We start from the raw sequence: 41,106 nt of genomic DNA, 5'->3' as shown, positions 1-41,106 counted from the left end.
ATCTTAGAGGCGCTTCCCGAATACGCGACCGTGCAGCAAGAGCTCGATCAGCTAGAGCAGGAGTGGCGCACAGAGATTGAGAGTCAGGAGGAGAAGGTGCAGAGCCTTCGAGACGAGTATCGGGCGCGCGAGCTCCTGTACACCGACGAGGAACGCCGGCAGAAGCGGGCTGCCATTGACAAGGCGCGGAAGCGGGTAGAGCAGCTGCGACAGAAGTATTTTGGGCCGGACGGGCAGCTCTATGCCCGCCAGCGAGAGCTGATGCGTCCGATTCAGGAGCGCATTCTCGACGCCGCCGAGAAGGTTGCCACGGAGGAGGGATACGACTACGTTTTTGACAAGAGTGAAAAGGTGCTGTTCATGTATGCCCGAGACGACCACAACCTGAACAGTCAGGTGCTTCGGGCCCTTGGGATTACCCCTGGGCAGCAGTCAGGGGGGCAGTGACAAGTCGCCCTGCCCACGCACCCACGTCGCATTCATCAGAAAACTATCTTTCGGAATAGGTTCTATGGCCATGTCAACTCGAGTTACAAAGTCCTTCTCGCTTCTCCTTCTTCTCGCGGCGATGGTCGCGATGCCGGTGCAGGCCCAGAAGATTGGGTACGTCGACCAGCAGGCCGTCCTGGTGAGCATGCCGGGAATGCAGGAGGTACAGCAGGAGGTACAGCAGGAAATGAAGCGGCAGCAGCAGGAGCTGCAGCAGCAGCGACAACAGTTTCAGAAGCGCGTGAAGCAGTTCCAGCAGCAGCAGTCGCTGCTCGACGACTCTGCGCGGGCCGAGCGCCAGCGGGAGCTTCAGCAGCGCCAGCGGGAGCTCCAGCAGTCGGCCCAGCAGCGCCAACAAGAGATGCAACAGCAACGTCGCGAAATGATGCAGCCCCTGCTGGAGAAGCTTCAGGGGGCGATCGACAAGGTGGCCGCCCAGGAAGAGCTCGACATGGTCCTGCGTCGAGAGGTGCTCCTCTACGAAGATGAGACCAGCGAGCAGGTGATGGACATCACACGCAGCGTGGCGGGGGAGCTTGGCATCTCGCTCACGCAGTCTCCGGGGGAACCCTCTCCAACCCTCGATCAGAACGCGCCGCCGGCTGGTGGGGGCGGTGGGGGACAATAGCGTCTGGGCACGGGCCTCGAAGGGGCCTCGGCCGACCGGTACGGAACGACGACGAGCCGCCGGCCCGGCCGTGCGGTGAGGGGCCCTCCATGTCTTTCGGTCGGGGAGAAGCGATCTCGTCCACTTGATTTCACGACCCCATGGGTGCCGATTTTTCTCCCCCAGACGTCGCGGACGTGCCGCGCGTGACGACCGAAACGGTTCAAGAGATGAAGGAGGCTGGGGTGCCGATTGCCGTCCTCACGGCTTACGACTACACCTCGGCCCGCCTCTTGGACCAAGCCGGCGTTGACGTACTGCTCGTCGGCGATTCCGCCGCCAACGTGATGGCAGGACACGAAACCACGCTCCCGATGACCCTCGACCAGATGGTCTACCACGCACAGTGTGTGGTGCGGGGCATTGATCGGTCGCTCGTGGTCGTAGATCTTCCGTTTGGGACGTATCAGGGAGACCCGACCGAGGCCCTCGACTCGGCCATCCGGGTGATGAAGGAGGCGGGGGCCCACGCAGTGAAATTGGAAGGAGGCGCGCCGGTGGTCGAAGCCGTGGAGCGGATGGTGACGGCTGGCATTCCGGTCATGGGGCACCTCGGCCTTACGCCGCAGAGCATCTATGACTATGGCACCTACCAGGTGCGGGCTCGCGACGAGGACGAGGCCGATGAGCTTCGTGCCGACGCGAAGCGGCTCGAAGAGGCTGGATGCTTCGCCCTCGTGCTAGAAAAGATTCCCGCCGAGTTGGGGGCGGAGGTCACGGCGTCCCTCTCCATTCCAACGATCGGAATCGGAGCGGGCGACCAGACGGACGGACAGGTGCTGGTCTCCCACGACGCCCTCGGACTGTCGACGGACTTTGAGCCCCGGTTCGTGCGCCGCTATGCCCGCCTCGACGAGACCATCATCGACGCGATCGGCGAATACGTGTCGGACGTGCGGAACCGGTCGTTTCCCGACGAAGACGAGAGCTACTGATCCCCGAATGCTCCGCCGAGTGCTCAATGGCGGGGCGTCTGTCGTTCCTTCGAGTCGAAGCCTTGCCACACATGAGCAGCCCTGCGTCGGGCGACGAGCCCCGAATTCTTCTCTGTAACGACGACGGCATCCACGCCCCGGGCATCCAGTCGCTCGCGTCGGCCCTCGACGGGCTGGGCGAGCTTTTTGTCGTGGCGCCCACCACCGAGCAAAGCGCCGTGGGGCACGCCATTACGGTCCGCGACCCGATCCGCGCACACCGAGAGGAATTCGAGGTGCCCTCCGGTCCCATCCCTGCCTGGGGCGTCACCGGAACGCCCGCCGACAGCATCAAGCTCGCCTGTCACGAACTGCTCGACGCGCCGCCCGACCTGGTGGTGAGTGGCATCAATCAGGGCCCGAACACCGCCGTGAATGTGCTCTATTCGGGCACGGTGAGTGCCGCCACGGAGGCCTCAATCCTGGGAGTGGATTCAATCGCCATTTCGTTGTGTGAGTGGTCGGAGCCGCAGTTCGAAGAGGCGGGCCAGTGGGCCCGGCGCATCGTGTCGTGGGCGCTCGACCGAAGCCTGCCGCGGGGCGTGCTACTGAACGTGAACGTGCCGGCGCTGCCGGCAGAAGACATCAAAGGCATTGCGCTCACGCGCCAGGCCCGGTCCCGGTGGGAGGAAGGCTTCGAAGAACGCACCGACCCCGCCGATCGGTCCTACTACTGGCTGGCCGGCACTTTTGTGGATCTCGATGACGGCCAGGAGACGGACCTCTCGGCCATCGAGCGGGGCTACGTCTCGGTCACGCCGATCCAACACGACATGACGGCCTACGACGCGTTCGACGCGCTCGGAGATTGGAACTGGGACGAGTCCGCTAGGCCAGACGGCTCCGAGTAGCACTGCCGATTCTCACGTGTGTTCTGCTCATGGCGACGCATCAGGACCGCATTGCGCTCTCCACCGCCGGCCATCGAGATATGCACGACCTGACGGCCCCGGTGACGGACATCGTTCGCGGATCGGACATCGACGTGGGGCTTGTTCACGTCCACAACGTCGGCAGCACCGGGGCCGTCGGAACGGTCGAGTTCGAGCCGGGCCTCCAGCAGGACCTCCCAGCGAAACTCGATGAGCTCTTTCCGCCGGACGAGACCTACGCCCACGAGCAGCGCTGGCAGGACGGCAACGGCCACTCGCACCTCCAGGCCACCACGCTGAGTCCCTCCATTACCGTTCCGGTGGGCAACGGCGAGCCGATCCTCGGTACGTGGCAGCAGATCTTTCACCTCGAATGCGACGTCAAACCCCGTGAGCGGACCGTCGTGGTCACGGTGCGCGGCGACTGAGTCGATCGTCACTCCGTCGACGGCCCGTTCCCATTCGTCGGGGCAAGAAGCTTCGACCCTTGAAGGGCCTTCGCTTCGTCGAGGAACAGCTGGCGGTGGGGGAAGGGAATCTCGATGTCCGCCTCCCGAAGGGTCTCGCGCACTTTCTCCGTGTACTCCCACCGCAGCGGCACCTCCTGACTCGGGTCGCGGGTGTAAAAGCGGAGCGACAGGTTGACGCTGGAGTCGGCCATCTCCGTCACGACCACACTGGGCGCCGGGTCGGACAATACGCGATCGTCGTCTTCGAGCAGGGGCAGGAGGGCCTCCCGCGCCTCGTCGGGGAATTCCTTGTAGGCGATGCCGAAGGAAATATCGATGCGCAGCACATTCCGCTTCGTGTGGTTCATCAGCTGCTGCGTGATCATGTGTGTGTTGGGGAGCACCATGATCCGATTTCGGACCGTGCGGAGGCGGGTGGAACGGAGCGTGATCTCGTCGACCTGCCCGTACTGATCGTCGATCTCGATGTAGTCCCCCACCTGGAACGGCTTGTCGACCAGGACCGTCACGCCCGCAATGAAATTCTCCAAGGAGTCCCGCGCGGCGAACCCGGCGACGATCCCCGCAATGCCTAGTCCCCCGACGAGCACCGCGACGTTCACGCCGAGCTGGTCAAGGACCACGGTCCCGATGAAAAAGAACGACGCCACCCGGAAGGTTTTGAGCAGCAGGCTCTGTAGGCCGGGTTCGATGCTGTCGCTTCGGTCGAGGGTCTGCTCGAGCGTCAGGTACAGCGTCCTGTAGATGACGTACAGTAGCAAGAACGCCGCGAGAGACTGGAGGCCCCGCTCGGTGAGCAGCCCTATAAGGTACAGCGCCCCCGACATGAGGTGGTCGTAGAGCCCCTCCAAATTGCCATCGAGAAAGAGCCGGAGGCCGTCACTAAATGCGTTGTTGAATTGATCGGCGGCCTCGCCGACCGGGCCCGACTGGCCCGTGGTGTCCTTCTGCGTCTGGAGACGTTGAGCAATAGACTGGGGAGGCACCATGACGCCGTACAGGGGCAAGATGAAAAAGAACAGCGGGGCCTACGCCGATTCGGCCCGCAGCCGTGCCGCCTGGAGGGTGTTCTTTAGAAGCATTGCTCGGGTCATGAGCCCGACGCCCCCCGGCACCGGCGTGATTCGGCGGGCCTTGGGCCGGACCTCCTCAAAATCGACGTCGCCGACGAGCCGGTAGCCGCGGTCGGTCGACGGGTCGTCCACCCGGTTGATCCCCACGTCGATCACGACGGCGTACTCCTTCACCATGTCGGCGTCGATGAAGGCGGCCTGGCCAGCGGCGGCGACCAAGAGGTCGGCCCGGCGGGTGTGGGCGGCGAGGTCCTTCGTTCGGCTGTGGCAGACGGTGACCGTGGCGTTCGCGGTGCGACGCAGGAGCAGGTTGGCGAGGGGCTTGCCCACGATGTTGGAGCGCCCCACGATGACGGCATCCATGCTCTCCGGGTCGATGTCGGAACGGGACAGCATCTCCATGATGCCGTACGGAGTGGCCGGGATGTATCGCGGAGTGCCCCGCATCAACCGCCCCAGGTTCTCGGGGTGGAAGCCGTCCACATCCTTTGAGGGGTCTACGGCGTCGATGACGGTGCGCTCCGCAATGTGGTCGGGGAGCGGGAGTTGCACGAGGATGCCGTCGACCGACGCGTCGGCGTTCAGATCGTGCACCAGGTCCAACAGTTCGGCCTGTGACGTGTCGGCGTCGAGGTGGTGCGTTTCGGTCTCGATGCCCACCTCTGCGGCGTCCTTCTCCTTCCCGCGGACGTACGCCTCAGAGGCGGGGTTGTCCCCCACGAGAACGGCGGAGAGAAACGGGGGACGGTGGTCGTCGGTCCAGGCCTGGAGGTCGGCCTTTACCTCGTCGCGAACGGCTTGAGAGAGAGCCTGTCCGTCGAGCAGGTCGGCGTCCGAAGCGTCGGGCATGGGGGGACGAAAGGATCGGTCAGTGAGATGGCGTCGGCGTGAGGTCTGCAATCTACAAAACGACTGGGGGCCCGCAAACCACCGCGCACGAAGAATCTGGGACGATTGGGGGATCCTCTGCGGGAAGAGGAACATGCATGAAAAACACGGGGTAGCAGCCATTCGGTTGTGGCACGGTCCCCTCGAGCCCAAAAACTGCTTTTCTTCTCTGCTGAGCGATCTACAAGATCATGCACGAACACGACTATCGGGTTGGCATTCTCGGGGCCACGGGCGCCGTTGGGCAGACGTTCATTCGCCTGCTCGACGATCACCCGTGGTTCACGGTGACGGCCGTGGCGGCGTCCGAGCGATCGGCGGGGCGCCCGTACCGGGACGCGGCAAATTGGCTGAGTGGTGCCCCGATCCCCGAGTCCGTCGCGTCCCTCGAGGTCCAGTCGACCGAGCCGAAGGCCGTGGACTGTGACTTCGTGTTCTCTGCCCTCGACTCCGCCGTCGCGGGGGAGATTGAGGAGGCCTTCGCGGCGGCGGGCCTTCCGGTTGTGTCCAACGCCAAAAACTACCGGCAGCACGACCAGGTGCCGCTCCTCATTCCAGAGGTCAACCCCGGCCATCTCCCCTTGATCGACGAGCAGTCGTGGGACTCTGAGGGCTTCATCGTCACCAATCCCAACTGTTCCACCACGGGGCTCATCTGCGGGCTCCATCCGCTCATGGACGCGTTCGACCCGGAGGCGGTGCAGGTGACGATGCTGCAGGCCTTGTCTGGGGCCGGCTACCCGGGCGTGCCGTCGCTCGACGCGGTGGGCAACGTGATCCCTTACATCGGGGGGGAAGAGGAGAAGCTGGCGACCGAGCCGCGCAAGATTCTGGGTTCGCTCGACGGGGATCAGGTCGCCCCCGCAGACCTGGCCCTCAGTGCGCAATGCACACGCGTCCCGGTGCGGAACGGCCACTTGGCCTGTGCGTCCGTCCGGTTCCGCAATGATGTGCACGCCGAAGCGGTCGCCGAGGCGCTCCGCACGTTCGAGGCCCCCGCCGTGACCGAGTCGCTTCCGAGCCGGCCCGATCCGTTCGTGCAGGTGCTGGACGCGCCCGATGCTCCTCAGCCGCAGCGGCACGTGAAGGCCGGCGGCGGCATGACCGTGTCCGTGGGGCGCGTGCAAAACTGTCCCGTGAACGACGTCAAGTTTGTGCTCCTCTCGCACAACACCGTGCGTGGCGCCGCCGGGGGGGCGATCCTCAACGCCGAACTGCTGGCGTCGGAGGGCTACCTGGACCGTGCCCGTGCCGCCGTGGCGGAGCCTGCCGCCAAGTAACGCCCCTGTACTCCCTACACTCCCCACTCCCACGCCTTCCACCCCCCATGTCCTACCCCGACGTCCGACGCGCCCAGCCCGCCGATCAAGAAACCGTCGGCGACCTGTGGGTCCAGCTCCTCGACGCGCAGGACGAACTGGACAGCCGGTTTGGGGTTGCGGAGGACGCCCGGGATCGGTGGGCCAACGACTTCCCGCGGTGGCTCGACGACGAGACGTATCGTGTGTATGTGGCGGAGACCGACGGCGAGATTGTAGGGTTCGCGACGGCGCACCGCTGGGGCCCGCCGCCCATCTATGCGGAGAGCTCGGAGGTGTACCTGGATGAGATATATGTGCGCCCGGCAGATCGGCGGGGCGGGGTCGGCACGCAACTCGTAGACGCGGTCCGCGACTGGTCGGACCGGATGGGCGCGCGGCGCATCCGCCTCAGCATCCTGGCCGCCAACGACGAGGCCCAGGCCTTCTGGGCCGCCCAGGACGCCCGTCCGCTCAGCACGACGCTGACGATGGAGCAGGAGGGCGCGGCGTCCGAAGACCGGTCGGACGAGGACGACGAAGGATCAAAAAAGATCGGCTTCTGACGGAACGTGCCCAATGCGTTCTCGTCACATCACGTGACGTTTTGATGCGGGCGTAGCTCAGTGGCAGAGCATCTGCTTGCCATGCAGAAGGTCGTGGGTTCGAATCCCATCGCCCGCTCCACTTGGAAGAGTCCCTAGGCGCCTCGCCGGATATCCTCTGGCGAGGCTTTTTTGTTTGTCCAGTAGTGCCGCTCGGGTTCCCCTTCGGAATGGTGATGCTCGGGAGGGTGAAAACGAGCGATGCGAACTGCGCGTGGTGGCCCCGTGGTGGGCGAGTCGTTGCCGACGAGGGAGGACGCTTAGGGCAACTGCAGGCTGACTACAAGAACCAGCGCCAACATCCCCACCGCCAGAATCAAAAAGATCAGATCCCACCGGATCGAAATTGACGCACCGCTGGACCGATCCGCTGCGGCGTCGTCGCTAGAATGAACGGGACATCCACTCATGGGGTAGGAACGGCCTTCGGACCACACGCGGTTCGGGAATTCAGATACGGATTTCGAGGGCTCTTTCTGTTCCGTCGATTCGGCAGTTGGAGGCGGCAGGACTCCCCCTCTTCTCAAGTCGCGGCGGTGCGAGAGCGGGCCTGGGGCCCCAAGGCTGCTCTCGCACGATCTAAAGCTGCTCCCGCACGACTGTGGGGCGCAAATCTATGCCGCCCTCTGTCCTGAAGTCGGGGGCCCATCACCCATGTGCAGTCTCTAGCGACGGCCCGGCGGTTCGAACTGTTTCGCTCACGCGGCCCGCGTACGTCTCAAAGTTGTCAGCGAAGGCCTCGACCAGCGTGCGGGCGTGCCGATCGTACGCCGCGGGGTCGTCCCACGTCTGGCGCGGGGTAAGAAGAGTGGAGGGGACCCCAGGCACCCGATCTGGAATCGAGAGGCCAAATACCGGGTCGCGAGAACGGGGGACATCCGCAAGCCTATCGTCCAGGATGGCATCGACCATGGCACGCGTATGCGTCAACTCGATTCGGTGACCCTCGCCGTAGGGGCCGCCCGTCAGGCCGGTATTTACGAGCCAGCAGTCCGCGTCGTGTCGGTGTATCTTTTCGCCCAGGAGCTCGGCGTACACCGCGGGGGAGCGGACCATAAACGGCTCGCCGAAGCAGGTGCTGAAGGTGGCTTTCGGCTCGCTTACGCCCGCCTCCGTGCCGGCCACCTTGGCCGTGTAGCCGCTGAGGAAGTGGTACATCGCCTGCGCCGGGCTTAGCTCCGACACCGGCGGCAAGACGCCAAACGCATCGTACGTGAGGAAGAGGACGTGGTCCGGGTGGCCGCCCTGCCCATCCTCGGCGGCGTGGGGGAGGGCAGAGAGGGGATAGGAGCCGCGCGTGTTCTGGGTGATCGTATCGTCCGAAAAGTCCGGCTCGCGGCTCTCAGGATCCACAATGACATTCTCAAGGATCGTCCCAAACTCTTCCGTCGTGCCGTAGATCTCGGGCTCGCTCTCGGGGGTGATGTCGATCATCTTCGCGTAGCAGCCGCCCTCAAAGTTATAGACGCCCCGGTCGCTCCAGCCGTGCTCGTCGTCCCCAATCAAGGTGCGACCTGCGTCGGCGGAGAGGGTCGTCTTGCCGGTGCCGCTGAGACCGAAAAAGACGGCCGTGCTGCCGTCGTCGCTCTCGTTGGCCGAGCAGTGCATGGGCAGCACGCCCTCGTCGGGGAGGAGGTAGCTGAGCACCGAGAAGATCGACTTCTTGATTTCACCGCCGTAGTGCGTGCCGCCGATCAGGATCAGGTTCTGCTCGATGTCGACGAAGATCGCGGCTTCGGACTGCGTCCCGTCTCGCGCCGGGTCGGCCTCAAATTCGCACAGGTCGACGACCGTAAAGCTGGGTTCAAAGGAGTCCGGCACGGGCCCGTCGGGCTGTACGAACATATTGCGGGCAAACAGGCTGTGCCACGCCTTCTCGGTAATGATGCGGACGGGGAGGCGGTAGTCTTCGTCCCACCCGGCGTAGAGATCCTGCACGAAGAGGTCACGGCCTTCGGCGTGGTCGGCCATTCGCGCGTGGAGGTGATCGAAGGTCGCACGATCCGTGGGCTGGTTGACCTCGCCCCAGTTAATCTGGTCGGCCACCGAGGCATCGCGGACGATGAAGCGGTCCTTCGGGCTGCGGCCCGTGTGCGGGGTCGTACGGGTGACGAGGGGGCCGTCCGCGGCAAGCCGTCCCTCGTTGCGGGCAAGCGCCTCTTCGTAGAGACAGGGCCGCTTGAGGTTATAGCTGACGGTATCGGGGGCCAACTGGAGGGTGCCAAGGTGAGAAGACACGTGATCGGGGACGTGCATCGTGGAATCGAATTGGTCCGCGAAATTCGTTCGAGAGGGCGGCGCCTGCCAAGATCATCAAGGGGGCAAACGCAATGATCTTTGGAAGCGCTTCCGTAAAAGAGATTTCTTATTTTAATCGTTTCGGTGGAGAATTGCCATGAACAATCGGTTGGAGCGTCCGCCGATTGGAAGAAAGATCGGTCTGTAAAGTATATTTCACGTTTTCGTCGAAAAGTTCGCGCCGAGATGCCGGGTGTTCCCCACCCTCGGTTCCCCCACAGTATGTCGTCTACTGCTGGTTTGCCTGAGACGAGACTCGTGGCGGCGCTGTACCACGATCCGGCGCCGGTCGGTGTGGTCGCCGTATCGCTCTTGCTTGGAACCTATGGTCTTTTCGGTCGGCCCGTGGACCTTCCGCTGATAGTCGCGGGCTTTTGCGGCGTCACGGTGGTCTACGCCGCCGATCGAGCATGGGGGAATTCGCCCGAGGATCGGGCCAACCGACCGGAACGGGTGGCGTGGGTGCGAGCGCACCGCGACTGGCTGGCGATTGAGACGGCGGGGCTCTTCGCGCTGGGCGGGGCGATGTTGCCGTATCTGGGGCGGGAAAGTCTTTTCTGGACGGCATTGTTGGGAGGCGTGGCGGCCCTCCACGTTTGGCCATGGGGGCGAGCACGCCCCCTGCTTCGCGGCTTCGCGAAGCCGGGCGCCATCGCTGGGGCCTGGGCGGTCGGGGCGGGCGTGCTGCCCCTCGTGGAGGCCGGAGACTCGGTAGGCGCCGGGGCGCTTCTGTTTTGTGCATACCGCGCGCTCTTCATTCTGCCAAACCTGTTGCTGGCAGATTGGGCCGACCGCCAGGGCGACGCCGACGTTGGGCTCATGCCGTGGGCCTCCCGGTGGACGCTCCGCCGCACCCGGTGGGTCGCCACCGGGCTCCTTCTCACCGCGGCCCTCGGGGCCGTTGTGTGGATGGCTGTCGGAACGATGCCCCTCCTTGTGGGGATCGACGCAGGCGGGTTGGGACTGATGGGAGGGGCGGTATGGGGACTGGATCCGTCGCGGCCGAGAGGTGCATTTCTCGCCGACCTGGTCGTGGCCTGGCCGCTGGTGACTGCCCTCGCGGCGTGGATGATCGTCTGACGAAGCCCCTTCCCCAGAGGAACCTCAGCCCGTGCCGGTGTATCACGTGGACGGTGCGTGCCTTGGCCGCACGACGACCCGCCTCGACTGACTTCTCGCACCAGCTTCTCCCACACGCATGTCCGACGCCGACGCTTCTCATCCCTCTCTCAGTCCTGAGCGGGAGGGGGGCACCATCGAAGACTTCACCCGCATCGAGGACCTTGCCGACCACGTCGACGAGACGGTCACCCTGAAGGGCTGGCTTCACAACCAGCGGGGCTCCGGCGGAATCAAGTTCCTCATTCTGCGCGACGGGTCGGGCTTTGTGCAGTGTGTGGTGCCGCAAGACGCGGTGGACGCCGACAGCTGGGCCGTGGCCGACGACGTGCGCCAAGAGGCCGCGCTCGAAATTACCGGTACTGTGAGCGCCGACGAGCGGGCGCCGGGCGGATATGAGATTCAGGTGGACGCCATCGAGCGGATCGGCAAGTCCGGGGACTATCCCGTCACCCCGAAGGAGCACGGGATTGATTTCCTCATGGAGCACCGCCACTTGTGGCTCCGGAGCGAGAGCCAATGGGCCGTCATGCGCATCCGCAACCGTGTTGAGACGGCCATCCATGCGTTCTTCCAGGAGCGCGGGTTTTTGCAGACCGACGCGCCCATCCTGACGGGGAACGCCGTGGAGGGCACCTCCACGCTCTTTGACCTCGACTACTTCGACGACGAGAGCGCCTACCTCACCCAGAGCGGGCAGCTGCACGGGGAGGCGATGGCGATGGCGTACGGAAAGATCTACACGTTCGGCCCCACCTTCCGTGCCGAGAAGTCGGCCACCCGGCGCCACCTCACCGAGTTCTGGATGATCGAACCGGAGATGGCGTTCTACGACCTCGAGATGAACGCGCAACTCGCGGAGGACTTCGTGGCCCACATTGTGCAGGCGGTCCTTGCAGACTGTGAGGACGAGCTGGAGGCGCTCGGCCGCGACACGTCGGTGCTCGAGCAGGTGGAAACCCCGTTCCCCCGCATCAGCTACGACGAGGCGGTGGCGCTGCTTCGCAGCGACAAAACGGCCGAGATGATCGATGCGCGCATCGAGGCGCTCAAGGACGAGAAGGCCGAGCTTCTGGACGAGAAGGAGGAAAACCAGACGCGCCGCGGGCAGGCCAAGAAGCACGTGAAGCGCAAGATCGACGCCCGCGAGATTGAGATCAACAAGCGGGTTGACGAGATCGAGGAATCGCTCCGCAACCTGCCGGACTGGAAGGAGTCGGCCCAAACCTTCGAGTGGGGCTCCGACTTCGGCGGCGACGACGAGACGGTGCTCACCTGGCACTTCGACCGCCCGGTCATCGTCCACCGGTTCCCCGCCGAGATCAAGGCGTTTTACATGAAGCGCGACCCGGACGACGACCGCCTCGCGATGGGGATCGACGTGCTTGCGCCGGAGGGCTACGGCGAGATCATCGGCGGGGGCGAGCGGGCGACCGACCTCGACTTCCTGAAGGAGCAGATCGAGGCGCACGACCTGCCGGAGGAGGTGTTCGACTGGTACCTCGATCTCCGCACGTTCGGCTCGGTGCCCCACAGCGGCTTCGGACTGGGGCTGGAGCGGACCGTTTCCTGGATCACCGGGCGCGACCATGTCCGCGAGACGATTCCCTTCCCCCGCACGATCGCACGCCTGCATCCGTAGGGACACCGGCGGTGTGGTGTGTTACCTACGATCAAAACGGAGCGGCTAAAGGGATGCGTCGGCTTCCCCAAACACCGTTCCGTTCCATGCAACCCATACACAACGCTGTCCTCGCAGCCGCGGGGATCGCGCTCGTTCTTCTCGGAGTCGGCAGTTTGCGTCCGGCGTCCGCACAGCTGCTCCAGACCGCCTATGACTTTCAGACTGTACAGCCCCATCCTTCCGTCCATGCGTTGGGGAACGCCACTGTAGCGGTCCGCGGCTATCCGGGGGCCATCGGTGTCAATCCGGCCACAATTGGGGCGGAAGAGGCCGTCCGGGTCGGCAGCAACATCAATCTGAGCCGGGGCCCGGCGTACAGCTCGCCCTGGTTTCGCTCGGGGTTTTGGATTGCGGCACCTACGGCGACGATGAAGAGGGGGCCTTGGGCCGGAGGCGTTCAGGTCAAGCATTTCTCGCGGGGAACCACCGAGATCCGAAACGCGCAGGGCGAACGTGTTTTCTTCGGAAGTGCCTTTGAGCAGTCCATCAAGCTCACAGGGGCCTACGACGTGACCTCCAGTGTCACCGTGGGAGGAGGTGTCAATCTCATTCGGAGCCGTGGAGTGTACGGGGATGGGGAGAACGTGGAAACGCACCCCACGGCCGATCTGGGCGTGCAGTATCACACACAATCAGAGCAGGGGTCCGTCACGCTCCGGCCGTCGCTCGGGCTCTCCCTTACCGATTTTGGCGGGACCGTCTCGGTTGAAAATCGGCCCGGCGACCTCGCCGCGCCGACCACGATCCGGGGCGGCGGGGCCCTTCAAATTTCTTCCCAGTCCAGGCAGTTTGGCCGTCCCGAGTGGCGGGTCGGGCTCTACGGAGCGCTCTCGAATCGGCTGGTGAGCGGCGAGTTTGTGGAGGAAAACGGGGAGGAGTACTTCGAGGCCGATGGGCCCTTCAAAGCGCTGTTTGCCGGTTGGGGCTCTACGACTGGTGTGTTTCGATCTCGTGGAGAGCAGGCAGAGGTGAGTCCGTGGGAGCGAATCACGAAGCATGCCGGACTGGAACTGAGTATTTTGGATCTCCTGTCGGTCCGCCTGGGGCGCTTTCACGAGAGTGACGACAACGGGGGGCGACAGTACACTGCACTTGGGATTGGGGTGGACGCCTATTACGTATCGCTGGATGCGTCCTGGGACTTTCGGGACGGGCCGGTCGACCAGCTCTCGTACGGTCGCCTCACCGTCCGCATCCCCCTCTCCGACAGCCCCCGCAACTTCTGGCCGGCCCTGCTCGGCGGCGTAGACTGAGCGCCCTCATACGAATCCTCGCGGGGCGACCGTTTACAGGGTGCCCTGAGTCTCCTCATCGACCGATGCCTCTTCTGTCATGGCCCACCGTGTCTGGATGTCTGCAACCGTCGTGGTCATTCTTCTTGGGTCCCTCCTCGCCGTCGGCCCGGCCGCCGCTCAGAACAACGACCGGTCGACGGTGTCGGTGAGCGGGGAGGGCACCGTCACCGTCCCGCCGGACCAGGCCCGGGTGCGCTTTGGGGTGGTGACGCGGGCCGAGACCGCCAGGGAGGCCCGGTCCCAGAACGCGACGGCAGCCCAAACCGCGATGAATGCGGTGCGCGCCCTGGACGTCCCCGAAGAGAAGATGCGAATGGAGAGCCTGCGCCTCCAACCGCAGTATGAGTACAATGATGAAGAGAACCGGCGCGAGCTCGTGGGCTACAGGGCGACGCGCCAGGTCGTCGTGGAGCTCGACCGACTCGAAGTGTTGCCCCAGCTCGTGGCCGATGTCGTAGAGGGGGGCGCGAATCAGCTCGACGGCATCGACTACCAGCTTCGTGACCGGTCGCAGGTGCGCAACGACGCGTTGCGGAAGGCCGCCCAGGCGGCAGCGGAAAAGGCCCGGCTGCTGGCCGAGACGCTCGGGGAGGACCTCGGCGCCGCGCACACCATTAGCGAGCAGAACGTCGATCGCGTGCGTCCGCAGCCGCGGATGGCACAGACGGAAATGGCGAAGGCCAGTGATGCTGCCCAGGCGGAGCCGGAGGCGTATGCCGCCGGAGAGATCGAAGTCTCAGCCCGGGTGCAGGTGATCTTCGACCTCGTCACGGACGCGGACCGGTAAACATCCGGTCTGCCAGCCACGTCCCGAGATCGCGCAGCACCACGTCCTGCTCCGGCTCGTTGAAGGTCTCGTGGTAGAGGCCGTCGTACAGGTGTAGTGTCTTGTCGGGGGCGGCGGCGCGGTCGTAGAGCCGTCGGCTCCAGGCCGGGGGGACGAGTGGATCGGCCGTGCCGTGCAGGACGAGAAATGGTGTTTTGAGCTCGTGGAGGCGCCCCTGGGCTGTGCTGCCGGCCCGCAAGAGCTCGGCGCCGGTGCGGGCGAGGGTGCGGCCGTGATAGTTGAGGGGGTCGTTCATCGCCTCCTCGACGACCGATGCATCCCGCGAGATGGATCCCTGGGGGGAGCGCACGGTTGGCAGGGTGGGAAGAAAGTGGCCCAAGACCTGGGCCGCACGGCGGAGGAGGGGGGCAAGGTCGGGGTTGACCTCAATGGCTGGAGCACTGAGCAGGAGGCCGCGGAGGTCGGGCTGTCGGTGTAAGACGTACAGCAGCGCGGCAAGCCCGCCCATGCTGTGCCCGAAGAGAAACACCGGCACGTCTTTCGGCGGGGCGACGTGGAGCCGAAACGCGTCGAGGTCGGCAAGGTATTGCTCGAACCGCTCGATGTAGGCCCGTCGCCCGTCGGATCGCCCGTGGCCCCGCTGGTCGTAGGCGTGCACGGCGGCCCCCTGTTTCACGAGGGCCTCCGCGACGTGGTCGTACCGCCCGCAGTGCTCGGCGTAGCCGTGGATCAGGAGGACATGCGCCTCCGGAGGGGAGGCTGGCGTCCAGTGCCGCGTCGCCAGCGTGAGTCCATCGTGGGTCTGGAAAGTGCCTGGAGGGGAGGACATGGGAGAGCGGTGTCGAAGGGGGACCGGAGAGGCAGTGAGTTGGAACACAGGAAAGGGCTCGGCGCGCAAAGGACCCCGAGAAGGCGTATAGCCGGACGGGTGAAACCCCCAACAATTTGAGAACAGGAAAGAGGTGCAGCATCCAGTGGGGAAACAATTCCGCCAATCCCGTTATTTCTAGCAACCGTCAACTCTAAACCGGACGGCGACGGCTCCCCTTATGCACCCTTCCTGTTCCTACCGATCCAGCCAAGCGCTCTTCGCGCTGTTGATCCGGGGGCTCGTCCGACTTGTCCAGCGGTTCTCACAGTGGGCGGTGTCCAAGGGCCGACGGGCACGACAAGAACAGCAGCCCATCTGGGCCCCCCTTCGTCCGCAGTCTCGGATTCTGAAGGACCCACCGGCGGAGCGAGCCGTTCTCCTTCCCCTCCAGGCACGACGGTTGGCCCGTGTTTTGGTTGCCTCCCGCCCGCTGGGCCCTTAGCGTCGTGCCCTCGTCTTTTTGCCCGTGGGGATTCATCCCGGCGGGGCAGTCTCCAGGAGGGATGAGCGAGGCCCGCATGGATGATCGCGTCGACTCGACGTACGGGCCTCTCTTCCAGGTTGGTTCTATTTGAATCGAACGCACGTCTTCTATGCAGGGGAACGGCTTTAAAGTTGGACTTACAATTTTCTTCGTTGGGCTGTGCGGGTTCTACCTCTTTCCCTCGGTACAGAACCTGTATGTCGGCTACAAAATGAACAACATGGCCGCGGAGGAGCGGGCGGAGTACCAGGAGGAGAACCGCCAGTGGCTTCAGCAGGTGGACGAGAATTCCCTCAACCTGGGGCTCGACCTCCAAGGGGGCATGCACGTGACGCTGGAGGTGGAGATTGCGAATCTCCTCGACCAGCTGGCGGTCAACAAGGACGAGGCGTTCCAGCAGGCCCTTCAGGTCGCCCAGCAGCGGGCGGAAGAGGAAAATGTGTCGGTCGTGGACGCGTTCGTTGACGAGTTTGAAGCGGCAAACCCGGACGGTCGCCTTTCTCGTTATTTCCGTGATCAGGGGGAGGAAATCACGCGGCGCTCCTCGAACGGAGAGGTGCAAGAGTATCTTCAAGGCCAAGCGGACAGTGCCGTCCAGAACGGAATTCAAGTGGTTCGCAATCGCGTCAACCAGTACGGGGTCACGGAGCCGGCCATTCAGCGGCAAGGAGATGAGCGGATTGTGGTGGAGCTTCCGGGGGTAAGCAACCGGGAGCGCGTGCGGGACCTGCTCGAAAGCGCGTCGCAGCTCACCTTTCACCTGATGGCGAATCCCCAGCAACTGAGCAATTCGGTGCAGCGCATCATCGAACACTACGAGCCGACGGCGGAAGATTCTGCACGCATCGCGGAGGCCCAGGCCGCCGACACGGCCGCAGCCGAAGCCTCGTCGGACACCTCCGAAGTGACGGAGGGCACCGAGCTGACGGCGGCCTCGGGGCAAGAGGCGTCGTCCGGCAGTCAGCAGGGAACGGCCCTCACGGAACCCGGAGCAGGCGCGCAGGCGGGGCCCCAGAACTCGCTTCTGGCCGTGATGCAACCCATGCCGGGCCAGGACCAGCCGATCATCGGACGGGCCTTTGCGTCCGACACGTCGCGGGTCAATGAGCTTCTCGGGGATCCGTCGGTCCAGAAGATGTTTCCCCCGGGCATAGAGCCCATGTGGACGGCCAGTCCCGTATTGACGACCGAGGACGGACGGGAGGCGTTTCACCTCCTGGCCGTTCGGTCGGAGCCAGAGCTCACCGGAGAGGTGGTAACGGAGGCCTCCGTGCAGTTTGACCGTCAGACCAACGAGCCGAAAGTCTCCATCACGATGAACTCGGACGGGGCCCGGCGATGGGATCGGATCACCGCCGCGAACATCGGGAATCGGGTGTCGATCGTCCTGGACAACATCGTCTATTCAAGCCCGAACATTCAATCCCGAATTTCGGGGGGACGTACAGAAATTACGGGCCTGGAGTCGCGGCAGGAGGCTTCGGACATCGTTACCGTCTTGCAGTCCGGACGGCTTCAGACGGACCTGAACATCATTTCGGAGCGCACGGTGGGGCCGAGCCTCGGGGAGGAGTCCACGCGGGCCGGCTTTATCTCGGTCGTGTCCGGGTTTTTGCTGGTCGTGCTCTTCATGATCATGTACTATCGCACGGCCGGGGTGGTGGCCGACGTTGCGCTACTGCTGAACCTGATTCTCATCATGGGCATTCTCGCGGGCTTCGGGGCCACCCTGACCCTGCCGGGCATCGCCGGGATTGTGCTCACGATCGGTATGGCCGTGGACGCCAATGTGCTCATTTACGACCGGGTGCGGGAAGAGCAGGCCACCGGGAAGACCCTCCGCGCCGCCATCAACGCCGGGTACGAGCAGTCCCTGAGCGCCATCCTTGACGCCAACATCACGACCTTCTTCGTGGGCGTCATTCTGTACTCCTTCGGCGTTGGCCCGATCAAAGGCTTCGCCGTCACCCTTATGGCCGGGATTCTCGCCTCCCTCTTTACGGCCATCATCGTGACCCGCATCATCTTCGACTACCTGGTCGAGGAGCGCCGGATGCAGGTGAGCTACGGGTAGCACCCCGGTTCCACATCGGACTGTCATTACGACGGGACTTTTCCTCAACGACGGATTACCATGCGTCTTTTCGAGAACGCCGACTACAGTATTATCCCGAACCGCCGCATCGGCTACATCATTTCGGGGACGCTGTTGACCATCAGCATTTTGTCGCTGCTCACGAAGGGGCTCGCCCTCGGCATTGACTTTCGCGGCGGAATGGAATTCGTTGTGGGCAACACTACGGATCTGAACACTGTCGACGTCCGCTCTGCGCTCACGGAGTCGTTTGAGGAGGAACCGGAGGTCAAGCGGTTTGGGGACACGGGACACCTGGTTCGGATTTCCGGGGACGGCGACATCACGTCCATGGAGAATGAGCTTTTGGCGGCCCTCAACGGCCAATTCTCGGGCCGCGACATTGCCATTGAAAGCACCAACGTGGTGGGGCCGCGCTTCGCGGAAGACTTAAAGCGCGGGGCGATCTACGCCGTGCTGGGGGCTCTCCTCGTCGTGTTCCTCTACATTATGGTCCGCTTCGAGTGGCGCTACAGCCTCGGGGCCGTGGCGGCCCTGGTGCACGACGTGACGATTACGCTCGGCATCTTTTCGGTGCTGGCCGGCATCGCGCCGTTCTCTGTCCAGATCGATCAGTCCCTCATCGCCGCGTTCCTCACGATTGTGGGATATTCGCTCAACGACACGGTCGTGGTCTTCGACCGCGTGCGGGAGTACGTCAATCTGTTTAAGACCGAGGCCTTCGACGAGATCGTCAACCGGTCGATCAACGCGACGCTAAGTCGTACCGTTGTCACATCGGTAACCACCCTCATCGTGGTCACGATTCTCTTTCTCTTCGGGGGCGAAGTGCTGCGTGGCTTCTCGTTTGCCCTTATCATCGGGGTGATAATCGGGACCTATTCGTCGATCTTCGTTGCCTCCCCGACAATCGTGGAACTCAACCGCCGCCTCGAAAAAAGCGCGGCGTAGCGCGGGCGCAAACTCCTTTCTTGTTCATTCGACGACGTGTGCCATGCCGGTATCTATCGTAATTGGAAGCCAGTGGGGCGACGAGGGCAAGGGGAAAATCGTGGACCTCCTGAGCCCGGACGTCGACATTGTGGCCCGCTACCAGGGCGGCGCCAACGCCGGCCACACCATTGTGTGGGACGAAGAGGGAGAGACCGAAGAGTTTGTCCTCCACCTCGTGCCGAGCGGCATCTTCCACGAAGGGGTGACCTGCGTCATCGGGAACGGCGTGGTGCTGGACCCGAAGGCGGTGCTGGAGGAGATCGAGAAGATTAAGTCTTTGGGCATTGACGTGGAGGGGCGGCTGAAGATCTCCCACAACGCCCACCTCATCATGCCGTACCACAAGGCGATCGAGGCGGCCCAAGAGGAGGAGCGAGCGTCCGCCTCGGACGACGACGAAATCGGAACCACCGGGCGTGGGATCGGGCCTGCATACACGGACAAGTTTGCTCGCACCGGCATCCGGGTCGTGGACCTGCTCGACGAGGAGGTGCTCCGCCGGAAGCTCCGCCGTTCGATCGAAGAAAAGAACGCCATTCTGCGAGACGTCTACGACGTTGAGGCGTTGGATGTCGACCGCATCGTGGAGGAGTATGTGGAGTTCGATCAGAAAATCGACGACTACGTCACCGACACTTCCGCGTATCTCAACAATGCCCTCGACGATGGGGCCCGCGTGCTGGCCGAAGGGGCGCAGGGATCGCTCCTCGACGTTGACTTTGGCAGCTACCCGTACGTTACCTCCAGCCACCCCACGGCCGGCGGGTGCTGCACTGGGCTCGGCGTCTCGCCCACCGAAATTGACCGCGTACTGGGCATCGCGAAGGCGTATTGCACGCGCGTCGGCAACGGACCCTTCCCCACGGAGCTCGAGGGAGAGGTGGGGGAGGCCCTGCGAGAGAAGGGCGGCGAATTCGGGGCCACGACGGGCCGCCCCCGACGATGTGGCTGGCTCGACCTCGTGGCCCTGAAGTACACCTGCATGGTCAACGGCTTTAACGAGCTGGCCCTTACCAAGCTCGACGTCCTCTCGGGCATGGACGAGCTGAAGGTGTGCACGCAGTATCGGTACGACGGCAAGACCACCGAGCGCTTCCCGAGTGAGCCCCAAAATTTGACCCGTGTGGAGCCTCAGTACCACACCCTGCCTGGGTGGGAGGCCGACATTTCTGGCGTGCGCCACGTCAACGACCTCCCAGGAGAAGCGCAAGAGTACCTTGCCTTCATCGAAGACCATCTCGGTGTCGAGATCGGGCTGGTCTCGAACGGGCCGCGTCGCAGTCAGATCATCACGGACGTGCAGCCGATGGCTGCGGCCTAGGCCTTCCGCCCGCCCGGTGGAGCTCCCCGCAGGGCCGCGAATGCATTCCCAGCGGGTGCCCGCACACCTGTACAACCCGGCGATGCCATGGACGCCTATCGGTGGTCGGTCCAGCTCAAGCTTGGGCTTATCGTCTTTGCCGTCGGGATTGCCGTGGCGTCCCTCTGGTACACCCAGCGGCTCGTCGACCGGTTGCAGGAGCGCGAGCAGGCCGTCATCCAGCTTTGGGCCGACGCCCTAGAACAGGTGGTGCAGACCCAGCAGGCGGCAAATCCCCACCGGGAAGAGTTTCGTCGGCTCGACGCGCTTCTGCGATCTCTGGAGACGCGGCCCCCCGGCGACACCCTTTCGGCACAGCGCCTGGACGCCCTGCAGGAGGCGGTCGATTGGGCGCAGGCCATGCCGCCCACGCGGGAGTTCAACTTCATCCTGAATGAGATCCTGCAGCCGGACCAGTTCGAGGTGCCGGCCATCATTACCGACTCGACGCGCCGCCGCCCGCTGAGCTGGCAGAACGTCGGGGTGCCGGACACCGCCGCCGCGCTCTCGATGGACGACTCTGCAGAGGTGCGGGCACAGCTGCGGGACAAGCTGGACGACATGCGGTCGGCCTTCGAGCCCATCCCGGTCCGGATCGACGTGTCCGATGCCCCCGAAAGAGAGAGAGACGCTTCGAGGGGCCAACTTACGCAGTACGTGTTCTACGACGAGTCGGCCCTCATCACGGAGCTGCGCATCTTTCCGTGGGTGCAACTGGTGTTCGTGGGGCTGTTTGTGATGGTGGGCTACCTCGGCTTCTCCTACATCCGCCGCAGCGAGCAGAGCAGCCTCTGGATGGGGATGGCCCGAGAGGCAGCCCACCAGCTCGGGACCCCATTGTCCAGCCTCCTGGGGTGGATCCAGATGCTGCGCACTCCCGATCTTCCGGACGAGCAGCGCAAGCGGGCGCTGACGGAGATCGAAAACGACGTGGAGCGGCTCCAGCGCGTCGCGGATCGGTTTTCGGACATCGGGTCACAGCCCAAGCTCGAGCGCTGCGACCTGGTGCCCATCATTGAACAGACGGCCCGCTACCTTCGCCGGCGCATCCCGCAGCAGGGCCAATCCATTGCGCTCACCGCGGACCTGCCCGAGCGGCTCCCCGCCGAGGCCAACGAAGAGCTCTTTGCTTGGGTGCTCGAAAACCTTCTCAAGAACGCCCTCGACGCGATCGAAGACGACGAGGGACAAATTGCGATCACGGCCTGGAAAGAGGAGGCCCAGGTCTTCATCGAGGTGGAAGACACGGGGCGGGGCATTGAGGGGCAGCAGTGGAATAACATTTTTCGGCCCGGGTACAGCACCAAAAAGCGAGGCTGGGGCCTGGGGCTCAGCCTCGCGCGTCGCGTCGTTGAGAGCTACCACGGCGGGCGTCTCGAACTCGTGTCGTCGACAGTCGGGGAGGGATCAATCTTCCGCATCGAAGTCCCGGCGGTCGATACGGCGTAGCTACGGCTGCACCCGCGTCCGGAGCGAATCGGGGGAGAAGGCAGGCGACACGACGACAAAAATGTTGGCCCGGTCGCGCCATAGGAGCCCCGCTTCGGAGGACTGGTCGTCGGCAATGAGGCGGTCGCGCTGGGCCAGTTGGGCACGAATCTGCGTGTCGAGGGTCGTGGCATCGTCAAGTCGGTCGACGAGGGCGTAGCTGTACACGAACGCAGCGATGCGGGAGCCGCCCTCCGCGTCTACGTACAACACGACAGGGATTTCGATGTCGTCGGCCGTCCGGAGGCGGCCGACGCCCTGCAAGCGCGCTCCGTCGATGGTGGGCAGCTGCACTTGACGGCCCCACGTCGAGTCCAGATACGCCTCCGCCTCGGCCCCCTCATCGATTGCCCGTTCGGCCGTTACGGCCCCGGCCTGCTCCGCGGAAAAATCGACGAGGCCGGGAGGGGAGGCCGAAGAGGGGAGCGACGATTCGTCTGTCAAGTACGACACCCCAAGCCCGCCCGCCAGCACGAGGCCGCCCACCAACAGGACGAACAGCAGGGTTCGGGGCTGGGGCCGGGCGGGGTGCCAGTCGGATTGGCCCTGGGTCGCGTCGGCCGATGGTTCGGGGGCTGAGTCCGGGGCTGGCTCGCTTGCCTCCGGGGAGGGAGAAGAGGACCGCAGGGTTGCGCGGAGGCGAGCACGGAGCGAACTGGGCACCGGCGCGAACCGGTACTCGAGCGTGTCCCGCAGCGCTTCTCGCAGTTCCGCGTCGGAGAGCGTCTCGTCGATGAGGGCCGCTTCCGGAGCCGACAAGACTGCCTGCAGCTGATCCCGCACGAGGGCGGACGGGTCGGAGAGGTCCTTGTCGAGTCGGTCGCGCAGGCGGCCCAGGCCCGCCGGGGCGGCGGCCCGGGTGGCCCCGAGGGCGAGGACAAATCGTTCTGTAGCCGAGCAGGTCGCGAGGACGACGGGCAGGGTGTTCTGGACGAGGCGTTCCGCGACCTCGCGGCGGAGCGCGTCCGCGGAAGGCGGGGCGGTGTCGGGCGTCGCTGGGGGGCTCGTCTGGGGCCCTTCGTCCGGGGCCTCTTCCAGCAGCAAGGCGAGCCAGTCGTCCATCGCCTCGGGCCGCTCGTCCGGAGGTGCCTCCGTCGCCTGCTCATACACTCGGACGAGGAGGGAGGCGGCAGCCTCTTCGCCGACCAGCATACAGGCCAGCGGGTAGAGGGTCTCCAGGTGCTTCAAGGGGGACGGCGGGTCCGGGGAGGTGGAGGCGAGGGCCATAGGAAGCCCAAGGACTACTTGGAGGACTCCTCAAAGACGATTTTCACGGAATCGCCCTTTCGTATGTCCAGCAGTTCGGCGCCGTTCCCCCCGTTGGCGGCAATCTCCAGGTAGCCCGTGCTTCCAAAAAGCAGGAGCGGGTCGCCTTCCGAGACGGCTCCGTACGTGGGATGGAGTGCTTGCAGGGTGGTGTTGCCCGCGTAGGCCTTCAGGGGAGGGAAGGCGTCGAGCGGCGGATTCGTGTCGTCCAGGCCGGCGGCATCGCCCAGTGCTGGGCGCCGGATGTTCGTGATGCAGTTGCCGAAATGATCCACGTGCACCACCCAGCCCTGCACCGTCCGGTCGGCCGTCGACGGCCGGGCCCACCGGAGCGGCTCGAGCGTGTCGATCGACGTGCCGAGGGCGTCCACGGCCCGTCCGTCGGCGAGGTGGGCCGCAGCGGGAGCGAAAATGTCGCGCCCGTGAAACGTCGTGCTCGGCGACGCGTCCCGCCAGAAGGCCGGGTCGTCAAGTTCCACGAGGGCGTCCGGCGTCGTCTGGTCCAGCACGAGCGGAAAGACCCCGTTGTCGGGCCCCACGAACCATTGCCCTTCGGCCCGGAGGGCCACGGCGCGCCGCTCGGTGCCCACGCCCGGATCGACCACCACCAGGTGCACGGCTCCGTCGGGGAAGTAGGGACGGGCCGAGCGCAACACGAAGGCGGCCTCCATCACGTCCTGGGGGCTGATCGCGTGGGTCACGTCCACGAGGCGTGCGTCCGAGCAGATCGAGAGCATGACCCCCTTCATCGCCGGCACGTACCCGTCCTCGGTGCCGAAGTCAGTCGTCATTGTGACAATGGGCGGCGAAGGCCTGGCGGGGGAAGGCATGAACCTGATGAGGTGGTGTGAAAGAGGGCTCTGTCGACCGGGCGGAGGGCGGGGTGCATCCACCCCGTTTGTGAGTGTACAAACCGCGGGCCGCGATGTATAGGGCCGGTCTGCCCGAGAGAAACAATTCGGAGGGATTTAGGAGTAGAGGCATCGTGTCCAGCCTCACTGCTCGAAGCACCGGCCCCAACAGTGCCCCTCCAGCGATGTCGTCCTCTGACGCTTCTAGGCCGGATCCCTTGGACGTCGACCGCGGGTCCAGGGCCCAAGCTGCCATTGATCGGTTCGTGTCCCTGTGGGGGGAGATGGCGTCCACATGGGGAATCAACCGCACCATGGCAAGGATCCACGCGCTGCTGTACTGCGCGGAGCAGCCCCTCAACACCGACGAGATTATGGAGCAGCTCGACGTGAGTCGGGGCAACGCAAACATGAACCTCCGGTCGCTCGTCGATTGGAACCTCGTGGACAAGACGGCCCGCCCCGACTCTCGCAAAGACTACTACCGGGCAGAGACCGACGTGTGGCAGATCACCGCCCGCATCATCGAAGAACGCCAGCACCGAGAGGTCCATCCGGTCCGGTCGCGCCTCCAAGAGTGTGCCGATCTGTTGGTTGAGGACAACGAATCCGCAGAGGACCGTCCGGAGCCCGAACGGGTACTCCATCGGCGGTTCGCCAACCTCATCGACCTGATGAAGGTGCTCGAAGGCGTTTCTGAGGCCCTTCTGCCCCTTGTCCGCAACAACAATGTCGACCAGATCGAGCAGTTGCTCGATCTGGCGCTCCAGCTGGGCGAGCCCGAGAATGACGCCTCTCCCTCCGACTCCTCCTGACGAGAGCTCTCAACACTCGCCATGGCAACGACCAACGACATTGGGGACCGCGGGGAAGAGATTGCCGTGGCCCATCTCGAGGAGGCAGGCTATGACATTCTGGAGTGCAACTACCGCCACGGGCGCAACGAGGTGGATGTCGTGTGTCGGGATCTCGAGGCGGACAGGGAGTTCGTCTTTGTGGAGGTGAAGACCCGAAGCGGCACGGGGTTCGGGGCACCGGAGACCTCCATCACCGCGGACAAGCGGGAGGCGCTGCGGGGGGTGGCACGGGGCTATCTCCACGAGCACGCGCGGGAGGGGGCGCCGGCCCGGTTCGACGTGGTGACCGTCCTGCTGGCCGGCGGGTCGCCGGAGGTTAAACACTACGAAAATGCGTTCTGGGGCGGGTGAGAGTCCGGATGTGTTAGGTCGGGGGCTGGTACTTGCGGGGCAGCCGCTTCGCCATCCGGGTGGTGAAGGCAAAGTACTGATAGAGCGTGGCTCCGTACGGCTCCACAATTTCGCCGGACGGGGCAATGTGGACGGGCCGCTCGTTGAGCTCGATCTGGGACGTCTGATGGTTCCGGGGGCGGCGGCGAAGGTGGGCCCAGTCGAGATACGCCTCCCGTTCCGGCCTGCCACGGTACACCACTTCAAGCCGGTCTCGGGCATTGAGAAGATAGGTGGAGTCGGGGCCGGGTTCCAGGATGCGACTCCGGCGCGTGGGGCGGCGGTCGGCGCGTGTGGCGCGACGGACAGCGGAGGCGCGCGGCAGGCGGTAGAGGTCGAACTGCTCCTCGTCGAGCCGGTCGTCCATGAGGGCGCGGAGGAAGTGGCGAAGAGAGCCGCGGTAGGCCTCCAGCCGGTTCCGTCGCCACCGGGCCGCCTCTGCGGAGTCCGCTGGCGTGAGGGGATCGAAGAGTGGCTCGCCGTCCCAGCGCACCACCGACCCTTGCTCTTCGAACTCCTTCAGGAAGTAGGTGACGCGGTACCCCAGGGCGCGATTTTCGATGATCACTGGCTTTTCGGCCCACGCCTCGAACCGCCCCCACCACTTGTCGTCAAAGCGGAGGACCTCGGGGTTCACGAGCGTGCACTGTTCCGCCTGATCCGAGTCCCCGATAAACAGACGCTTGAAATGATCCAGGCGCTCGTACCACTCCTCGTCTCGCTCTGCCGATACCGTGACCGGAGGGGACTCAAGCACTTTGCCCCGGAGGCGCACGGTCACGGCCAGGGGATGACTGGGGGACGGGCGGAGGGCGAGGGAGCGTCGCTCATGCCCGACCCGCGACACATACAGCCGCTTCGGGCCCGGCCGGATGCCCTCCAGCCGGAACCGCCCGGTCGAGTCGGTAATGGTCCCGTGGACGGATTCTGCCACAAAGACGTGGGTGCGGGGCAGGGGCGCATTTGTCTCCGCGTCGAGCACCCGTCCCTCAATGACGCCTGTGGGCTGGCCGATCACAGCGCTGGACCCGGCCCCATACGCTACGACCAGGACCAGTACGAAGGCTCGGACCCGCATGGCGGCTTGGGCTCATCCTTCCTTGAGGCGCCTGTGGCCATAACTGTCGGAGCAGGGCGGATGTTTGTCGCGGAGGGACGGAGGCCCGTCTCTACCGCGCCGCCTTGACGGCCTCCACCGTCTGCGGGTCTTCGAGGCTCGACGTGTCCCCAAGGTCTTCGTCCAGGTACGCGGCCCGGATCACGCGCCGCATGACCTTGGCGTTGCGCGTCTTGGGCAGGGCGTCGGCAAAGAGGATCTCGCGCGGCTTCAGGGGCTTGCCCATCTCGTCCACGACGACCTGCATCAGCTCCTCGCGGAGGGCGTCGGTCTTGTCGCGCCCCGGCTCCAGCACCACGAAGGCGACGATCTCGGAGCCCTTCACGTCGTGCGGCACGCCGATGGCGGCGCTCTCGGCGACGGCCCCGTGGGCGTTGAGCAGTGCCTCAATCTCGGCGGGTCCCAGGCGCTTGCCCGCCACGTTAATCGTGTCGTCCGAGCGCCCCAGGATGTACCAGAGTCCGTCCTCATCGACGGCCGCAAAGTCGCCGTGCACCCAGGTGTCGTCGAGGCGGCTCCAGTAGGCGTCGTGGTAGCGGTCGTCGTCGCCCCAGAAGCCGCGCGTCATGCCGATCCAAGGCTTGCGGAGAACGAGCTCCCCAACCTCTTCCCGAACCGGTGTGCCGTCCTCGTCCACCACGTCGGCGTCCATGCCGGGGACGGGGCCGGAAAACGCGGCGGGCTTGAGGGGCTCCAGGACGTTCCCGCACAGGATGCCGCCAGAAATTTCGGTGCCGCCGGAGTAGTTGAGGATCGGTTTCTCGCCGTCGAGCACCGTTTCGAAGCACCACGCCCACGACTCGGGGTCCCACGGACTGCCGGTGGAGCCGAGGGCGCGCAGGCTCGACCGGTCGGACGCCTCCACGGGGGCGTCGCCGTGTGTTTTGAGGGCGCGGATGAGGGTGGGCGAGACGCCGAGGTGGGTCACCTCGTGGTCGTCCACCATGCGCCAGAGACGCCCCGGGTCCGGGTGATCGGGCGCCCCGTCGTAGAGCACCATGGTCGCTCCCACCGTGAGCGTGCCGAAGACGAGCCAGGGCCCCATCATCCACCCCATGTCGCTCATCCAGTACATCGTCTCGTTGGGCTTCAGGTCCATCGGGTGATACATGTCCTGCGCGCCCTTGATGGGGAAGCCGCAATGCGTGTGCACCGTGCCCTTCGGCGGCCCGGTGGTGCCACTCGTATAGATGACCATAACCACGTCTTCGGCGTCGGTGCGGGCCGTCCGGGCCTCCGGAGAGTGCCCCGCCACGAAATCGGCCCAGAAGCGATCCCGCCCGGTTGTCATGGGAACGTCGTCGCGCCCGAGGTGCCGATGGACGAGAACGTGGTTGACCGTGGGACACTGTTCGACGGCCGCGTCGGCGGTCTCTTTCATGTCGATGGGGCGGCCCCGACGTGAAAAGCCGTCGGCCGTGAAGAGCGCCTTCGCCTCGGCCCCCTGCAGCCGGGTGACGAGGGCCCCGACCCCGTATCCACTGAAGAGCGGGAGCAGCACCCCGCCGATCTTCGCAGTCGCCAGGAACGCCACAACAATCTCGGGGGTCATCGGCATGTAGAGGCCGATCCGGTCGCCCATTCCGAGCCCGAGCCCCCGCAGCGCATTCGCACACCGACAGACGCGTCGGTGAAGCTCGCCGTACGTCAGCGTTTCGGTGGATCCATCCTCCCCTTCCCAACGCAGCGCCGTGTCGTTCTCCACCGGGGTGCCCTGCCACTTGTCGAGAAGGTTGTGGACGATGTTCATTTTCCCGTTCACGCACCAGGTGGGCCGCTGGATGCCGTTGGAGAGGTCGACGACCTCGTCGTATGGCTCGTAAAATTCGATGTCCAGGTCGTCGAGCACAGCGCCCCAGAACCAGCTGACGTCCGAGGCGGCGCGTGCCCGCAGCGCCGAAAGGTCCGCCAGGCCGTGTCGATCCATGAAGCGACGCAGATTGGAGTTGGCGATGACCTCCGAGTCGGGCGTCCATACGACCTCTTGGCCAAACGGGAAGGAGTCGGAAAGAGAGGACGTGTCTGTAGGCATGAGCCGAAGCGTGGGACAATGAAACAGGGAGACTCGAAGGTGAAAGGGCTTACACAATAATCCACACGGTGGAATAGACGCAACCGACGGGGTTGGATCTATCCCCGAAACGTCTGTGTAACGTACATTCTTTGTATGAAAGAATATCCTGCACAGGGCTGTGGTGGGACACAATCCATCCCCACGGATGTATGAGAAGGGCTTGATGTTCTGGGACCCCCGCCTCGGGCACCGTCCATGGGCCGGGAAACCCTCGATGATCGTTCCTAACGAATTGAGTTGACGTGGCTGACCAAACTTCTCAGAAGGATAATCAAAATGGATCCGGACTGCCCGGGGGAGGGCCCTCAGGGTCTGGGCGGGGACGTCTCATCATCTGGGTCATTGCCGGGACGCTGCTTGCCCTGTGGGCCTATAGCTACTGGGGCATGGGGGCGGCCGGGGGCGAGCGGATCAGCTACAGCGAGTTCCGCGCGCAGTTGCAGCAAGAGAATGTGCAACAGGTGGTGGTGGAAGGAAACACCATCAACGGAGAGTTGAAGTCTCAGGCTACTCGGACCGAGCAAGGGAATACGGTAGAGTACAAGAACTTTGTTACCTACCTACCCTCGTTCGGCGACGAGCAGCTCATGGACCTGCTCGAATCGCAAAATGTGAACGTGGTGACGGAGCCGGAGAGCACCTTCCCGTGGGGGTTGGTGATCATGGGTCTTTTGCCGGTTCTCCTTCTGTTTGGGGTGGGCTACATCTTCCTCCGTCGCATGCAGTCGCAGGGCCAGGGCCTCTTCTCGGTTCGGCAGAGCAAGGCGGAGCTCTACGACAAGGACGAGGAGGACACCACGTTCGACGACGTGGCCGGGGCCGACAGCGCCAAGGAGGAGCTCCGAGAGATCATTAAATTCCTGAAGGACCCCAAGCGCTTCGAGGGGCTGGGCGGCAAGGTGCCGAAGGGCGTCCTGCTGGTGGGGCCGCCAGGAACCGGGAAGACCTTGCTCGCTCGGGCCGTGGCCGGAGAGGCAGACGTGCCGTTCTTTAGCGTCTCGGGGTCCGATTTCATGGAAATGTTTGTGGGCGTCGGGGCGTCCCGCGTCCGCGACATGTTCAGCGAGGCGAAGGAAACGTCCCCCGCTATCATTTTCATCGACGAGCTCGACTCCATCGGCCGCAAGCGCGGTGCGGGCCTGGGGGGCGGCAACGACGAGCGAGAACAGACCCTCAACCAGATGCTGTCGGAGCTCGACGGCTTCGAAGAAAACGAAGGGGTCATCGTCATGGCGGCCACGAACCGGCCCGACATACTCGACTCCGCCCTCACCCGTCCCGGTCGCTTCGACCGCCAGATCACCGTGGGCCTGCCCACGAAGCAGTCCCGCCACGAGATTCTGAAGATTCACGCCCGCGACAAGCCCCTGAGTGACGACGTAGACCTCGAAGAGATTGCGCGGAGCACGCCCGGGTTTAGTGGGGCGGACCTTGAGAACCTCCTCAACGAGTCAGCGCTTTTGGCCGGGCGCTACGAGCACGAGGCCATTCAGTACAGCGACATCGAAGAAGCGCGAGACAAGGTGATGATGGGCCTCAAGCGCGATGGCATGGTGCTCGACGACGAAGAAAAGAAGCTCCTGGCCTACCACGAGGCCGGCCACGCCATCGTGGCGGCGGCGCTCCCCAACGCGGACCCGGTGCACAAGGTCACCATCGTGCCGCGCGGTCAGGCCATGGGAGTGACGCAACAGCTCCCCGAAAAGGACAAGTACCTCTACCGGCTCGACTACATCTTAGACCGCCTGGCCGTGATCATGGGTGGACGCGCTGCGGAGGAGCTCATCTTCGACACCGCCACCAGTGGGGCCGAGAACGACCTCAAGCAGGTTCGCAAGATGGCCCGGAAGATGGTTCTCGACTGGGGCATGGGCGAGCAGTTCAAGCACATTTCCCTCGGGGAAGACCAGGGAAATGTCTTCCTTGGAGAAGAGATCGCGAAGGGGCGCGAGTACAGCGAGGTCACGGCCCGAGAGGTGGACGAAGAAATCCGTCGCATCTCTGAGAATGCATTCCAGCGGGCCGTTGACACCCTCACCGAACACCGCGAGGCGTTCGACCAGTTGGCCGACATGCTGATTCAGCGCGAAGAGGTGCCCGGCAAAGATGTGCTCAAGCTCGTGAATGGCGAAGCTGACGAGATCGGGCACATTCCCAGCACCAACGGCGAAGCTGCGTCCGAAGAGAACGGCTCGGCGGACGAGCAGGAGCCCGACGAAGCCAAGGCAATCGAAGACGATGGGGAGTCGGAGGACCGCCGGGCATCCGGGTCGGGCGACGCGTCCTGAGTCTGCGCTCTGGGGGCTCCAGACACGAATCTACAAAAAAGCACCCTTCTTATGGCCGAAATCGACCCATCCCGTCCGTCGAACGATACGCTCCGCAACGAGCTAACCGAAGAACAGTACCACGTGACCCAAGAGGCCGGTACAGAAAAGCCCTTCAGTGGCAAATACTGGGACCACAAGGGCGACGGCCTGTACCGCTGCGTGGTTTGCGAGACGCCGCTCTTTGACTCGGACACCAAGTTTGAGTCCGGGAGCGGCTGGCCCAGTTTCTACGACGTCCTGGAGGAGGGAAACGTTGAACTGACGGCCGATCACAGCCTCGGCATGCGCCGCACAGAGGCGGTGTGTGCCGAGTGCGGGGCGCACCTCGGGCACGTCTTCGACGACGGCCCGGAGCCCACCGGTCAGCGGTACTGCATCAACTCCGCGGCCCTTGACTTCGACAATGATGCCTAGCGCATCCTTGGAGAGACCGCGGCACGGCATCCGAAAGTGCGGCGTGTGGACCGGGGGCGGCAGAAGAGAATGGGGTCTACGTCCCGACCGTCTCCATGTGTCTATTGTGTCGCCGAGGTCAGACGCAGGGCGACACTGGGAAGCAGTGAGGGGGCGAGTATAAGCATCCCCATCATGAGCATTTCCACGGAGCAGTTGACGGCGACAGTGTGCCGGCGGGGATGCAAATCAGCACGTCGAAGATGTTTGTCCCCAGCACGTTCGTCACGCTGGGGGACGGTGTTGCCGGCCGAGACGCCCGGATGCTGACAGAGGACATGGGGGACAGCGGGAAATCGGAGCAGCGGCACAAGAGGTTCAGCCCCCAATCACGCGTCGGAAACGGAGTTCATGGGCGAACGCTTGAGGCTCGGCCCCTGGACTGAGAATCTCTTCATTTGAAATTCGCCCCCTCCCCGGGCAACTTTTTCGTCGTCAGAAGCTAGAAGAGAAATCGCAACGCCGGGTTGAGCAACCAGTCGAAGTTGGACTGAGGATCAAGCCGGGTCGGTAGCGAAGTGGCCAAACGCAGCAGACTGTAAATCTGCCGGCTTATGCCTTCGGAGGTTCGAATCCTCCCCGGCCCACCCCAGTTTTGAACGGCTTCTCTTGGGGGACCTCCTCAAAGAACGCCGCCAAAAAACCCTGCGGGAGTAGCTCAGGGGTAGAGCATCACCCTTCCAAGGTGAACGTCGCGGGTTCGAATCCCGTCTCCCGCTCATGTTACCCATCGCAGTTGCCGCCTTAGCTCAGTGGTAGAGCACATCCATGGTAAGGATGAAGTCCCCGGTTCGAGTCCGGGAGGCGGCTCTGAGCACCTGGTGTTGGCCGATCCCGACCGAGAAGGCCCGGGTTTTAGATCGCTGTGAAATTGAGGAGGGGCGGAACTCCGAGGCGGTTGCCCGAATACGAGGTGGTGCTTTACATCGCGGGGTGGAGCAGTGGTAGCTCATCAGGCTCATATCCTGAAGGTCGCGGGTTCGAATCCCGCCCCCGCTACTGGTTTTGTCCCTTTCCTGAACGGCTCCGTCGATCGGCGGAGCCGTTCCTGTTTGGCAGCGGTTAAAGCGGTCTACTGCCTGTGGGGCGACGATCCGAGGTCTGTGCGGGGACGCTCCGCGGCCACTGCAACGTCACGGGCACGAGGCGCCGAGTTCGGAAGCACGGTCCGGGTCGGGAGTGAACCCGCCGTCTTGAAAGAGCCAACACCACGCCCCCCCTCACTCTTCGGGCCTTTCGTCCTGCTCGAGGAGCTGAAAGTATTTTTTGATGAGGGCTTCGTAATCCGAGTTGTATCCCATCTCTAAAGCGCGAATAAGGTCGCGCCGCAGCGTATCGGTAGCGTCGGAATTGGGACGCTCACCGGGAGGCTCCTGGTCGAAGTCATCGTCCGCTTCGCGACCTCGCCGCTGCTGCTTTTTGCCCTGTGTACGAAGCGACTGCTGGGCGTTCAAGAGCCGGGTGAGGATCTGCTGCTGGCGCTCGATGAGACTCCGGCTGTGACGGCCGTCTTGCAGGTCGCTGGCGGATTTTTCCATCTGATCCGCAACTTTTTCGAGGTCCCCGAGCAATTTCTGTCGGGTCTCTTCCCCGACGTTCATTTCCTCGAGCTGCTCCTTGATCTGTCGCTGTTGCTTGGCGAGTTGCTTCCGCCGGGCCTGCATGTCCTGAGAGAGACGTTCGCCCTGAGATTGGTTGAGGAGGTTCTGGATCTGCTGGTTGAGCTTCTGCTGTTGGCCGGAGGCTTGTTGCAGCTGCTGCATGGCCTGCTGCATCGACATCTTCCCGCTTCCCCCGCTGCTCTGCTGCTTCATCTGGTCCAGCAGGTCGGAGAGCAGGCGGGCCAGCTCATTGAGATGCATCATGGAGGTCTTCTGATAGCCGGTGGCCTCGTCGCCCTCCCGAGCGTCTAGCGCGGCGGTCGCGTCCTCCATCGCCCGCAGCGCGTTTCCCGTCTTCGCTTGGACGGCCTTCGACATGCGCGGCAGGCGGCTTGCGATGGACTGCAGGGAATCGGCGACGTGGTTCAGGCCATCCCGCAAGTCTTTCTGCTGGACGGCAAAGCGACGGACCGCAGAGCCGTCGCCCTCCAGGTCCTCAAGGGTCGTGCGCAGGTTTTCTTGGTCCTTGGACAGGCGAAGGGTGTTTCCGAGCACACTGCGGAGCCCCGACATGTTCATCTGACGCTGCTGCCCCTTCATCTGCTGCTGCATCTGAGACATTCGGGACTGCATGCTCTGAAGACGCTTTTGCAGCTGTTGCTGCTGCTGACGGGCTTCCTGGAGCTGATTCTTCCGGAGCTGCTTGCTGTTTTTCCGCATCTGCTCCGGCATCTCCTGCTTCTGCATCTGCCGTCGCATCTTCTGGAGCTGCTTCTTCGGGGCCGACGGGACGTCCTCCATGTCCTGCTCGGCATTGTTCATCTCTTCCATGAGCTTCTCCATCTCTTTGGCCAGCTCTTCCTGCTCGCGGGCGAGGTCCTCGTTGGCCGACGAGTCGGCCCCCGGGGACGGTTGTGACGAGAGAGAGTCGGGCTGCGCGGCGGCGGTCGAGTCCGACGGGCGTGCGGCGGCGGAGTCGGGCCGGGGCGGCGAGGGCCTGTCTGTCGAGTCGGCCGAGGAGGATTCCGTAGATGGCGATGGATCCTCTGACGACTCGGACTGTCCGGTTGAGTCGGCGTCGGGGGCGTCGTCCATACGCTTTTCCGTTTCCTCGGCGACCTGATCTTCGCGGGTCTGAATGTCCTGGGTCCGCCGCGTCAGCTCCTCCATCTTCTGTCGTGCCTTGAGCTGCTCGAAAAGGTCAAGCGTGCGCTCCAGCTGTTGCTGCTGCTGTTGGAGCCGCGACTGTGCCTCCTCCATGGCGGACTGCGTCTGGCGAAAGCTCTGGTCCTGCATCGACTGCCGCATGTTGTCGAGCGCCTTCTGCAGTTCCTTCGACTCCATGTCGTCGATGGTCTGCTTCAGCTCCTGAAATTTCTCGCTGGTCTCCGGACTCGTCAGGTCATTGCGCTGCATCTGGCGGTTGAGGGAGTCGACCTGGCGCGACAGGTTCGACTTGCTCTGGGAGATCGATTCTTGCTTTTGTTGCAGCCGCTCGAGCCGACGGCGATCTTCCCAGTCGGACTCCCGGGTGCGGCGAAGCTCCCGGCGCAGATCCTGAAACTGCCGCTGGACGTCTTGGGACCGCCGGTCAAGGTCCTCCATTTGGTCGCCGGTCTCCTGCTGCAGGGTGTCGAGCTCCTCGTACTGCTCTGAGAGGGATGGGAGGCGGAGCCGTTGGGTGGCGGTGCGGCCGCTCTTGGGCCCGTTCACGGTGTCATTGTCCCAGGCCTTGACGTAGTACTCGACCTCGTCCCCACGGTCCAGGTCGAGGCCACTCTCCTGGGCGAGCAGCCACGTATGAGAAAGAACCTGGTCTGTCGCCTGCGGGTCGGACAGGGGAAGGTCGATGGAGGCGAACGACGAGTCCGTGGCGCTCCCGTTGGCGCGCCGGTAGAACAGGGCCGCCCGCCCGATGCCGTAGTCGTCGCTGAGCTGGAGCCGAAGCCGCTGGGTGAGGTCCGGCGTCAGTTCGGCGGGGTCGTCGGGGGCAAGAAAAGACACCGACGGCCGGGCGTCGGTCTGAAGGTCGAGATCGTAGCGAATGGGATCGCGGTTGAGAATGCCCGCCTCGCTTTCCAGGCGGAGTGCGTAGGTGTCTTCGCGGCGAAGGGTAAAGCGGCCGGTCGCCGAGTCGCCGGAAACGGTCAGCGACTGGGAGGCGCCATTTTCGAAGTTGAGCGTCGCGTCCGTGGTCGAGGCGCCGCCAAGAACTGCCGACACCGTCACCTCCGTGCCGGGCAGGGCCGTGACGGCCCCCACGTTGGCGTCTAGCTGACGACTGGGGCGATCGGTGTATGCGGGGGGCGTCACGCGGACCTGCAGCCGGCGCACGACCGGGCGCTGGGCCACCGCTACCGTGTACCATTCGGTGCGCACGGGCGACGCCGCCACGCGGTACCGGAGGGGACGTCGAACGTTGGGGACCGTGTGGCGAACGGTGCCCATGGAGTCGGGCTCGACGGCGATGCGTCGGGACGACTCGGTGTCCGTGGGGCGAAGGAGAAGGGTGGCCGTCTCGGGGACGTCGCCCGTGGCCTGGATGGTAAGGCGGAGGGAGTCGCCCCGCACGAGCTGGACGTCGCCCGGGCGGACGTCGAACTGAAAGGGCGCCGGCCGCTCAAATTCGGTCCGGGGGGCGAGGAGGCGCTCCGACGCGTCGAGGAAGGTGGACGGGGCGGCGACGAGGAACATGAGGACGGCCAGAAGCGGGAACAGGGCCCACCGGGCGGCCCGTCGGGCCGGTTGGAAGTCGGCCACTTCGTCGAACTGGACCTCGTCGATCTGCTGGGCGAGGTGTTGAACGGCGCGATCCACGTACGGCGCCGGCGCGTGCGACCGCTGGCCCTCTGCAAGCTGCAACAGATTGACCAGCCGGTCGGCCACCACGGGATGATGGGTGCCCACGGCCCGGGCAATCTCCGTCTCGGAGGGGCCCTCGAGAAGGCCGAGGAGGCGGCCCAGCGGGCGGGCAATAAAGGCTGCGCCCATGCCCACCAGAAGGGCGCTGGCAAGGACGAGCAGGCCGGTGCGCACACTGGGCTGAAGCCAAAGGGTTGCCTCCAGGGAGGCGGCGAGGAGCCAGAACGCCACGATGCTTCCCACGGACACGGCCCCTCCAAAGGCCAACTCAGCCCATGACATGCGCCGCATTGCCCGGCGCAGGCGGGAACGCAGGCGTTCGACGAGTCGGGCCGTGTCGTCGCTCATGGGGAGAAAAGACTACCGTGTGACGTATGCACTGGACCGCCTCGCGGCGGTCCGGTCGAGGGAACGAGGGGCGGCGCGGCAGGCGGAAGTGCGTCGGCGGAACGAGGGCGCCCCGGCGCCGTGAGCAAAATCCACCCAAAGCTTGAAGGCTGAAACCATCACGCAATACCGTCGGCCGAGGCCGGGTGTTTCTCCGAGTGTTCATTCTAGAAGCCCGATCAAAATGCCGTGACTCGTTCTGTGTCTGCTGAATGCCGACGTGAAAATGAACGCAAATTGGGTTCCGTGGAATGGACGGAGCGTCTTCGACGGACACTTCTTGATTCTCTAGAGTAGATCGCATGACGTCCCCTTTCATCTCTTTCGCCTCTTCTATGGTGCGTGTAGACCGTTTCGTCTTCCTGCTCGCCCTCGTGGGATTACTAGTCAGCGGCTGCCGCACCTACGGCGGGTACGAGTCGAAGCCGAAGACTTTTCAGGCGCTGCAACGGTCGGTGGAAGCCTTCGCCGACGAGCGCGACCGGGCCGAGGCCGATTTTCGCACCCTGTCGGACGCCGCGGAGGCGTCCGATACCCTCCAGGCATTGGCGGAGGACTACCAGGCCCTGCTGGACGAACACGAGGCCCTGCTGGAGACACAGCAAAACCGGGTCGAGCGACTGTCGGCCAGCAGTGCCTACCGGGCCCTTCACCGTGGGTACGGGGCCACGGTGACGGAGAAACGCATGATGGAGCAGAAGTATCGGCGGTTGGTCCGAGCCGTGCACGCGACCGTTCGAGGGACTGGAACGACGTCTGAAGCCACAAATACGGAGCGGCGCTACACCATTCGCCCCGTGAACTTCCCGTCGCTTCAGGATGGAGAGCGCCTGAGCATGGAGCAGGCCCTCGGCGATCTCTGACGCCCTGTGTGCGGATTCATTCCTCGGCTGAGCCTTTCTTCAGAAGTGAGACGGCGGTCGGCTGCTCTCGGCTCTCGGCCCGATCGACGGGGCACTCCCCATCGAGGCCTTCTGCAGTCCACCTCCCCGTTCCGGGGTGGGGCTGGAGATCGGCCCTCAGCGCAGCACCATCCGGAAGAAGGTCAGGGGGCGTCTGAGGTTGAGTCGGTCTGTGCCCGGTCCTCAATCGCGGCTGCCGTGCGGGTCACGGTGTAGCTCTGGGCCCGGGGCCGATCGGCAAACAGCGGGGTTACTGCCGACCAGGTGTGGCGAAAGAGGTCGCTGTCTTTGTAGGTCGCAAGGGCCTCCGGGTGCTTCCAGTGGCTGTAGGTTGTGCACACAGCGGAGGCATCGAGGTCTCGCCAGAGCTCGAGGTGCCGACACCCGGAAAATGAGCGGATGAGTGGGGCGGCCTCGTCAAACTGGTCCAGGAACTGGTCGACAGTGTTGGGGGCAAACGTCATCCGGACGATGCGAACAAGCACAGGCATTGGGGGACGGTACAAAAAAGCGTACTCACTTCTATGGCCGTGGACGCTCTGAGTTGGGAGGCCTTACGCATCGAGCAGATACTGACCGATCTGGCACTCCAGACACCCTCCTGCAGAGCAATACTCTCGGTAGAGCTCGTGCAGGCCTTGGGCGTCATACGCGGAGTCGGGGTCGGTGCCCAGGTCCTGAAAGCGACGGACCACGTGGTCTTGGGAAGGCGGAAGGGCGCGGAGCACGTCTAGTGCCGCCTCAGCCTGCGCGGCATTCTCGTGCTCCTCAGCGTCACGCAGAAGCACCGGCACCACGGCGTTCACCAGCAACGTGTCGCGGCGCGACGTGCCGAGGCTGGGGTCGTGCTCGGCGGCCCGCTTCGTGAGGTGGTAGTGTCGGTGCCAAAAGTCCGGGGGCATTGCGGTGAGTGCCTCGCGAAGCGCCGCTACGGGGGCCTCCTGTCCCAGCGCCGTGCGGAGCGTCGAGATCGGAGCCTCGTGCAGTAGTCCTCCCTCGGCGTACCACGCCGCTGCCTGCGCGATGCGAAGAGGCGGAAAGTTGTTGGGCCGGAGCCGGAAGAAGCTCCAGGCCGTTGCGGCCATCGGCGTGACGTCCAACCGGACTTGGAGCCGCTGGAAGCAGTCTCGGAGCGCCATTGCGTAGTCGGCGGTGCGCCGGTCGGCCTCCAGCAGGTCGCCGGGGGTGGGAAGAAGCCCGGCCGTCCCGAGAAGAAGTGCCTCGCGCTCCGTGGGTGTGTCCAGAGATCGGAGCATGGAAGGCGGCGTGCGCCGGGCCAGCGTCGTCATGGGGGCATCGTTCTTTGCGTAGCCGAGGCCGGCGAACAGCCGCTCGTGGAGAACCCTGTCCAGCGACGTCTCCGTGGGGTCGGGCAGCTGGTCCCGCTTTGCGGTCATCCGGTCCCCGGCGAGTTGGCGCATCCATGACGTGCGCCGGGCGGGCGGGACCTCGTCCCACCGCGCCGCGCAGGGCAGTGCGTCGTCGTCGGCCCGCGTGCGGAACGTGTAGAGCAGTTCGCGGAGCGGTGTGTCGAGGCAGGGATAGAGCACGAGCTCAGGGAGGGGCGACTCGTCGGCCCGCAGGAGCCCGCCGGTCCACATGTCTGCGCGGAGCGTCACGTGGAGCACCACGCTGTTGTAGCGGGGGTCGGTGTGGTGCTCGTGGCGGAACCACCCGCCCGAGGTCGTGTGCACCTCGATCGGTCCGCGCCACTCAATGCCTCCGATGCGGACATGAGTGCGCTGGAAGTCCGGCCCGGCGTCGGAATTCAGCCGTCCGGGATCGATCACGTCGATGACAGCCCCATCGGACGTGCTGAGGTCTTCAGTGTCGAAGCGCTGCTGGGCCCAGAGGTCCTGCACGAGCGCCTCGGGCACCTCGGCAGCGTGCTGGGAGGGTTCACAAAGCGTGGCCGGGGCGTCGGAAGGCGAGTTGAAGGTGGGCATGACGCAGGGCGGTGGCGCGTAGGGATCGACCGTAAGCCTCTGTGCGTCAGACACAACACCGCCCAGATCATAACGTGGTTGGCCCCACAGAAGAGAGGATGCTGGGCTGATGGGTTCTTTGTCGGTGTCCCATGCGTTAAGACATCTTCCTGCGATTGAGATTCCCCCGGGTCTGAGTCCTGCCTCTGAGCGAGGGGCTCTAATGCAAGGAAAATGTGTCGGCGATGCGAATCTTTCTGAACAAAGGGGCCCCTCTGCGCATGGTGGGCCACTCCGCCTCGTTGCCACCACCGGGTTTGAGGAAAGTCCCCCTGACAGGCCCGACGCTGTCGAACGTCAGGTTCTTCGGCGGGGGAAGACCCATCGGAGTCGTGTCGTGTACTGCCTTTTGGGCTTGGTTGAGAAACGTTGACCCAGCATGGATGCGTCTGGCCCCCGAAGTCTTCCGGATCTGGCGTCTTGGCGGGTGTTCGGGGTGATCGTCGCCTTGCTATTGGGGGCGCTCGCGCTGGAGATCGCGCTCGCGTCGCACTGGGCCGACCCGTTCACGGAGTCTGAGACGTGGGTGTTGATCGGTGTTGGGGTGGGAATGGCGTTGCGTGCCCTCGGGGGGTGGCTGGCGCGCCGGGGCCGCCCGGGCGAAGAGACGCTTCGGCGGCTGAGCCTCGCGGTGTGGGGCGCAGCAGCCCTGGGCGGACTGGCGGGGCTCGTTCTTTGGTAGAATCAGCTGACCACCGTCCGTGTGCACCTGTCTTCTTGACCCCGTCGTTCCTGCAGAACGCCACTCCTCCTTTGCGTGGAGGGGGGGAGGCGTGCTCGGGGGCCTCCTGCTACTTTTCGGAATCCCTGTCCTCGCCCAGGGGCAGTCGTACGTTGGCAAAGGACATAGGGTGCTGGATGGAGATACCATTCATCTTCTCCGAGAGACCGGCCAGATCGTGCGAGTAGAACTCTACGGCGTCGATGCCCCCGAGCGAGGGCAGCCCTTCGCCGACGCGGCGACCCGTGCGGTGCGGGCGGCCGTATTTCGGACGGAAGTGCGTGCACGAGAGAAAGCGTCCGGCCCCGACGGCCGCTCCTTCTTCGTAGTGCAGGTGGGCGACCACGTGCTCAACGAGCACCTGCTCCGGAATGGATTGGCGTGGTGGGACCGCCAGCAGGCGCCCCGCAGCGACCGGTACCGGCGGTTGGAGCAGCGGGCCCGGACGGCGGAACGAGGCCTGTGGGCACGGCCTGAGCCGGTGCCACCGTGGACCTGGCGGGGGGAGGGAGGTCCGTAGCCTCTATCAAGAAGCGACGAGTTCAACGACGTGTCTATCCGCTTTGCTTTGTGCCCGTCAACCAACAGGTTGTAGGCGCCCTGGCGTCCCCCAATCTTACCACTATTCGCCTCCGCTTCGTCCTCTATGTCTGCCGTGTCTGCGTCTGCCGCCTCGCCGGGTGCCCAGCTCGCGGCCCTCTGCCGCGCACACCCTCATGCCCCAAAGATTGTTCTTGTGCCGCGGACCCAGATCGGACGTGCCCTCGAAGACGCCCTCGCGCGGGAGACGAACGGATGGGCGGGACTCACAACCCGCATCGTGCGTCACCACGCCGAACAGGTGGCCCAGCCCCGCATCCTCGCGTCCGGACGAAGCGAGTTGCCAGTCGGCGGGCGGTCGTTCTTGGCCGCGCGGCTGCTCCAACAGCTCCAGCGCCGGGGGCGCCTCGACGGCCTGCCGGGGCCGCAGCGGCTGGCCGAGACGGTTGCGGAGGCCATTGAGACGCTCCGCCGAAACGGAGCCCCACTGGCGGAGGTGCAGGAGCGAGCCGAGGCGGAGGCCGCGTCGGCGACGTTTCGGGTCGTCGCGGCCTGCTACGAAGGGTACCTGGAGGCCCTCGACACGAACCACCTTTACGACGACGCGCACGTCTTCCAGTGGGCCACCGAGCTCGTACGAGGCGGGGCGTTTCCGGCCGTAGGCACTTCCGTGGTGGCGGTGTGCGACGCCGTGGACCTGCCGGTGGAGGCGCATCAGTTCCTGTCTGCGGTCCGGTCGGGGGCCCGGGCATTTTATCGGATTGGCCGCTCGCGGTTGGGGGCGCCCCCGCCACAGACGGCCGCTGCCCGCTTCGGGGACGTAGCGCCGCCGTCGACGGGGGAGACGGACGGAGCGGTCCCACCGGTGCACGTGCGCCGGGCGGTGGGGAGTGGGAAGGAGGTCGATGCGGTCGTTCGGGACCTCCTCAACGCCGAGGTGCCGCTCGACGAGGTGGAAAT

33 protein-coding genes, 5 tRNA genes and 1 pseudogene are annotated in these 41,106 nt (G+C 64.7%); 28 read left to right on the top strand and 11 right to left on the bottom strand.

The features are described from left to right. The 5 genes from V5A20_RS03185 to V5A20_RS03165 form a co-directional block, all read left to right on the top strand. Window positions 1-447, top strand: a 447-nt coding sequence (locus tag V5A20_RS03185; RefSeq protein ID WP_332314425.1) for an OmpH family outer membrane protein, incomplete at its 5' end; no start/stop codon positions are given. 70 nt (window positions 448-517) lie between these two features. Then, the gene (locus V5A20_RS03180) at window positions 518-1,117 is read left to right on the top strand and encodes an OmpH family outer membrane protein (protein ID WP_332326692.1); all 600 of its coding nucleotides are present in this window, start codon (window positions 518-520) and stop codon (window positions 1,115-1,117) included. Window positions 1,118-1,257: 140 nt separating this feature from the next. Further along, window positions 1,258-2,091: a 3-methyl-2-oxobutanoate hydroxymethyltransferase gene (panB, locus tag V5A20_RS03175; RefSeq protein ID WP_332326691.1), complete on the top strand. Its 834-nt coding sequence runs from the start codon at window positions 1,258-1,260 to the stop codon at window positions 2,089-2,091. 71 nt (window positions 2,092-2,162) lie between these two features. Next, the gene (surE, locus tag V5A20_RS03170) at window positions 2,163-2,981 is read left to right on the top strand and encodes a 5'/3'-nucleotidase SurE (RefSeq protein WP_332314428.1); all 819 of its coding nucleotides are present in this window, start codon (window positions 2,163-2,165) and stop codon (window positions 2,979-2,981) included. Window positions 2,982-3,010: 29 nt separating this feature from the next. Continuing rightward, window positions 3,011-3,430, top strand: coding sequence for a secondary thiamine-phosphate synthase enzyme YjbQ (locus tag V5A20_RS03165; RefSeq protein ID WP_332314429.1), 420 nt, complete (start codon window positions 3,011-3,013; stop codon window positions 3,428-3,430). Window positions 3,431-3,438: 8 nt separating this feature from the next. Here V5A20_RS03165 and V5A20_RS03160 read toward each other — a convergent pair whose 3' ends face one another. Both V5A20_RS03160 and folD read right to left on the bottom strand, forming a co-directional pair. Continuing rightward, complete coding sequence (locus V5A20_RS03160; protein ID WP_332314430.1) at window positions 3,439-4,461, bottom strand: mechanosensitive ion channel family protein; 1,023 nt, start codon at window positions 4,459-4,461, stop codon at window positions 3,439-3,441. 39 nt (window positions 4,462-4,500) lie between these two features. Further along, the gene (folD, locus tag V5A20_RS03155; RefSeq protein ID WP_332314431.1) at window positions 4,501-5,394 is read right to left on the bottom strand and encodes a bifunctional methylenetetrahydrofolate dehydrogenase/methenyltetrahydrofolate cyclohydrolase FolD; all 894 of its coding nucleotides are present in this window, start codon (window positions 5,392-5,394) and stop codon (window positions 4,501-4,503) included. Between the two features lie 230 nt (window positions 5,395-5,624). Between folD and asd the strand changes: the two genes are divergently transcribed. The 3 genes from asd (at window position 5,625) to V5A20_RS03140 (ending at window position 7,418) form a co-directional block, all read left to right on the top strand. Next, window positions 5,625-6,713 (top strand): aspartate-semialdehyde dehydrogenase, encoded by a 1,089-nt coding sequence (gene asd / locus V5A20_RS03150; RefSeq protein ID WP_332314432.1) that lies wholly within the window; start codon window positions 5,625-5,627, stop codon window positions 6,711-6,713. Window positions 6,714-6,760: 47 nt separating this feature from the next. Then, complete coding sequence (locus V5A20_RS03145; protein ID WP_332314433.1) at window positions 6,761-7,297, top strand: GNAT family N-acetyltransferase; 537 nt, start codon at window positions 6,761-6,763, stop codon at window positions 7,295-7,297. A gap of 46 nt (window positions 7,298-7,343) precedes the next feature. Beyond that, window positions 7,344-7,418, top strand: a tRNA-Gly gene (locus V5A20_RS03140). Window positions 7,419-7,984: 566 nt separating this feature from the next. Here V5A20_RS03140 and pckA read toward each other — a convergent pair. Beyond that, on the bottom strand, window positions 7,985-9,592 hold the full coding sequence (pckA, locus tag V5A20_RS03135) for a phosphoenolpyruvate carboxykinase (ATP) (RefSeq protein WP_442978423.1): 1,608 nt from the start codon (window positions 9,590-9,592) through the stop codon (window positions 7,985-7,987). Window positions 9,593-9,874: 282 nt separating this feature from the next. On the opposite strand from pckA, the gene V5A20_RS03130 reads away from it, so the two are divergent. The 4 genes from V5A20_RS03130 to V5A20_RS03115 all read left to right on the top strand — a co-directional run bounded on the left by V5A20_RS03130 (window position 9,875) and on the right by V5A20_RS03115 (window position 14,519). Continuing rightward, a complete protein-coding gene (locus V5A20_RS03130) occupies window positions 9,875-10,714 on the top strand; it encodes a hypothetical protein (protein WP_332314435.1) in 840 nt (279 codons plus the stop codon). Between the two features lie 118 nt (window positions 10,715-10,832). Further along, a complete protein-coding gene (locus V5A20_RS03125) occupies window positions 10,833-12,395 on the top strand; it encodes an asparagine--tRNA ligase (RefSeq protein ID WP_332326689.1) in 1,563 nt (520 codons plus the stop codon). A gap of 86 nt (window positions 12,396-12,481) precedes the next feature. Beyond that, window positions 12,482-13,690, top strand: a complete 1,209-nt coding sequence (locus V5A20_RS03120; protein WP_332326688.1) for a hypothetical protein — start codon at window positions 12,482-12,484, stop codon at window positions 13,688-13,690. Between the two features lie 79 nt (window positions 13,691-13,769). Beyond that, window positions 13,770-14,519: an SIMPL domain-containing protein gene (locus tag V5A20_RS03115; protein ID WP_332314438.1), complete on the top strand. Its 750-nt coding sequence runs from the start codon at window positions 13,770-13,772 to the stop codon at window positions 14,517-14,519. Here V5A20_RS03115 and V5A20_RS03110 read toward each other — a convergent pair. Further along, window positions 14,500-15,348 carry an alpha/beta hydrolase gene (locus V5A20_RS03110; protein WP_332326687.1) on the bottom strand — a complete coding sequence of 283 codons (849 nt, stop codon included), beginning with the start codon at window positions 15,346-15,348 and terminating at the stop codon, window positions 14,500-14,502. The two genes, V5A20_RS03115 and V5A20_RS03110, sit on opposite strands and share 20 nt — an antisense overlap. Before the next feature lie 635 nt (window positions 15,349-15,983). Here V5A20_RS03110 and secD point away from each other — a divergent pair. The 4 genes from secD to V5A20_RS03090 all read left to right on the top strand — a co-directional run bounded on the left by secD (window position 15,984) and on the right by V5A20_RS03090 (window position 21,771). After that, window positions 15,984-17,948 (top strand): protein translocase subunit SecD, encoded by a 1,965-nt coding sequence (gene secD / locus V5A20_RS03105; RefSeq protein ID WP_332326686.1) that lies wholly within the window; start codon window positions 15,984-15,986, stop codon window positions 17,946-17,948. A 60-nt stretch (window positions 17,949-18,008) separates the two neighbouring features. Beyond that, entirely contained in the window at window positions 18,009-18,920 is a 912-nt protein-coding gene (secF, locus tag V5A20_RS03100) for a protein translocase subunit SecF (protein ID WP_332314441.1), read from the top strand. 43 nt (window positions 18,921-18,963) lie between these two features. Continuing rightward, window positions 18,964-20,283, top strand: coding sequence for an adenylosuccinate synthase (locus V5A20_RS03095; RefSeq protein ID WP_332326685.1), 1,320 nt, complete (start codon window positions 18,964-18,966; stop codon window positions 20,281-20,283). 87 nt (window positions 20,284-20,370) lie between these two features. Beyond that, complete coding sequence (locus tag V5A20_RS03090; RefSeq protein ID WP_332314443.1) at window positions 20,371-21,771, top strand: sensor histidine kinase; 1,401 nt, start codon at window positions 20,371-20,373, stop codon at window positions 21,769-21,771. Here the strand turns inward: V5A20_RS03090 and V5A20_RS03085 are convergent, their stop codons facing one another. Continuing rightward, the gene (locus tag V5A20_RS03085; protein WP_332314444.1) at window positions 21,772-23,037 is read right to left on the bottom strand and encodes a hypothetical protein; all 1,266 of its coding nucleotides are present in this window, start codon (window positions 23,035-23,037) and stop codon (window positions 21,772-21,774) included. A gap of 14 nt (window positions 23,038-23,051) precedes the next feature. Continuing rightward, a complete protein-coding gene (locus V5A20_RS03080) occupies window positions 23,052-23,906 on the bottom strand; it encodes an SAM hydrolase/SAM-dependent halogenase family protein (protein ID WP_332326684.1) in 855 nt (284 codons plus the stop codon). Between the two features lie 206 nt (window positions 23,907-24,112). Here V5A20_RS03080 and V5A20_RS03075 point away from each other — a divergent pair, with 206 nt between their 5' ends. Both V5A20_RS03075 and V5A20_RS03070 read left to right on the top strand, forming a co-directional pair. Beyond that, window positions 24,113-24,742, top strand: coding sequence for a GbsR/MarR family transcriptional regulator (locus tag V5A20_RS03075; protein ID WP_332326683.1), 630 nt, complete (start codon window positions 24,113-24,115; stop codon window positions 24,740-24,742). A 21-nt stretch (window positions 24,743-24,763) separates the two neighbouring features. Continuing rightward, complete coding sequence (locus V5A20_RS03070) at window positions 24,764-25,135, top strand: YraN family protein (protein ID WP_332326682.1); 372 nt, start codon at window positions 24,764-24,766, stop codon at window positions 25,133-25,135. 13 nt (window positions 25,136-25,148) lie between these two features. Here V5A20_RS03070 and V5A20_RS03065 read toward each other — a convergent pair whose 3' ends face one another. Together V5A20_RS03065 and V5A20_RS03060 are read right to left on the bottom strand one after the other, a co-directional pair. Continuing rightward, window positions 25,149-26,252: a carboxypeptidase regulatory-like domain-containing protein gene (locus tag V5A20_RS03065; RefSeq protein WP_332314448.1), complete on the bottom strand. Its 1,104-nt coding sequence runs from the start codon at window positions 26,250-26,252 to the stop codon at window positions 25,149-25,151. A gap of 91 nt (window positions 26,253-26,343) precedes the next feature. Next, the gene (locus V5A20_RS03060; RefSeq protein WP_332314449.1) at window positions 26,344-28,323 is read right to left on the bottom strand and encodes an AMP-binding protein; all 1,980 of its coding nucleotides are present in this window, start codon (window positions 28,321-28,323) and stop codon (window positions 26,344-26,346) included. Window positions 28,324-28,607: 284 nt separating this feature from the next. On the opposite strand from V5A20_RS03060, the gene ftsH reads away from it, so the two are divergent. The 6 genes from ftsH to V5A20_RS03030 all read left to right on the top strand — a co-directional run bounded on the left by ftsH (window position 28,608) and on the right by V5A20_RS03030 (window position 32,147). Next, the gene (gene ftsH, locus V5A20_RS03055; RefSeq protein ID WP_332314450.1) at window positions 28,608-30,653 is read left to right on the top strand and encodes an ATP-dependent zinc metalloprotease FtsH; all 2,046 of its coding nucleotides are present in this window, start codon (window positions 28,608-28,610) and stop codon (window positions 30,651-30,653) included. Window positions 30,654-30,704: 51 nt separating this feature from the next. After that, window positions 30,705-31,109, top strand: coding sequence for a peptide-methionine (R)-S-oxide reductase MsrB (msrB, locus tag V5A20_RS03050; RefSeq protein WP_332314451.1), 405 nt, complete (start codon window positions 30,705-30,707; stop codon window positions 31,107-31,109). Between the two features lie 543 nt (window positions 31,110-31,652). After that, a tRNA-Tyr gene (locus V5A20_RS03045) sits at window positions 31,653-31,735 on the top strand. A gap of 60 nt (window positions 31,736-31,795) precedes the next feature. Then, a tRNA-Gly gene (locus V5A20_RS03040) sits at window positions 31,796-31,867 on the top strand. A gap of 19 nt (window positions 31,868-31,886) precedes the next feature. Beyond that, a tRNA-Thr gene (locus V5A20_RS03035) sits at window positions 31,887-31,958 on the top strand. Window positions 31,959-32,075: 117 nt separating this feature from the next. Next, a tRNA-Met gene (locus V5A20_RS03030) sits at window positions 32,076-32,147 on the top strand. A gap of 221 nt (window positions 32,148-32,368) precedes the next feature. Here the strand turns inward: V5A20_RS03030 and V5A20_RS03025 are convergent. Continuing rightward, on the bottom strand, window positions 32,369-35,959 hold the full coding sequence (locus V5A20_RS03025; RefSeq protein ID WP_332326681.1) for a DUF4175 family protein: 3,591 nt from the start codon (window positions 35,957-35,959) through the stop codon (window positions 32,369-32,371). Between the two features lie 374 nt (window positions 35,960-36,333). Between V5A20_RS03025 and V5A20_RS03020 the strand changes: the two genes are divergently transcribed. Next, window positions 36,334-36,861, top strand: a complete 528-nt coding sequence (locus tag V5A20_RS03020) for a hypothetical protein (protein WP_332326680.1) — start codon at window positions 36,334-36,336, stop codon at window positions 36,859-36,861. Window positions 36,862-37,043: 182 nt separating this feature from the next. Here the strand turns inward: V5A20_RS03020 and V5A20_RS03015 are convergent, their stop codons facing one another. Both V5A20_RS03015 and V5A20_RS03010 read right to left on the bottom strand, forming a co-directional pair. After that, window positions 37,044-37,391 (bottom strand): putative quinol monooxygenase, encoded by a 348-nt coding sequence (locus tag V5A20_RS03015; RefSeq protein WP_332314454.1) that lies wholly within the window; start codon window positions 37,389-37,391, stop codon window positions 37,044-37,046. Between the two features lie 63 nt (window positions 37,392-37,454). Then, on the bottom strand, window positions 37,455-38,846 hold the full coding sequence (locus tag V5A20_RS03010; RefSeq protein ID WP_332326679.1) for a DUF2851 family protein: 1,392 nt from the start codon (window positions 38,844-38,846) through the stop codon (window positions 37,455-37,457). A 418-nt stretch (window positions 38,847-39,264) separates the two neighbouring features. Between V5A20_RS03010 and V5A20_RS03005 the strand changes: the two genes are divergently transcribed. The 3 genes and pseudogenes from V5A20_RS03005 to V5A20_RS02995 all read left to right on the top strand — a co-directional run. Continuing rightward, window positions 39,265-39,567 (top strand): hypothetical protein, encoded by a 303-nt coding sequence (locus V5A20_RS03005; protein WP_332314456.1) that lies wholly within the window; start codon window positions 39,265-39,267, stop codon window positions 39,565-39,567. Between the two features lie 217 nt (window positions 39,568-39,784). Then, complete coding sequence (locus V5A20_RS03000; RefSeq protein WP_332326678.1) at window positions 39,785-40,126, top strand: thermonuclease family protein; 342 nt, start codon at window positions 39,785-39,787, stop codon at window positions 40,124-40,126. A gap of 135 nt (window positions 40,127-40,261) precedes the next feature. Further along, window positions 40,262-41,106, top strand: a pseudogene (locus V5A20_RS02995) (PD-(D/E)XK nuclease family protein); the annotation flags it as partial.

Origin of the sequence: Salinibacter sp. (assembly GCF_036626415.1) — a bacterium.
Taxonomy (GTDB): domain Bacteria; phylum Bacteroidota; class Rhodothermia; order Rhodothermales; family Salinibacteraceae; genus Salinibacter.
The sequence above is the reverse complement of the archived record's forward strand: the minus strand, read 5'-3'. Positions and strand labels throughout refer to the sequence as shown.

Coding starts and splice junctions, on each gene's coding strand:
- V5A20_RS03080 (WP_332326684.1), bottom strand. CDS start 23,906: ATGCCTTCCCCCGCCAGGCCTTCGCCGCCCATTGTCACAATGACGACT.
- V5A20_RS03025 (WP_332326681.1), bottom strand. CDS start 35,959: ATGAGCGACGACACGGCCCGACTCGTCGAACGCCTGCGTTCCCGCCTG.
- secD (WP_332326686.1), top strand. CDS start 15,984: ATGCAGGGGAACGGCTTTAAAGTTGGACTTACAATTTTCTTCGTTGGG.
- V5A20_RS03010 (WP_332326679.1), bottom strand. CDS start 38,846: ATGCCCACCTTCAACTCGCCTTCCGACGCCCCGGCCACGCTTTGTGAA.
- V5A20_RS03095 (WP_332326685.1), top strand. CDS start 18,964: ATGCCGGTATCTATCGTAATTGGAAGCCAGTGGGGCGACGAGGGCAAG.
- V5A20_RS03110 (WP_332326687.1), bottom strand. CDS start 15,348: ATGTCCTCCCCTCCAGGCACTTTCCAGACCCACGATGGACTCACGCTG.
- V5A20_RS03180 (WP_332326692.1), top strand. CDS start 518: ATGTCAACTCGAGTTACAAAGTCCTTCTCGCTTCTCCTTCTTCTCGCG.
- V5A20_RS03070 (WP_332326682.1), top strand. CDS start 24,764: ATGGCAACGACCAACGACATTGGGGACCGCGGGGAAGAGATTGCCGTG.
- V5A20_RS03065 (WP_332314448.1), bottom strand. CDS start 26,252: ATGCGGGTCCGAGCCTTCGTACTGGTCCTGGTCGTAGCGTATGGGGCC.
- V5A20_RS03165 (WP_332314429.1), top strand. CDS start 3,011: ATGGCGACGCATCAGGACCGCATTGCGCTCTCCACCGCCGGCCATCGA.
- V5A20_RS03090 (WP_332314443.1), top strand. CDS start 20,371: ATGGACGCCTATCGGTGGTCGGTCCAGCTCAAGCTTGGGCTTATCGTC.
- V5A20_RS03060 (WP_332314449.1), bottom strand. CDS start 28,323: ATGCCTACAGACACGTCCTCTCTTTCCGACTCCTTCCCGTTTGGCCAA.
- V5A20_RS03115 (WP_332314438.1), top strand. CDS start 13,770: ATGGCCCACCGTGTCTGGATGTCTGCAACCGTCGTGGTCATTCTTCTT.
- V5A20_RS03120 (WP_332326688.1), top strand. CDS start 12,482: ATGCAACCCATACACAACGCTGTCCTCGCAGCCGCGGGGATCGCGCTC.
- V5A20_RS03015 (WP_332314454.1), bottom strand. CDS start 37,391: ATGCCTGTGCTTGTTCGCATCGTCCGGATGACGTTTGCCCCCAACACT.
- V5A20_RS03075 (WP_332326683.1), top strand. CDS start 24,113: ATGTCGTCCTCTGACGCTTCTAGGCCGGATCCCTTGGACGTCGACCGC.
- V5A20_RS03145 (WP_332314433.1), top strand. CDS start 6,761: ATGTCCTACCCCGACGTCCGACGCGCCCAGCCCGCCGATCAAGAAACC.
- pckA (WP_442978423.1), bottom strand. CDS start 9,592: ATGCACGTCCCCGATCACGTGTCTTCTCACCTTGGCACCCTCCAGTTG.
- V5A20_RS03125 (WP_332326689.1), top strand. CDS start 10,833: ATGTCCGACGCCGACGCTTCTCATCCCTCTCTCAGTCCTGAGCGGGAG.
- V5A20_RS03085 (WP_332314444.1), bottom strand. CDS start 23,037: ATGGCCCTCGCCTCCACCTCCCCGGACCCGCCGTCCCCCTTGAAGCAC.
- folD (WP_332314431.1), bottom strand. CDS start 5,394: ATGCCCGACGCTTCGGACGCCGACCTGCTCGACGGACAGGCTCTCTCT.
- msrB (WP_332314451.1), top strand. CDS start 30,705: ATGGCCGAAATCGACCCATCCCGTCCGTCGAACGATACGCTCCGCAAC.
- surE (WP_332314428.1), top strand. CDS start 2,163: ATGAGCAGCCCTGCGTCGGGCGACGAGCCCCGAATTCTTCTCTGTAAC.
- asd (WP_332314432.1), top strand. CDS start 5,625: ATGCACGAACACGACTATCGGGTTGGCATTCTCGGGGCCACGGGCGCC.
- panB (WP_332326691.1), top strand. CDS start 1,258: ATGGGTGCCGATTTTTCTCCCCCAGACGTCGCGGACGTGCCGCGCGTG.
- V5A20_RS03005 (WP_332314456.1), top strand. CDS start 39,265: ATGGATGCGTCTGGCCCCCGAAGTCTTCCGGATCTGGCGTCTTGGCGG.
- secF (WP_332314441.1), top strand. CDS start 18,009: ATGCGTCTTTTCGAGAACGCCGACTACAGTATTATCCCGAACCGCCGC.
- V5A20_RS03020 (WP_332326680.1), top strand. CDS start 36,334: ATGGTGCGTGTAGACCGTTTCGTCTTCCTGCTCGCCCTCGTGGGATTA.
- V5A20_RS03160 (WP_332314430.1), bottom strand. CDS start 4,461: ATGGTGCCTCCCCAGTCTATTGCTCAACGTCTCCAGACGCAGAAGGAC.